Raw genomic sequence first — 57,068 nt, forward strand, 5'->3', positions numbered from 1 at the left:
TCTGTTTGATGATCTCGGCGACATACCGGTGGGCCTCGCGGCGCCGGGCCGGGTCGGGGTCGTCCTGGTGCGGCAGTACGAAGCTGTGGGAGTCGGCGTAGACGGCCGGCCGGCCGAAGACCTGCGGGAAGGGGGCCGCCCCCAGGTGCTTGATGCCGGACTTCCGGAACGTCGGCAGTTCCCACTCCCCGGCCATGATCATGCCGCCGCGGCCGTCCATGAACGCGGCCATCGCGCCGTTGTAGTCGAGGTTGTTGGGGTTCGTCCGGCCGTCGAAGAGCTGCTTCATGAAGGTCACGACCTTCACCGCGGCATCGACGTCGATCTTCGGCGGACCGCCGTCGGGCAGGGTGAAAGAGGCGCCGGTCTGGGCGTACAGCGCCGCGAACTGGCGCCAGCTCTGGGCGGTGTCGGTGACGTGCCCGAAAAGGACCCCGGACTTCCCGGTCGCCTCGGCGAGCTTCTTGCCGGCCTCCAGGAACGCCTCGGGCGACCCCGTGGGTGCCAGGTGGCCGGACGGGTCGAGCAGACCGGCCTTGCCGGCGACGTCCTTGTCGTAGAAGACGATGAAGGGGTGGACGTCCAGCGGGACCGCGTAGAGCGTGCCCTGGTGCTGGGCGCGCTTCCAGACGGCGGGGGCGAAGTCCCTCTCGGTCACGCCGAATTCGGTGAGGACGTCCAGGTCGAAGGGGTCGAGCAGGCCACCGGGGGCGTAGCCGGCCAGCCGTGACAGGTGCAGCACGGCCACGTCCGAGGCCCGGCCGCCGGCCGCCGACATGGCGAGTTTCGTGTAGTACGACGGGCCCCAGTCCAGGATCGTCCGGTCCACCTCGAAACCGTCACCGCCCCGGGAGACGGCCGCGATCATCTCGTCCATCAGCATGCCGTCGCCGCCCTGGAACAGGTCCCACACCTTCAGTGAGGAGGCCGCACCGGCGCGGGCCGGCGAGGCGCAGCCGGTCAGCGGACCCGCGGTCAGCAGTGCCGCCGCCGCGGCCGTCCCGTAACGCAGCAGCCGACGGCGGCCGACGCCGGTCGCCGGGTTCGGGTCCCAGGCGCCGAGCGGCCCACGGGCAGGGGGTGCAGAGCTCATCACTGACCTTTCGACGGCCGGACGACGTGCCCGGCCGACGGCAGGGGCCATCGGCACGACAGCCGCCGGCCGCCCGTGCACATCGGGGTGATCCGCGCCGGATCTCCCGGCGCGGTGACCCGTTTTTACATCGATGTACATTGGCTGTAAAGAGCTGGGCCGTCACCTGAGCGTCGGACCCGCCCCTCGCCCGGTACTCCCGAGCCGTCCCGGCCACCGCAAAGCCCCCATAGACTCGGGGCGTACCAGGGGCAGGGAGGTTGCAGGTGGCACGGCCGAGGATCAAAGACGTCGCACGGCACGCGGGGGTGTCGGAGAAGACGGTGTCCAACGTGCTCAACGACTACGTCCACGTGTCCGACCGGACCCGGCGGGTGGTGCAGGAAGCGATCGACCAGCTCGGCTACCGCGTCAACCTCGCCGGACGGCACCTGCGCAGCGGACGCACGGGCATCATCGCGCTCGTGGTGCCGGAACTCGACGTCCCGTACTTCGCCGAACTGGCCCGGCATGTCGTCCGGGAGGCCGAGAACCGCTCCCTGACGGTGCTGATCCACCAGTCCGGCGCGGACCGGGAGCGGGAGAAGGCGGCGCTGGCCGGCTTCGGTTCGGACTTCGTGGACGGTGTCATCCTCAGCCCGCTGGCCCTCGCACCGGAGGACCTGCGCGCACACGCCGGCCTCCCGCCGACCGTCCTGCTGGGCGAGCTGCTGACCGACGGCGCCGACCACGTGGCGATCGACAACGAGTACGCGGCCCGCGAGGCGACCGAGCACCTGCTCGCTCTGGGACGCCGGCACATCCTCGCCGTCGGCGGACGGGACGACGAGGGCGTCGGCACCGCGCAGGCGCGCACCCGCGGTTTCCGCGCGGCGCTCGCCGAGGCGGGCATCGCACACGACCCGGCATCCCTGCTGCCGGTGGAGGCGTTCCACATGCGCGACGGGGCCGACGCCGTGCGCCGGGTACTGGCCGGCGGAGCCCGGCCGGACGCCCTGCTGTGCCTCAACGACCAGCTGGCACTGGGAGCGTTGCGGACGCTGCACGCCTACGGGGCACGGGTGCCCGAAGACGTGGCCGTCATCGGCTTCGACGACGTGGAGGGCGGCCGGTTCAGCGTGCCGTCACTGAGCACGGTCGCTCCGGACAAGGAGGCGGTGGCCCGGGTCGCGATCGACCTGCTGCTGCGCCGCATCGACGAGGCGACGCGCACGGAATCCCGACCGGCCGACGCGGGCCGCCCCGGATCGGCGAACCCGCAGGACCACGTCGTGCCGCACCGGCTCGTCCTGCGCGAGAGCACCGAGGGAGCGGCGGGGCACGACGGCGTGTGGTGAGCGCCCGGCACATCGTCCGTCGACCGCCTGGGACAGCACCAGGCCAACGGGCACCCACGGCGCCTACGCCGTCAGCCGGACGGACCCTTCGCCTCCACGGCCCCCGCGTCGCCGTCGCCGACTGCTTCACCCGGGCACGGGCCGACCGGTGGCGCCCTTGCGTGAGGGGACGACGTGTCCTGCCCGCACCCGCAGGTGCGGCCGGGTCGATCGACCACCACACCAGCCGCATCCTCTGCCTGAGCCTGCGTCACGGTGCCTTCGCCCATGACGAGCCGGTCACCGGCGCCTGGCTGGGCTCGACAGCCTGGGCACCGCCCCCTGCGGCCGCGGTCAGCCGGTGCGGCGGAGCGGGCCAGAGCCGGTTCGCGGAGGGAGATGCTGATCAGCCCCGCCACCGGCAAGCGGGTAACGAACAGATGCTTCCAGGAGTGCTCCCAGGCCCGAACGGCAAAGCCCTGCGGGCCGGGGCTGGACAGTGCGTTTCCGGCGTCGTCGGGTGCCTGTCGGCGGCGCCCGGCACCGGAGGAGAACCGTGCAGCGGGGCACTGTGCGGGACGGTCCCAACTACCGCGCCGGTTGTACGGGCCGGGTTGTTACCGCGGCGGTACGACACCGGATTACCGCCGGTGGTTGACGCCTGAGGGCCCGGGCCCGCCGTAGCGTCGGGCGCGGTCGTGGAGTTCGGCCGGGAGCGACGGGGGTGACGGCGTGACGGCTGCGGCGGTGCAGTTCACCGAGGTGCTGCGGGGCTGGACGGTTGCGGAGGGGGACGGCGGGGCGGCCCGGTGGCCGGCCGCGGCCCGGCTGACGGTGACCCTGGACGACGTCGAGACGTTCCTGCGGGGAGCCCGCCGGGCCCGTGCCGAGGGCTGGGTGCAGCTGCCCCCGCTCGGTGGACGCCACCCGGTGACGGCCGGGACCGTCGACTTCTTCGCGCCTGGTCCGCCCGCCGCGCCCGCCGGACGCACCCTGCGGCTCGCGCTGGTGTACACCCTCCCGTTCACCTCGGTGTGCGGGACGCCGTACGTCCTGCACGGGGTCAAGAGGCTCACCGGGGGTTCGCCGTGCCGGCTCTGGCCCGAGACCACCGCGCTGGACGTACGGGTCGTCGCCGCCACGCGGCGGGCGGCGGCGACGGCGAGCACGCCGGACGAACGCGCCCCCGACGAGCAGGTCATGGACGGCCCGGTCACGCGTCCGGGCGGTGTCGTCGCCGAGGGCGAACTGCGCATCGGTCCGGCCGCGTTCCTGCGGCAGCTCACCACCTTCCGCGGAACGGGTCCGGGCGCCGGGCGGGCCGCGGGCGCCTTCCTGCTCGACTTCGCCGCGCATCTCGCCCGCCTGTACGCCGATCCCCGGCCGCCGTCCCGCGGCTGTTCCACCCGGCCTTCCCGTTCCGCCTGAACTCCCCGTTCCGCACGGCCTCCCCTTACCGCCCGATCTCCCCGCCCGTGTCCTGGCCCACGCCCGCCCTCTTCCCCGCACGGAGGAATCCGATGCAACAGCCCCCCACCCGCGGTACGACGACCGGGGTCGCCGACGCGACCGTCACCCGGCACCGGTTCGGCACTGCCGACGGCCTGACCCTGGACCTGACCCGGCTGCGCCGCGCCGACTGCGAGGACGTTGTGCTGCTGGTGCACGGGCTGACCTCGTCGTCGGACATCTTCGTGATGCCCGAGCACCGCAACCTGGCCGGCGTCCTGCTCGACGTCGGCTTCACCGACGTGTGGACTCTCGACTTCCGGATGAGCAACCGGCTGCCGTACAACACGGAGCCGGGCCCGCACAGCCTGGACGACGTGGCCCTGTTCGACATGCCGGCCGCGCTGGCAGAGCTGCGGCGGCACGTGGGCGGCCGGCGGATCCATGTCGTCGCGCACTGCCTGGGCTCCGTCTCGTTCAGCATGGCCCTGTTCGGCGGGCTGGTGGACGGGGTGACCAGCCTGGTGTGCAACAGCGTGTCGCTGGCCGTCGACGTGCCCGACTGGTCGCGGCGGAAGCTGTCCTGGGGCCCGCTGCTGGCCCGGCGGGCGCTCGGCACGACGGTCCTGGACCCGCGCGCCTCCCGGAACCCGGCGTGGACCCCGCCGTGGCTGCTGTCCCGGCTGGTGTCGCTGGCGCACCCGGAGTGCGACAACCCCGCCTGTCACATGATCAGCTTCATGTGGGGCAGCGGCTGGCCGGCCCTGTACGGCCACGACAAGCTGGACCCGGTCACCCACGACCGCATCGCCGACCTGCTCGGCCCCTGCGACGTCGGCTACTACGAGCACGTGGCCCGGATGGTGCGCGCCGGGCACGCCGTCAAGTGCCGTCCCGGCGACCCACGCCATGCCGAGCTGCCCGACGACTACCTGGAGGAGGCCGGCGACCCGGACACCGCGATCCTGTTCCTCACCGGCGACCGCAACCACGTCTTCGGTGACTCCGCGCTCCGCTGCCACCGCGAACTGCTGCGCCGCCGTCCCCACCGGGCCCGCGACTGGGAGGCGGCGGTGATCCCCGGCTACGGCCATCTCGACACCTTCATCGGCCGCGACGCCGCCACCGACGTGTTCCCGGTCCTGATCGACTTCCTCAAGCGGAAGGCGGGCTGAGATGCCGGGCGCGCGCGGGCCCGTGGCGGGCCCCGGGGGCGCGGAGCCGGTGGACGCGATCGTGGTGGGGTCCGGTTTCGGCGGCGCGGTCGCCGCGTTCCGGCTCGCTTCGGCCGGGCTCGACGTGGTGGTGCTGGAGCGCGGTGCCGCCCATCCGCCGGGCTCGTTCCCGCGCACCCCGGCACAGTTCGCGGGCGCCCTCTGGGCACCCCGGGACGGCGTGTTCGGCCTGTACGACGCGTGGCGGTTCGGTGGGTTCGACGCCGTGGTCGCCAGTGGCCTCGGCGGCGGCTCGCTGATCTACGCCAATGTGCTGCTGCGCAAGGACGAGCACTGGTTCGTGCGGAACCGGGAACTCCCGGGCGGCGGGCGGGAGCACTGGCCGCTGGACCGCGCCGACCTCGACCCGCACTACGACGAGGTGGAGCGGATGCTCGGCGCCACCCCGTACCCGCTCGACGACCCCGCCTACCTGGCTGCGGCCCCCCGCACGGTCGCACTCCGGGAGGCCGCCGCCGCGACCGGCCACCACTTCGCCCTCCCGCCCCTCGGTGTCTCCTTCGCTCCCCGGCCGGGTGCCGCGCCCGCACCGGGCCGCCCGCTGGCGGACGCCCCCTACGGCAACCTGCACGGAGCGGCCCGGCGCACCTGCCGGCTGTGCGGCGAGTGCAACGTGGGCTGCAACGACGGCGCCAAGAACAGCCTGGACCACACCTATCTGTCCGCGGCCCGGCACCACGGTGCGGACCTGCGGACGCTGCACGAGGTGCGGGAGGTCCGCGCCTTGCCGGGAGGCGGTTACGCCGTCGACTACACGCGGCACGTCCGCCCCGGAGGCACCCCCGCGTCGGACACCGGTGACGGCGGCCGGGGCACCCTGCACTGCCGGCGGCTGGTGCTGGCCGCCGGCGCGCTGGGCACGGTCCGGCTGCTCTTGCGTTCCCGCGACCACCTCCCCGGGCTGAGCCCGGCGCTGGGCTCCCGGTTCTCCACCAACGGCGACGTCCTCGCGTTCCTGCTGAGCGCCCGCTCCAAGGGGCGTCCGCGTCCCCTGGCGCCCAGCTCCGGTCCCGTCATCACCGGCGCGGTCCGGCTGCCCGACGCCGCCGATCCGGGCCCGGGCGGGGGTGGCGGCGGTCGGGGGGAGGCGGACGGTGCCGGGGGCGGCTATGTACAGGACGGCGGCTACCCGGCCTTCCTCCAGTGGCTGGTGGAGAACGGGCGACTGCACCGCGGCGCCGGGCGGGCCGCCCGCTTCCTCGCCGACCGGATGGCCGCGCGCGGCTCCGGCGAGACCAGGATCGGCGCCTCGCTAGCCGGCCTGCTGGGCGACGGGCTGTGGACGGAGACGTCGCTGCCGCTGCTGGGTATGGGGCGGGACGTCCCCGACGGGCGTCTCGCGCTGCGCGGCGGCCGGCTCACCGCGGACTGGACCCCGCGTTCCAGCCGGGCCTACTTCGACGGCATGCGGGCGGCGATGCGGGACCTGGCCGGGGCGCTGGAGGCCGGTTTCGCCGACAATCCGCTGGGCCGCGGCGGGCGCGTGATCACGGTGCACCCGGTGGGCGGTGCGCCGATCGGGACCGACCCCCGGGAGGCGGTCTGCGACCCGTTCGGCGAAGTGTTCGGCCACCCCGGGCTGTACGTCGTCGACGGGGCCGCCATGCCCGGGCCGGTGGGCGCCAACCCGTCGCTCACCATCGCCGCGTTCGCCGACCGCGCCGCCCGCCGGATGCAGGAGCAGCCCCCGCCGGTGCCCGCCGTGCGCCCGGTCCCCGGCCACCGCCGGGCGACCTCGCTGACGTTCGCGCAGACCCTGCACGGGGTCTGTTCCCTGTCCACCGGGCCAGGCGGGGAGCGGGGGCGGGCCCGGCTGGCGCTCGCCGTCACGGTGGACGACGCCGAGGCGTTCCTGGACGACCCGGATCCCCGGGCCAGGGCCGAGGGGCGCCTCGACTGGGCCCCGTTGGGGAGCGGCCTCGCCGTCCGGGGCGAGGTGCGGGTCACCGCCCGCGAGGGCACAGCCCACTACCGGCTGGACTTCACCACCCCCGGCGGCCGCGGCCTCCGCCTGATCGGCCGCCAGCGGCTCCCGGGAGCCGTGCTGCGGCCGGGGCATCTGGTCTTCGACATCACCGAGCCTGGAGCCGGAGGGTCCGACGACCCCGGCACGGGTGGCAGCCCCCACGGGCCCGTCGGGCAAGGTGGCCCCGACGGGCCCGGCCGGCCGATCGCCCGCGGCACGGTCGGGCTGCGGCCCGGGGCCGCGCTGCTGCTGCCGCTGACGGTCCGTACGACGGGCCCCCGCGGGCCCGAGGCAGCGGCACGGGTCGGCACTTCCCTGCTCGGCGCGCTGTGGAGCAGGGGGGTGCGGTAAGACCCGGCCTCCACCGGCCGTACGCCCAGCAGCACCGGCACGCCGACCACAGCCGGGGCCGGCACCGGGGCGTCCTCAGCGGTGGCCCGGCCCTCGGCCAGGCCGGTGAGACGTCGCCGCGCCCGCGTGCCGCCGGCTCCTCCTGCCGGGCCTGCATCAGCAGCACCGCCGCCGGATACGTCCACCAGCGCCGAACCCGACGGCGGAGGCGCCTGTTTGTGCCGGCCGCGCGGCCCGTCCCGCACCTGGAGCGAACCCGCGCCCCCGGCACGTCCCCCGGTGGCGTACAGCAACTGACCGTCGGACATTCAAGGAAGACCGGGTCGTCCCTGAAGTCGGCCAGAATGGCGAGGACTTGGTGCACCCCGCCGCCCTCCCCGCGTCGGCGAGGGTGGCCGGCAGCCGGGTGAAGCAGGCCCAACTCGACCACCAGGGCCGCGGCGCCCCGCTCGCCGTCCGCGCCCACGTTCCGGCGACATCTCCGGACGGTTACGGGTGCGCTCATCGCCCCGCCGCGCGCGACAATACGTCGCCCCCCGCGCCCCATTGCACGACGTCCCGTCTGTTGTGGCGTGCGTCACTCCACCGCCACACTGACGCATCCGCAGGGAAACCCCTACGCGATCTACGGATTTCGTTGTCCAATCACGGTGAGAGGGGCGGGAATGGCAGAAACACCCACGCGAGAGGTACATCGGCTGAAGGCGAATTCCGTCGGACTGGTCGGCGTGGTCTTCATGGCGGTGGCCACCGCCGCGCCCATCACCGCGATGACCGGCAACCTGCCCATCGCGGTCGGCTACGGCAACGGCACGGGCGCCCCCGCGGGCTACCTCTTCGCCACGCTCGTCCTGACGGTCTTCGCCGTCGGGTACGTCGCGATGGCGCGCCGTATCACCGCCGCGGGCGCCTTCTACGGCTACATCTCGCACGGCTTGGGCCGGATCGCCGGCATGGCCTCGGGGATGCTCGCGGTGCTGGCGTACATCGTCTTCGAGGCCTCGATCGTCGGCGTCTTCTCCTACTTCGCCCGCACCACCGTCCACGACCAGCTCGGTGTCGACCTGCCGTGGATCGTCTACGCGGCGGCGATGCTGCTGGTCACAGCCGTGCTGGCCTACTTCGACATCAACCTCACCGCCAAGGCGCTCGGCGTGATGCTCATCGCGGAGATCGCCGTCCTCTTCGCGGTCGCCACCGCCGTACTGCTCCAGGGCGGCGGCCCGGACGGCATCCCGGTCGAGCCGGTCAACCCCAAGAACGCCTTCACCGGCGCCTCCGCCGGGCTCGGGTTGTTCTTCGCCTTCTGGTCGTGGGTCGGCTTCGAGTCGACGGCGATGTACGGCGAGGAGTCCCGCGACCCCAAGCGGGTCATCCCGCGCGCCACCCTCATCTCCGTCGTCGGGGTGGGCCTGTTCTACGTCTACGTCTCCTGGATGACCATCGCCGGCAACGGCCTCGACGGCTCGGTGAAGGTCTCCTCCGGAGCCAGCCCGCTCGGCCTGTTCTTCGACCCGGCGCACGCCTTCATCGGCGCGTGGGCCGTCGACGCCTTCCAGTGGCTGCTGATCACCGGCTCGTTCGCCTGCGGCATGGCCTTCCACCAGTGCGCGGCCCGCTATCTGTACGCCATCGGCCGCGAGGGCTTCCTGCACCCGGCCCTGGGCCGTACGCACAAGGACCACGGCTCGCCGTACATCGCCTCCTTCGTGCAGTCGGTCATCGCGGTCGCGCTGGTCGGCGCGTTCTGGGCGACCGGGCAGGACCCCTACATCCACCTGTACACACTGCTGGCGATCCTCGGCACCATGGCGATCCTCATCGTGCAGACTCTGTGCTCCTTCGCCGTCATCGGCTACTTCCGCAAGCACCACCCCGAGGACCGGCACTGGTTCCGCACCTTCACCGCCCCGCTGCTCGGGGGCATCGGCATGATCGCCGTGGTGGTGCTCCTGGTCATCAACATGGACACCGCGGCCGGTACGGCGGCCGACTCACTTTTCGTCAAGGCCATCCCGTGGATCGTCGGGCTGGTCTTCGTCGGCGGCCTCGGACTCGGCCTCTACCTGCGGGCCCGGCAGCCGGAACGCTACGAGATCATCGGCCGGATCGTCCTGGAGGACGCGGCCGAGCGCACGGACAGCGACATCGAGGAAGCCCCCGCCAACGCCTGAGGAGCCATCCGTGTCCCGAACCCAGCTGATGCACGCCCTGCGCACCCTCACCGCCGACCACGCCGCCGCCGAGCGGCTCGGCCTGCCCGTGGCCGAGGCCCGCGCGATCCGGCGCCGCAGCGTCCTCAAGGGAGCCGTCGCCACCGCCGCGGTCACCGCGGCGGCCATCCCCTCCAGAGCCGCCGCCGCGTCCGCGTCCGCGCCCCGCATCGCCGTCGTCGGCGCCGGCATCGCCGGGCTGACCGCGGCGCTCACCCTGCACGACGCCGGGTACGCCTGCACCCTCTACGAGGCCCACCCCGACCGTGTCGGCGGCCGCATGTACTCCCAGCGCGACCACTGGGCCTGGGGCCAGACCTCGGAGATCGGCGGCGAGCTGATCGACACCAGCCACAAGAAGATGCTGGAGCTGTGCCGCCGCTTCTCCCTGCCCGTCGAGGACTTCCTCGGCGGCGGTCCCAACGGGGCGGAGGAGGTCCTGTGGTTCAACGGCGCGTACTACCCGCGCGAGCAGGCCGACGAGGACTTCAAGGCCGTCTACCAGGCCCTGCACACCGACCTCCAGGCCGCCGGCGAGGTCAAGTGGAACCGGACCACGCCCGCCGGCACCGCGCTGGACGACATGTCCCTGTACGACTGGATCGAAAGCCGCGTTCCCGGCGGCCACTCCACACCCCTGGGCCGCCTCTTCGACGTGGCCTACAACGTCGAGTACGGCGCCGACACCACGGAGCAGTCCTCGCTCGCCCTGGTGCTGCTGATGGGCTACCAGACCAACCCCGGCAACTTCAACATCTGGGGGTTGTCCAACGAGCGGTACCACATCATCGGCGGCAACGATCAACTCCCGCACGCCATTGCCGACTTCCTGCCCGAAGGGACGATCCGACACGGGTGGGCGCTGAACGCGGTCCGCGCCGAATCCGACGGCACTCAAACCCTCACCTTCACCGAGGCGGGCAGCACCAGGACCGTCACCGCCGACCACACGATCCTGTGCGTGCCCCTGCCGGTCCTCCAGCGGCTCGACCTCGGCAGAGCGGGCTTCGACCCCCGGATGCGGGCCCTGCTGCGGGACGCCCGCATGGGCCACTGCACCAAGCTCAACATGCAGTTCTCCACCCGTCCTTGGCGCGGCACCGGGCCCTGGCCGGGCGTCTCGGCCGGCGAGTGCTTCACCGACAGCCCGGTGCAGCAGACCTGGGACACGACCAAGGTGCAGCCAGGCTCGGGCGGCATCCTCATCCAGTACGGCGGCGGGGGCCTGGCACGTTCGCTGACACCGGCGGGGCCGTTCTCGTACGAGAGCGACCCTTACGTGAAGAGTCTCGCCGGGGCCCGGCTCAAGGGCGTCGACGCCTTCTTCCCCGGCACCTCGGCCGCCTGGACGGGCCGCGCCCAGCTGTCCGCCTGGCACCTCAACCCGTACTCCCTGGGCGCCTACTCCTACTGGCCCGTGGGCTATCTGCACCGGTACGCGGGGTACGAGGGGACCGCTCAGGGCAACGTCCACATCGGCGGGGAGCACTGCTCCTACGACTTCCAGGGGTTCATGGAGGGCGGCGCCACCGAGGGGGAGCGGACCGCGCGCGAGGTGATCGCCGCGCTGGGTTAGGCGTGTCCACCGGATCGGCCCGACTCCGTGGCGGGGTGCTGGCACCGGCGAGCGGTGCTGGGGGAGTGCAGTTGCAAGGCGGAGGAGGGTGTTGACGGATGCGGCGCGGGCACGGACTGCGCCGTTCTCGCCCGGCGTTGACGGTCGTGGTCGATCGTGTCGTTTCACCGGAAGGGGACGGCGATGTGCGGCCGGACCCCCAGGGCAACGTCGGTGCACCCCGCTGACGCACCGCTCGACCCGGCCCCGGGACACCACGTCCCGGGGCCGCCCACCGTTCCCTCCGTTCGCCGACCGGTCCCCGGCCGAGGCCGCACGTCGAGCCGCCTAGATCACGTCCCGGAGCACGTCGTCCACCGGAGTGGCGCTCACGCCGAGGATCTTCTCGGTCTCGGAGTAGTCGATGACGAACGGGTGACCGGGCTTGGTGAGCACTTCATGCATTTCCGCCCAGAACGGCTCCGTGAACGCCAGCAGGGTCAGATCGCGTTCGGTCATCGCCTCCATCCGCGGTTCCGGTGCCCCCGCGAGTTCGGCGAGTCGCACGGCCAGTCCCCGCACCGACAGGGTCGAGATCGGCACGTGCCAGGCCCGGCCGTAAGCCTGCTCGTTGCGGCTCGCGGCGACCAGCGTGCGCGCGGTGTCGCCGATCGCCGAGTAACTGTGCGGCACGTCGAGTTCTTGCGGTACCAGGACCAGCCTGCCTTCCATGACCTGCCGTTGCACCATGAGGCTGAACACCGAGAACGCCCCGGCGCCGTAGAACTGGGCGGCCCGCACCTCGGTGACCTTCACCCCCGAGGCGGCGGCTTCGTCCCACACCCGCGCCCGGGCTCGCCCCTTGGGGCCGGTCGCGGCCAGGGGGAAGTCCGGCGTGATCGGCCCGCTCACCGGCCCGTACGCGTAGAGGTTGCCGAGCATGACGTACGCGACCCCGGTCCGCTTCACCGTGCTGAGAAGCGATTCCGACAGGGCGGGGAACTGCTCGGGCCACAAGTGGTACGGCGGCGCGGCGGTGGTGAACAGCGTGTCCGCCCCCTCCGTCAACTCGGTGAGCCGATCGGTGTCTGTCGCGTCCGCGGCGACCTTGTCGATGAGCGGGTGATCCGGCCCGCCGCCCGTCCGACTGATCATCCGCACCCGCTCGCCGTCCTCGGCGAGCAGCAGAGCGGTCTTCGACGCGGCGGCCCCGCGACCCACGATCACATGAGATGTCATGCCGACAACGGTGCCGCCGCGAGGCCTCATGGGATAGTGGCCCGAATGCCGTCCTTCCGGAGGTTCTGGCCATGCACCGCGTCACCTCAGTCATCGTGCCGCCCGTGCTGAGCTTCGACGTCTCGATCCCACTCATGGTGTTCAACAGCGTCCCGCACTACGACGTGCGTATCTGCACGGCGCTGCCCGGTCCGACGCCTACCGTCGGGGGCCCCGACATCGTGGTGCCGGACGGCCTGGACGCCGTCGAGGGCGCAGACACGGTGATCGCCGTCGGCAGCGGCGGCGAGCAGGCTCCCACGGAGGTACTCGACGCCCTGCGGAAAGCCGCGGCCGCCGGCGCGCGGGTCGCTTCCCTGTGCACGGGTGCTTTCGTACTGGCCCAGGCCGGCCTGCTCGACGGGCTCCGCGCCACGACCCACTGGGGGCTGGCCGGCGACCTTGCCACGCGCTTCCCGTCGGTCGATGTGCAGCCCGACCTCCTCTTCGTCGAGGACGGTGGCATCTTCACTTCGGCGGGCGCAGCCGCCGCCATCGATCTGTGCCTGCATCTGGTCAGGGCCGACTTCGGCGCAGCGGTCGCCAACACGGCCGCGCGACTCGCGGTCGTCCCTCCCGTACGGCCGGGCGGACAGTCCCAGTTCATCCAGACACCGCTCCCGCCGGAACGCGGCACCTCACTCGCTCCCACGCGCGCCTGGGTACTCGAACACCTCGATCGGCCGCTCACGCTGACCGACCTGGCCGGTCACGCCAGGACGAGCGTGCGCACGCTCACGCGCCGCTTCCACGCAGAGACCGGGCTGAGCCCGCTCCAATGGTTGCTCCACCAGCGCATCGACCGGGCCAAAGAGCTGCTGGAGACCACCGGACTGCCCATGGACCAGGTAGCCCGGAAGAGCGGCCTGGGGAGCGCGGACTCCCTCCGCAAGCACATGACCGGCCGGGTCGGCCTCACTCCCACGGCCTATCGCGCAAGCTTCAACCGGGCGCCCGTGGACACCTCCGGCTGAGGCCGGAAGCAAGAACCACGCCGCGCCGGGGCACCCCCTCCGCGCTGCCGGCTCGACCGGCCGGGCCCCGCCCCGGAGGCCTCGACGCCGACGAATGGGACCAACTGACCACCGCCATCGACCTCTGCACGCCCGCGTCCGACGCCGCCGGGAACACATCAGGGCCCGCACCGACGCCAGGGCCCGGCCAGCCGTTCGCTCCGGGTTGTACCCGTCGCGTCTCGCGGGACGCTGCCGCGGACGGTCGGTACGGAACGATCAAGGGCGGTTCGCTCCGGTGGAGGTGACCGCCCACGCGGCCTCGATCATCCGGAAGATCTCGTCCACCGCGGCCTCGGGATCGGCCGCCTCACGGGCCAGCGAATAGGCGTCGATCACGAACCTCGCGATCGCCCGGCAGGCCGTTGTGTTCGGTGACAGGTCGGGATCGGCGGCGATGGCCGTTGCCAGCGATTCCGCGTGGCGCAGCCTCATCGACTCCTCGTACTTCCGCAGGGCGGGTGACGCGTCGATCATGTGCCAGATCGGGGCGGCGCTGTCCGCGGTGCAGTGGCGCACCAGGGCGTGGATCTCTCGGCGCAGGGCGGGGATGAGCGGCTCGTGCGGCGCCCTGTCGGTGACCGCCCGCGTGAGGCGTTGCTCGAAGTCTTCGTCCTGCTCGAACACCAGGGCCTCTTTCGAGGCGAAGTGGGAGAAGAGCGTGGTGACGGCCACGTCGGCCTCAGTGGCCACGTCGCGGATCCCTACCGCCTCGTACCCACGTTCCAGGAAGAGTCTGAGGGCGGCGTCGGCGATCTTCTGGCGGGTCGCGGCCTTCTTGCGCTCACGGCGTCCGGTCGGCACGGTCATGCACTCACGCTATCAGCTGCAAATCCATAACAGATACAAAACGCTACCCGTTAGTGTTACGGTCGCCGCATGAAAAAGGTGATCTTCGCCGAGTTCGGTGGTCCGGACGTCCTGCACCTCATAGACGCCGAGGAGCCCCATGCGGGCCCCGGCCAGATACGCATCGCCGTGCGGGCGGCGGGCGTGAACCCCGTCGACTGGCGGATCCGTGAAGGCCAGAAACTGGGCGCCCATCCGATCGAGTTGCCCTCCGGAGTCGGACTGGACGCCGCCGGGGTGGTGGACGAGGTCGGTGACGGCGTCGAAGGGGTCGCGGTCGGCGACCGCGTGTTCGGCGGAGGTTCGAGCACCTACGCCGAGTTCGCCGTGCTGTCGGCCTGGGCCGGTATACCCGAGGGTCTGACGTTCGAGGAGGCGGCCGGCTATCCCTCCGTGGTGGAGACCGCGCTGCGCGTCATCCGCGAAGTCGGTGTGCAGTCCGGGCAGACGCTGCTGGTCAGCGGTGCGTCCGGGGGAGTCGGATCGGCCGTGCTGCAGATCGCCCGCGATCGCGGCATCACGGTGATCGGCACGGCTGGGGCCGCTAACCAGGCCTACCTGCGCAGCCTGGGCGCCCTCGCCACGACGTACGGCGAGGGCTGGGTCGAGCGGGTGCGGGAGCTCGGCCAGGTCGACGCCGCTCTCGACCTGGCCGGCTCGGGCGTGATCCGCGAGCTCGTCGAACTGACCGGAGATGCGCAGAAGGTGATCTCCATCGCCGATCTCGGTGCGCCGGGGTTCGGTGTCCGGTTCTCCGGCGTGGCCGGGAGCGTACCGGAAGCGCTCGCCGTGGCCGGCGACCTCATCTCGCGGGGAAAGCTGCACATCCCGGTCGAGAAGTCGTACACGCTCGCCGAGGCCGCGGCGGCACACATCGACAGCCAGGCCGGTCACACGCGCGGGCGCCGGGTCCTGGTCGTCTGAACACGGCTGTGCCTCGCCCTCGAGCGGAAGCGGGCCGGCTCAGGGGCAGTAGCGGGCCAGCTCCCACGGGTCGTGCGCGGAGAAGATCTCGACCTGGTCACCGTGGTCGCGGACCAGTTCGCGCAGCCTGGCCTGAGTTCCGAGCCGCAGGTCGCGGTGCACCTCCGAGTGCGTCTGGACGACGTCCAGCAGAGGGTGGGGTTCCTTCAGCTCCCCGACTTCGCGGTGGTAGTAGTAGGCGTCGCCGCAGTGGAGCAGCCAGCGGTCGCCGTTCCGCACGGCGACCCCGAGGTGGCCGGCGGTGTGACCGCCGAACGGGATGAGTTCGATCGCCGGCGGCAGCTCCTTCGGCTCCAACACGGTGAAGCCGAACCACCGTTCGCCGGATTCGTGTGCGTAGATGATCCAGTGGGGTTCGTGTGCCCAGTGGGCCGGACGGTAGCGGAAGCTGGGCGCTTGGGCGCGCGCCGAAGCGAGCTCGGCTGCCATCACGTGGACGTCGGCGCCGGGGAAGTCGGGCAGGCCGCCGCTGTGGTCCACGTCCAAGTGGGTCACGACGACATGGCGGACGTCGGACGGGGCATAGCCGAGCCTGGCGACCTGCCGGACAGCTGTTTCCTCCTCGTCGAGCGCGGGTTGTGTCATGTCGACCCACTCGGCACCGAGCGTGCCGGCCGGGTCCCGGACGTCGCCGAGGCGCAGTCCGGTCTCGATCAGGACCAGGCCGTCGGCGTCGGTCTCGACCAGCAGGCAGTGATGCACGGCAGGCATGGGCTCCGGGCCGTCGTAGGTGGCTTCGATCGTCCGCACCGACTCCTGTCGGACGGTTCGGGCGTCGCGTCGTTGGCCGCTGCCGAGTGGCGCGCGGCGGAGGTGGGCGGAGTGGAGGGACCGGACGGCGGCGCGGGCCGCGTGGTGCACGCGGACGCAGCCAGGGCCAGTGCCAGTGCGGGGGCCATGGATACCGGCAGTGCATCCCTTGCCTGACGCGGCACTAGCGTCGGCTGCGCATCATCGACTGCCTGACGCGGCACTAGCGTCGGCTGCGCATCATCGACATCAGCAGCCCGTGGGTCTCGTCGTCGGCGGCGACCACAAGCCCATGACCTGCCTCATCGATCGGGGCGCCGTCGATCCCGGTGACAACGCAGCCAGCAGCCCGGCACAAAGCAATACCGGCCGCGAAATGCACGCTCCTGGAAAGGTCGCCGCCATCGGTGACATACGCGGCTCGCTTGCCGGCAGCGACCCAGGCCAACGCCAGTGTCGTGGACACGACCCGAGGCCGGAAACGTTCGACGAAGACAGGGTGAGCCAGCAGATTCACGGCCCGGAATCCGGGCGCACTCGGGAACGGCGGATCCAGATTGACGTCCACCAATCGGGTAGCGGGTGACGGCGTCAGTAGCGCGTCGTCGGCCCCGTCATGCCGCACCCAGGCGGTCTCCCCGTCGGTGAAGAAGACCTCGCCGCTGAACGGATCGGCCACCGCCGCCGCCCCGTCACACAGGGCCACATTGACGGCCACCAGCATGTTGCCGACGGCGAAGTTCAGCGTGCCACACAGAGGATCCACCAACCACTGGCGCACAGCTTCCACGGAGCCCTGCTGCCCGCCTTCCTCGCCGAGCACCGCGTCATCGGGCCGTGCGGCACGGATGACGCCAAGGATCGCCTTCTCGGCCTCCACATCGGCGGCAGTGGCAAAGTCTCCAGCACCCTTGTCGATGCGGTGGAGCCGCTGGCCGTACATGTCGCGGACCACGTCCGCACCAGCCCGCGCCCCGGCTATCGCGACGGCAGCATCATCGGAACCCGCGTATGAGTTGATCACGCCGTGCAGATTATCGAGGCGAAGCTACCGCCCCGGCGAGCTTTCGCGGTCAGAGCACCGGGTGAGGTGGTTCCGCTGCATCCGGAGGCGGTCGTCTTCGCCGGGCCCTACGACTTCGACGTCCATACTGGACGCCTGACCGGCCCGTGAACACCAGATCGCCCTCGCCGTTCATCCAACGGGTGCCAGACTTGGCCACCATGAGCGACTGGTTCCTGCAGCAAGAGCACGGTGTCCGGTTCGAGTGGGGGCCCACGGGCGCCCACCGGTTGGCGTCGGGCGCTGCCTGCCTGGTGGTAGTCGACGTGCTGTCGTTCACAACATCGGTGACCGTCGCCGTCGAGGCAGGAACCCAGGTCTTTCCCTATGCCTGGCGCGACGAGACGGCGTCCGCCTTCGCTCAGAAGAAGACGGCGGCGCTGGCCGTGGGGCGTCGAGCCGCCACCTCGACCTCACCGTGGTCGTTGTCACCGGCTGCACTCCGGCAAGCCCCGTTCACCCCCCGACTCGTGCTTCCCTCACCCAACGGATCCGCCATCGCCGCCGCGGCAGGTGATTCGACGGTGGTGGCGGGCTGTCTGCGAAACGCCAGCGCTGTCGGACGATGGCTTGCCCGGCACGGCTACGGGACCGCGGAACGTCCCGTCGTGGTGATCGCTGCTGGTGAGCGATGGCCTGACGGAAGCCTGCGGCCTGCGCTGGAGGACTTGCTGGGTGCCGGGGCGATCATTGCCGAACTGGAGTCGCAAGGCGTTGGCCCACTGTCCTGCGAGGCGACTGCCGCGCCAAGGAGCCCGTCGAGGCCGGCTGACCTCGCGCTACCCGCCCCGACAGCCCGCCGCCCTCACAGACGGCGGACCCGTTGTCCATGACAAGCGGTGAGAGGTGTGCCGGTCGCAGGCCGCGGACAGCCACCCGGGTCGTCAGCTGAGGTGCTTGACGACCGCGTCGGCGACCGCCTTGGCACTGCCGGGGTTCTGCCCGGTGATCAGCCTGCCGTCTTCGACGACGTAGGTGTCGAAGGGCTTCTCCGCGATGCTGTACGACGCCCCGAGCTCCTTCAGCCTGTCCTGGAGACTGTAGGGGACGGCGTCCGCGCGCTGGGCGAGTTCCTCCTCGGGCCAGGAAAAGCCGGTGACGTCCTTGCCCTTCACCAAGGGCTCCCCATTACTGAGAGTGACATCGAGGAGGCCGCAGGGCCCGTGGCAGACCGCCGAGACGATGCGGTCGGTCTCGTAGAACCGGGCGATGAGGGTTTCCAGGGCCTGGCTCTGATGGAAGTCGAACATCACGCCGTGCCCACCGGTGAGGTAGATGGCGTCGTAGTCCTCCGCCTTGACCTCGGCCACCGAGACGGTGTTCTCCAGCTTGTTCATGAACTCCCGGTCGGCGTAGCGCTTGTCGGTGCCCAACTCGCCGAGGACGTCGTGGGCCAGGCTCTCCGGGTCGATCGGAACATGCCCGCCCTCGATGCTGGCGACCGTGAGGTCGAAGCCGGCCTGCTCGGCGACATCGTAGAAGTGCGTCAGCTCGCCCAGCCACAGGCCGGTGCGATAACCGACCTTCTCGTATTCGCCGGCGCTGGTGACGATGATCAGGATGCGGTTGGTCTTGGCGGCCATGACGGCCTCCCTGTTCAGAGCTCTTCGGCGGACGCAGTCCGTCCACTGCGGCTGGCTTCGTCCCTGGCCTGGCGGGCCAGGCGGGACAGCAGCGACCGGAACTGCTTCTGTTCGGCAGGCTCCAGAGCGGTCAGGACCGCCTCTTCAGCTGCGGTGACCTTGTTCTGCAGCGTTCGGAAAGTGTCGACGCCCAGCGAGGTGGCCACGACCTTGCGTGCCCGCCGGTCGGCCGGATCCGGCTGCCGCTCGACCAGCCCGGCCTCGACCAGGTCGTCGATCACGTACGGCAGCACCGAGCGGTCGATTCCCAGGTAGTCGGCCAGCTGAGACTGGTTGGGGATCTCCTTGCACACCACCGTGTACAACAGCTGATACCCACGGCCGCCGCGCGGAAGATCGGTGACACACGGCCCCACCTGCGTCGTGTAGTGACGCATGAGCATCCCGATCGACCAGCCCAGATCACACTCGGCCGCTACGGGATACGGGCCCTCGCTGATACCTGCCACACCTCAACCCTAACCCCGATCATTTGTATGGCAATTCAGTTGCATCACATACGAATTGGTTGTGACCTGCTGTGGCTCAGCTGTAGTGGGCGGTGTGTCTTTCTGGTCGTCATGAGGTGATCATCGTCCGCCCAGGTCAACTGCAAGAGGGCTACCCTGCCCGCCACGTCGCAGGACACACCCACGCAACAGGTTCGGGTGCCGCTCGCAAGGGGACCCCCAGAGGACGGTGACGGTCCTGCGCTGTGCCGGGCGGGGAGCAATGGATCACCATGTCCCCATCTCCGGTAGCGTCAAGGTATGAGTCATCCACACCCCGAACTGAAAGCCGCCCCTCCTCTCCCCGAAGGAGGGCTGCGGGTCGTCGCCCTGGGCGGCCTGGGGGAAATCGGCCGCAACATGACCGTCTTCGAGTACGCCGGCAAACTGCTCATCGTCGACTGCGGCGTGCTGTTCCCCGAGGAGACCCAGCCCGGCGTGGACGTGATCCTGCCGGACTTCACCTCGATCCGGGACCGGCTGGACGACGTCGTAGCGGTCGTGCTCACCCACGGCCACGAGGACCACATCGGCGGCGTGCCGTACCTGCTGCGCGAGCGGTCCGACATTCCGGTCGTCGGCTCCAAGCTGACCCTGGCGTTCCTGGAGGCCAAGCTCAAGGAACACGGCATCCGGCCGCGCACGGTGCGGGTGCGGGAGGGCGACCGGCGCGGCTTCGGGCCCTTCGACTGCGAGTTCGTGGCGGTCAACCACTCCATCCCGGACAGCCTAGCGGTCGCGATCCGCACCGGCGCCGGGATGGTGCTGCACACCGGTGACTTCAAGATGGACCAGTTCCCTCTCGACGACCGCATCACCGACCTGCGCGCCTTCGCCCGCCTCGGCGAGGAGGGCGTGGACCTGTTCCTCACCGACTCCACCAACGCCGAGGTACCCGGCTTCACCACGTCCGAGCGTGAGCTGAACCCGGCGATCGAGCAGGTGATGCGCACCGCGCCGCGCCGGGTCATCGTCTCCAGCTTCGCCAGCCATGTGCACCGCATCCAGCAGGTCCTGGACGCCGCCCACCAGCACGGCCGCAAGGTCGCCTTCGTCGGCCGGTCGATGGTCCGCAACATGGGCATCGCCCGTGACCTGGGCTATCTGAAGGTCCCGTCCGGTCTGGTCGTGAGCACGAAGGAGCTGGAGAAGCTCCCGGACCACAAGGTCACTCTGGTGTGCACCGGCTCCCAGGGCGAGCCGATGGCCGCGCTGTCGCGGATGGCCAACCGTGACCACATGATCCGCATCGGCAAGGGCGACACCGTCCTGCTCGCCAGCTCCCTCATCCCCGGCAACGAGAACGCCATCTATCGGGTGATCAACGGACTCACCCGGTGGGGCGCCCACGTGGTCCACAAGGGCAACGCCAAGGTGCACGTCTCCGGGCACGCCAGCGCCGGCGAACTCGTCTACTGCTACAACATCGTCAAACCCCGCAACGTCATGCCCGTGCACGGCGAATGGCGTCACCTGCAGGCCAACGGCGACCTCGCCGTCCGCACCGGCGTCGACCCGGACCGGGTCGTCATCGCCGAGGACGGCGTCGTCGTCGACCTGGTCGACGGACGCGCGTCCATCACCGGCAAGGTCCCCGCCGGCAACGTGTACGTGGACGGCATGGAGGTCGGCGGTGCCACCGAAGCGTCCCTCAAGGACCGCCTCACCCTCGCCGCCGAAGGCGTGGTCACCGTGGTGGCGATCGTCGACGCGGACACGGGTGCCCTCGCCGAGCCCCCCGACTTCCTGGCCCGCGGCTTCGTCCACGACGACGCCACCTTCGAGCCGGTCATCCCCGTCATCGAGAAGACCCTGGCCACCGCGGCTGAGGAAGGCGTGGGGGATGCGCGCCAACTCGAACAGCTCCTCGCCCGGTCCGTGGCGAACTGGGCGTTCCGCACCCACCGCCGCAAGCCGCTCATCATCCCCGTCATCATCGACGCCTGAGCCACGGTGCGGCAGGCGCCGGGGGTGGACGCCGATGCGAACGATCGGTGGCGGCGCGGGTAGTCCACGCCGCCGCGTCTGTCCCGTGGGCTCGGGCACAGGGCAGCGTCGAGGAGCTGCAGGGAGCTGCCCAGGCTTGACCGGATGCCCATGACGTGGCGCAGGCCCCGGCGACCGCGCGGGCGGTTGCCGGCCGGGCCGCGGCCATGCGCACTTTCAGCCCACCCGGTCGACGGCAGGCCCTCGGTGTCAGTGGTGAAGATCTGTGTCAGTCATCGGGCGGTGCCCTGTGGCCCGCCGGGGCGGTGGGCGTGCGCCGACCGGTGGTGTTGCGGTGACGCCGGCCCACGTCCTGCACGAGGGCCCCCGACCGATTCATCACCCGGCACAAAGCGGCCCTCGGGCGCGTGAGTGCCGTGTGTGGGCTTCCGTGTGCGTGGGACCTGGCGGCGATGCGTTCCAGGGCCCGGGGCTCGCCCGCGCGTCAGCCCCAGGCGTTGAAGAGCACTCCGCCCAACGTGGTGATGCCGTAGAGGCGGATCTGGCGCCACTGGCCCTGGTCGAGGCCCGAGGTGTCGACGTCCGACAGCGGCAGCGTGAGCTCGGCATGACCGAGCACGACGAAGCCCAGGTCGGCGAACGTACGGGCCCACGGCGGCGGGGCGAGGAACTCCTCGGTGTACCAGTCCCGGCGCTCCGCAGCGAACGCGATCCAGGGGTGGTGGACGTGACACAGCACGACGTACTCGTCTGTGCCCGCGATGATCGTTGCCGTGTGGAACGTACGCGGGTACCTCTGTTCCTCCACCTCGCCCAGACGGCCTCCGGCCGCCCGGGCGGCTGCGTACAGCGCTGTGCGGAACGTCCGCAGGCCGGTCAGCGGCAGCGGCCCGTCCTCCGGCCGGAAGAAACCGGTGGCGCCCTGCGGCAGTGTGAACGCGTCCTCGTCTGCGGCCATGCCGCCCATTGTGCGAGGCGGACGCATACCGCCGCAGAGCGTTATGACATCCGGAGGCACGAGCGTGGCTGTTGTGCAGGTGGCTGAGCTGCGGGCTCTTCCTGTTCTGTTCGGTTGGCCGTGAGCTCGTCGGCGCATCGTCGCGTACACGTTCTTGCCCGGAGGTCGTCCGGGGCTCGTCGGTCATGACAGAACTCTCCCTGTCCCCGGCCGATCGTCACCCTTGCGGAAACGTGAGGACTGATCGGCCGTGACCTGGGCATAGGCTCGGTGCTGTCGCTGAGCGCGACGGGGGAGGAAAGACATGACGACTACGACGCACTGGCAGGAGGACGCCGCATGCCGCGGCGCCGACTCGGACGAACTGTTCGCGGAGAGCACCCGCCAGAAGCGGGCCAAGCAGGTGTGCGACGGCTGCCCCGTACGCATCGACTGCCTGGTGGAAGCACTGGACAACCGCATCGAATGGGGCGTGTGGGGAGGCATGACCGAACGGGAGCGCCGCTCGCTGCTGCGCCGCCGACCGGGCGTCGTCTCCTGGCGGCGCGTCCTGAACAGTGCTCGCATCGAACCCCAACAGCGCGCCAGTTGACCGGACGCACGGCGCCGTTGTGCACCGACCACATCACCCGCGTCCGGTTGACGACCCGCGCACGTTTCTTCCCTGCCCGGACCCGCGTGCCTGCCGACCGTAGCTCCGCACACATGCGGCTCGGCGCGCCGGCGGGTTGCGCGTGATGGCAGGCGTGTTGGGCCTCATGCCCATCGGACTGTCGCTGGCCTACATCCCGCCAGGTAGCGCCGGAGCCAGTCGCCAGTCTCCGGAGCCACGACCTGTGATCGTCGGTTCAGGCAACGTCCGAGGGTGTGGGTCGTCCCGTGGCAGATTCCCCCGGAGCTCCGGGGGCAGGCGAAGCGTCGCCGCCGTCCAGGCATGTCAGCGATACGAGGACGAATGCCCGAGCGCCCTGGGGTGGCTGGACGGGGAGCACGGCGAGAACCGTGCAATTGCCCTTCGTGAGAGACAGCACCTCGGCCCCGGCATCGGGACCCGGCTGCCATCCGTGCTCGGAACGGGCCCGCGCGAAGGCCGCCTTCAGCGCGGCCTTCATCGTCTCGGGCGCGTGCCGTCCCGAGAGCCGCTCGGAGCACCTGCCCAGAGAGTTCGATGGTTCTCTCTCCACCTCGATGCCCTCCGCCGCCAGCACCGACCTGATCTCCGACACCGCTGTGTCCGCGGGCAGAGCCGGGCCGGAAAAGCGCGGGGGGAGTGGGCCGAGATCCCGAGGGACACAGGCCACCGCAGTCATCAGGGTCACTATGACGATGCACGCCAGGGCCGAGCGTCTCATTCGCTGTCGAGCGATGGTGTCCGTCCTCTCTCCGTGTTGGACGGCTGACCATTCTGCCGTCCTGCTGATCCTGACGGACCACCGGCCGTGACGGACCGTCCCGAAGCGGGGGCCGCATCCCAACTGCGCGCCCCCTTGCAGTCCGTAAGGCCACCGCAACACAACCACCGACACCGACGGATGACTGCCCAGCACTCCACGACCCGTCCGCCGACCCCCGGCAGGAGGGCAGCCGGAACACCCCAGGCCCCGCCCGCAGACCCCGCCCCTCTCGCGGTCGCATAAGGCTGCGGTGGCCGTCGGCGATCCGGTCAGGTGCCGCTCAGGCGCCGCGAGCCGAGCGGCGGAAAGCCGTGGGCGTCGTCCCCGTCCGCTGCCGGAAGAACTTGGTGAAGTCGCTGGCGTCGGCGAACCCGAGCCGTGCGGCCACCGCAGCGACGCCCGCCGGACCGTGGGCCAGCTCCCGTTTGGCCTCCAGCACCACGCGTTCGTCGATGTAGCGCTTGGCCGGCATGCCGGTGACGGCTTCCGTGGCCCGGGTGAGCGTGCGACGGCTGTACCCGAGCGCCACCGCGTAGTCCTCCACCCGGCGCGTGACCGCGAAGTCACGCTCCACGGCCGCGTGGAACCGGCGGAACGTCTCGTTCGGTGTCGGACCGCCCGGCTCCGAGCCGTACGCCCCCGCCAGGCGCACCAGCAGCACCGCCAGCAGGTGCCGCAGTACCCGCAGGTGGGCCTCCAGCGGCAGCTCCGCCATGGCCTCGTACTCGTACCGCAGGTGGTCCAGTGCCCGGCGCAACCCCTCCGCTTCGGCGCCGCCGGGGCTGAGCGGTCCTCGGGCCGGTGCCACGTCGGCGACCGGGGCGGCGGCTGTCTCCGCGTCCGGAAAGCCGGCGGGGAAGGCGATCACCAGGCCCTCGGCCGTCACCAGGTCCTCGCCCCAGCGCTGCACCTGCCCGGGGCGGATCCACAGCCAGGCACCGCCGGACAGTTCGTGCCGGGTGAAGTCCACCGACACCGTCAGGCGGCTGCCCGGCCGGACGGCGACGAGCTGGTGGAAGGCGGGGCGCAGCGAGGTGTACGGATCGTTGCCGTGCCGGCGGGCACGCTCGGCCAGACCCGCCAGCTCGACCAGCTCCAGACCCGGCGGGGAGCCGGCCGTGCGCCGCAGCGCCAGGTCCCGGATGCCGGGCCGCTTCTCAATCTGTCCGCTTTTCCCCATGGCGAGTCCCGAGTGTACCGCCACGACCCTCAGCCGGGCTCCTAGCGTGAGGACATAGGCGCAGACCAGCGCGGTGCACGCGGAAGGAAACCCGGTATGAGACTGGTCGTGGGGATGACGGGAGCCACCGGCGCCGTGTTCGGTGTCCGGTTCCTCCAGGTGCTGGCCCAGCTGCCGGACGTCGAGACCCATCTGGTCCTCAGCCGGTGGGCGCGGACGACCATCGAGCTGGAGACGGGCAAGTCCGCGGACGAGGTCGGCGACCTGGCCGACGTCGTGCACCGGCCGGAGGATCAGGGCGCCACCATCTCTTCCGGGTCGTTCCGCACCGACGGCATGGTGATCGTGCCGTGCTCGATGAAGACCCTCGCCGGAATCCGCGCCGGATACGCCGACGGTCTGGTCGGGCGTGCCGCGGACGTGGTGCTCAAGGAGCGCCGCAGGCTCGTCCTGGTTCCGCGCGAGACACCGCTCAACGAGATCCACCTGGAGAACATGCTCGCGCTGTCCCGGATGGGCGTGCAGTTGGTGCCGCCCATGCCCGCCTTCTACAACCACCCGCAGTCGGTGGACGACATCGTCGACCACGTCGTGGCCCGGATCCTCGACCAGTTCGACCTGCCCGCCCCCGCCGCCAAGAGGTGGGAGGGCATGCGCGCCGCCCGCCGGCTGCGACCGGCCTCCTGACCCCGGCGCACCCCCTCACTTCCAGCCCTTCACGGAGTACCCATGCCTTATGACGACCTGCGCGGTTTCCTCTCCACCTTGGAGAAGGAGGGCCAGCTGCTGCACATCACCGAGGAAGTCCTTCCCGAACCCGACCTGGCGGCGGCGGCCAACGCCGCCGGACGGATCGGCGACGGCGCGCCCGCCCTGTACTTCGACAACGTCGCGGGCTTCACCGACGCGCGCATCGCCCTGAACGTCCACGGCTCCTGGGCCAACCACGCACTGGCCCTCGGCCTGCCCAAGCACACCCCGGTCAAGGAGCAGGTGGAGGAGTTCGCCCGGCGCTGGGACGCCTTCCCGGTCGCCCCCGAGCGGCGCGAGGACGCCCCGTGGCGGGAGAACACGCAGGAGGGCGACGACGTCGACCTCTTCTCGGTGCTTCCCCTGTTCCGCCTCAACGACGGCGACGGCGGCTTCTACCTCGACAAGGCCGCCGTGGTCTCCCGGGACCCGGAGGACCCCGGCCACTTCGGCAAGCAGAACGTCGGGACCTACCGTCTCCAGGTCATCGACAGGAACCGGCTCGCGATACAGCCCGTCCCCGTGCACGACGTCGCGATCCACCTGCGCAAGGCGGAGGAGAAGGGCGAGGACCTGCCCATCGCCATCACCCTCGGCAACGACCCGGTGATGGCGATCGTGGCCGGGATGCCCATGGGATACGACCAGAGCGAGTACGAGATGGCCGGCGCCCTGCGCGGCGCCCCCGCCCCCATCGCCACCGCCCCCCTCACCGGCTTCGACGTGCCCTGGGGCTCCGAGGTCGTCATCGAGGGCGTCATCGAGAGCCGCAAGCGCCAGATCGAGGGCCCCTTCGGAGAGTTCACCGGGCACTACTCCGGCGGCCGCCGCATGCCCGTCGTCCGCATCGACCGCATCTCCTACCGCACGAACCCGGTCTTCGAGTCCCTCTACCTGGGCATGCCGTGGACCGAGTGCGACCACCTCGTCGGCCCCAACACCTGTGTGCCGCTGCTGAAGCAGCTGCGTGCCGAGTTCCCCGAGGTCCAGGCCGTCAACGCCATGTACACGCACGGCCTGCTGGCCGTGATCTCCACCAGGAAGCGGTACGGCGGTTTCGCCAAGGCCGTGGCCATGCGCGCCATGACGACCCCGCACGGACTGGGTTACATCACCACGGTCATCGTCGTCGACGAGGACGTCGACCCGTTCGACCTGCCGCAGGTCATGTGGGCGATGTCGTCGAAGGTGAACCCGGCCGGCGACGTCATGATCCTGCCCAACCTCTCGGTGGTCGAACTGGCCCCTGCCGCCCAGCCCGCGGGCCTGACCAGCAAGATGATCATCGACGCCACCACGCCCGTGCATCCCGACACGCGAGGCAACTTCTCCACGCCGACCAAGGACCTCCCCGAGGCGAAGGACTGGACGGCCAGGCTCCAGCGCCTGCTGTCCGAAGCCCGCGGCTGACGCCCGCCTCCGGCACCGTCCTACCGGCTCCCATCAGGAAGGCACTCCCATGACCGACGACTGCTGCGCCCGCTGCGCCCACGAGAGCATCAGGACCCTCTACTCCTCACCCGTCCCCGGCGTCTGGGACGTCCTGCGGTGCGACCGCTGCCTCTACACCTGGCGAACCAGCGAACCGCCCCGGCGCACACGCCGCGACGCCTACCCGGAGGCGTTCCGGCTCACCCCGGCGGACATCGAGAACGCCACCGAGGTACCGGCCGTCCCCCCGCTGCGCACGGCCCCCTGACTGCGTCCGGGGCGGGAACGAACGCATCCCTGCCGGGCCCTCGTCGCCCGAGGCGTGGGCTGCCCCGGGCCGGCGCCGCCGCAGCACAAGACGGCGGACTGGCGTGACAACGAAGGCCCGGGCGGTGCCGGTGCGCCTCGGCGGTGGGCACCCCGGCTCGCCGACGGCCGGCCTGGGCGAGGGCGGTGGCGAAGGCGACGGAGCCGAGGATCTTCGGGGGCTTCGAGCGGGCCGCGTCCCCGTGCCGGGTGAGGGCGGTGTCGACGCAGCGGTGGCACACGCTCACCCGGGCGACGATCCGCGTGCCCGCGAAGGGCCGATCAGTGTCCGTCCGGCTCTCCGTGGCTGCGTACGACCTCCTTCACCTTGGCCAGCGCGAAACCCCATCCCTGCTCGACCGTCGGCTTGGCGGGAACGGCGATCTCGTCGGGATTGGTGAGGACATCGAGCAGCACCGGTCCCGGGGTGCGGAAGGCGCGTTCCACGGCGCTCTCCACGTCGGCGGGGTCCGTCACGCGGATACCCGTGATGCCCATGGCCTCGGCCACCGCGGCGAAGTCGGGATTGTCGAGTACCGTGCCGAACTCGGGCAGACCGGCCTGCTCCTGTTCGAGTTTCACCATGCCCAGCCGGCGGTTGTCGAAGACGACCAGCTTGACGGGGAGCCGGTACGTCTTCAGCGTCATGAGGTCACCGAGGAGCATGCCCAGTCCGCCGTCACCGCAGAAGGCGACGACCTGCCGCTCGCGGTCCAGGAACTGGGCCCCCAGAGCCTGCGGCATGGCGTTGGCCATCGAGCCCAGGTTGTAGGAGCCGACAAGGCGCCGCTCACCCCGCATCTCGACGAAACGCGACAGCCACACCGTGGCCATGCCCGTGTCGGAGGTGAAGACCGCGTCGTCGGCCGCGAGGCGGTCCACGACCGCGGCCAGGGCCTCCGGCCGGATGTCGTGGTCACGGTTGTCCAGTGCGGAGCGGATGCGCCCCACGACGCCCTTGTCGTGCGAGGGGTCGGCGAGCCGGGCCTGGCCCGTACGCCACTGGTCGAAGCGCTCACGCGCCTTCTCCAGGTGCGAGCGGTCACGCGCTCCCTCGGACCCGGCGGGTGCGGCGGCGAGGTGGTCCAGGAGGTCGCGTACGGTGGCGCCGGTGTCGCCCACCAGCCCCACGTCCACTGCGACGCGGCGTCCGATGTGGGTCGCCTCGGTGTCCACCTGGATGACGGTCCGGCCCTCGGGATACCAGTCCCGGTAGGGGAAGTCCGTGCCGAGCAGCAGGAGGGTGTCCGCGTCCTGGAGGGCCGCCGCCGCGGCGGGGTTGCCGATCAGGCCCGTCTGGCCGACCTGGAAGGGATTGGCGTCGCCCTCGAATCCGGCCTTGGCCTTCAGGGTGAGCACCATGGGGGCGGCCAGGCGGTCGGCGAGGGCGAGAACGTCCTGGCGGGCGGCCCGGGCTCCCTGGCCGACGAGCAGGGTGACGCGCTCCGACCCGTCGAGGAGTTCCGCGGCGCGGCGGACGGCGGACTCGTCCGGCCGGCTCAACGGGGCATTCAGGGAGAACCGGGCCGGCCGGTCCGCGGTCAGCTCGCGCTCGCCCAGGTCGCCGGGCACGGTGAGGACGGCGACGCCCTTGCGGCCCAGTGCGTGGCGTACGGCCGTCTCCAGCATCTGCGGCAGCTGGTCGGGTGAGGTGACGGTCGCGCGGAAGACGGCCACGTCGCTGAAGAGGGCGTCGTTGTCGACCTCCTGGAAGTAGTCGCTGCCGATCTCGGCGAGCGGCACCTGGCCGGCGATGGCCAGCACCGGGGCATGGCTCTTGGCCGCGTCGTACAGCCCGTTGAGGAGATGTACGGAGCCGGGGCCCACGGTGCCCATGCACACGCCGAGGGTGTCGGTGAGCTGCGACTGGCGCTCGCGGCGAAGGCGGCCGCTTCCTCGTGCCGGCATCCCACCCACTCCAGGCCGTCGGTGGTGCGGATGGCGTCCGTCAGGGGGTTGAGAGCGTCTCCCACAACGCCGAACACCTGGCGCACGCCGAGTTCGCTCAGCGCGTCCACGATCACTTGGGCAACGGTACGGGCCACGTGAGTCCTCCAGGTCAGACGGTGAAACGATCAGGGTCGGCGGCCTTCCAGTCGGCCGCCCATGAAGCCGGTGGCTCGACGAGCAACTGCCCCGGCTCGAGCCACTCGTACAGCTCCTCGTAGGAGCGTTCGGTGAGGGGGTCGACCCGCCGACGGAGCATGTGCGGGCGCAGCTCCGCGGGGTCGGTGACACCCATGGACGCCATGATCTGCAGGGCGCTCGCCACGGTCGCCTCCTGGAAGCGCTGGACGCGCGGCGTCTTGTCCCGCACGTCCAGGGCACGGGCTCGGCGGGGGTCCTGGGTCGTGACGCCGGTGGGGCAGGTGTTGGTATGGCACCTTTGCGCCTGGATGCAGCCGACGGCGAACATCATCGCCCGTGCCGCGTTGCCGTAGTCGGCGCCCTGCACCATGCGCTTGACGAGGTCGGTACCGGTGGCGATCTTGCCGCTCGCCCCGATCCTGACCCGGTCGCGCAGGCCCGCCCCCACGAGGGCGTTGTGCACCGTGAGCAGGCCCTCGGTGAGCGGTGTGCCCACGTGGTCGGCGAACTCCAGCGGCGCCGCTCCGGTTCCTCCCTCGGCGCCGTCCACCACGATGAAGTCGGGCGCCGTGCCCTCCTCCAGCATGGCCTTGCACACGGCCAGGAACTGCCGGCGTGAGCCCACACACAGCTTGAACCCGGCCGGCTTGCCACCCGACAGCTCACGCATGCGGGCGACGAAGCGCACGAGTTCACGCGGTGTGGAGAACACCCGGTGGTACGGCGGGGAGACGACCGTACGTCCCTCGGGCACGCCCCGGACCCGGGCTATCTCGGAGTTCACCTTGGGGCCCGGCAGCACACCGCCGATGCCGGGCTTGGCGCCCTGCGACAGCTTTAGGGACACGCACTTGACGTGGTCGTGCGCGGCCTTGTCGGCGAACATGGCGGCGTCGAAGCCGCCGTCGGAGGTCCGGCAGCCGAAGTACCCGGTGCCGATCTCCCACACGAGGTCGCCCCCTGGACGCAGGTGGTACTCCGACAGCCCGCCCTCGCCGGTGTCCTGGGCGAAGCCGCCCGCCGCGGCACCGCCGTTGAGAGCGAGCACCGCGTTGGCCGACAGTGAGCCGAAGCTCATCGCCGACACGTTGAGCAGTGCCATGTCGTACGGCCGGACGCAGTCCGGGCCTCCGATCCGAACGCGTGGCGGGGACTCGCGCACCGGGCACGGCGCCATCGACGGGACCAGGAACTCGTAGCCGGGCTGATACACATCCCGTTCGGTACCGAACGGCTCCTCGGCGTCGGTGCCCTTGGCCCGCTCGTAGACGATGCTGCGCACATCCCGGTCGAAGGGGCGCCCGTCGAAGTTCCGCTCGACGAAGTACTGCTGCAGCTCCGGACGTATGCGCTCCAGAAGGAAGCGGGCATGGCCGAGCACGGGATAGTTGCGCAGCACCGAATGCCGGCGCTGCACCAGATCCCACACGGCCAACAGGCCCAGCAGGAGCAGCGGCACGGCGGCGAGCAACCACCAAGGGGACGCCAGGGCCGCGGCCAGTGCCGCCAGTACACCTGCGACAAGGATCAGAACGACGATTGCCATGCGTGTCACCACTAGCTCCTTGCCGTGCGATCGCTCTCCAGTCCTGCGGTTACGTCAAAGATCCGCCAAGCGCGTGCCTGCCCGGCCCCGGAGGGGAGGATGCTGGGCGTGCCTCGAGCTGGGCCGGCCGGGCCCGTTGCCGCCCGGCCTCCCGGGCCGCCGTGTCCGTCTCGGCTCGCCTGCTGCGCCGGTTGCCGTTCCTTGCCTCTTCGCCGAGCATGCTGCGCAGCGTCCGTATGCTCCCGTCATGAGATTCTTCCGGCCGCGCGGCCGAAGCGACGCCCAGCGAATGACGGGAACGCCGGTGGCTGCGGCCAAGGCCCTCTACGAGGGCGGGCGCTACGCCGAGGCGGAGGCCGAAGCCCGCGCCTTGGCCCGATCGCGGCCACGCGACGACGAATACGCAGCGGTGGCGCTGAACATCGCCGCGCTCGCGACGGGCGCCCAAGGGCGCCACGCCGAGGCACTCGCCACCTACGACGAAGCGCTGCCCGTCTTCAGCAGGATATTCGGAGCCGATCACTGGCTGACCCTGAAGCTGCGCTCGGACCGCGCCCAGCAGTTGACTTCGCTCGGCCGGCACGCCGAGTGCGAGGCGGAATGTGCGGCCGTCGCCGAGGCCGCAGGCCGCGGTACCGGCCCGGAGATGTCACTCCTTGCTGCGGCCGCCCGCAATGGGCTGGTCTTCGCCCTCAATGCGCAGGGACGTCACCAGGAGGCCGAGGCACTCGCCCGGGAAGCCCTGGCCGCCCGTCCCGAACGTGACCGGGCGTCCCTCGTCCTGCGCCTCGGACTGGCCCGCAGCCTCAACGGCCAAGCCCGCTACGAAGACGCCCTCACCGAGGCGCAGGGCGCCGACAGGCTGTACCGCGCTCTGCCCGAACACCAGCGCCACCCAGATGCGGGCGCCGTCGAACTGGCCTTGGCCAACGCCCTGTGGGCTCTGCGCCGCGCTCCCGACGCCCGGCGCCGGGCGGCAGCCGCTCACGACGCCTGCCTGGCCTCCTTCGGCCCGGACCACAGGCGCACCGTCGAAGCCCGAACGCTGCTCGAGCACATCGACAGCACCCGGCCATAAGCGCAGCACACCCGCCCCGGGGCGAGTCGCAGGCCCTCCTTGAGAGCTCATCCAGCTATCGCAGGAGACCCACGGCCGGGCCGGGGCCCTGGGCACGGTCCGGGCCGGTCAGCCGCGGGAAGGAGCGGGCGGCGGCCAGGAAAGCGAGCGTCGTCAGCACGAACGGCCAGGTGAAGGCGTGCCCGCCGGACGGAGCGAGCAGCGCGGCGACGGCCGGGGTCACAGCCGTCGCGGTCGCCGCGCCGAGCAGGGCGTACAGCAGCGTGGCGGGCGCCGCCGGCAGGAACACGCCGCACAGCGCAAGTGCGACCAGCACCGCGTTGTAGCCCATGGTGCCGTCGGCGATCCGCTCGGCCGGCGCCCCGAGCGCCCACGCGGTCACGATGCCCGTCACGCTGCCGGCGCAGGCGATCAGCCCAGCCGTCCAGCTCGCCAGGAAGACACCCGCGAGCAACAGCGCCCCCACGTGCCACCCCTCCAGGAAGAAGAGCTGGGACACGTTGTGGAGGAACGCCCGCGCCAGGTCGTCCGGGTGCAGGGCGGTCGGCCCGGAGGCCGCGCCCGGCAGCGCGGCGAGGCTGTCGCCGTGCGGCCAGGTCCGCCGGAAGGCGGGCGCGGCGACGGTCACCGCGACCGCCAGGAGGCAGTAGGGCAGGGTCAGCGCCGGCAGGTTCCAGACGCTCAGCACACGCACCGCCGCCGCCGTGCCGACGGTGACCACGATGCAGGCCGCGGCGGCGAGCAGTGCCGTGGCCGGCCGGTCCCGGCCGAGGAAGACGGCGAGGCAGAGGGCGAGCAACGCGGCGTTGAAGCCCTCCAGACCTGCCTCCTGCCGGTCGCGTGGCACGCCGAGCCAGCGGGCGGTCCAGGTACCCAGGGCTGCGCCCCCCACCGCGTACGCGGCGTACCGCCAGTCGGCCATGCACAGGGCCACAGCGAAGACGGCCCCCGTCCAGGGACTCACCTGGAACACCACTTGGCCCAGGCCCCGCAGCACCTGCGCGCAGAAGCCCGGCACGTGTGCCGGACACCACCACCATCGGGCCCGCACCGACCGTCGCACGTTTCCGCCCCCCTCAGCTGATATTCCGTGTAGCGATATTAGCTTTCCGTAATACGGTATGTGTTGAGCGTCTGAACGGAACGACGGGTCGAACGCCGATGAAGACGCCGTCGGCTGGGAGCGGGCAGAGCGTACGTCCGCTGTGGCGTGGCATCCGGACCTGCCACTGCTCGTAGTGGCAGGGGGAGACGGACTGCGGCAGTGGACTCCTGCTGGGGTCTGTGAACCGGAAGGCGCTCCGGCCACGGCCTCCTACGTGCCTCCGGAACCATCGGTGCCGGGCCCCCGTGGGACACGGGAGTCGCGGAGCATCCCGGGGGCGGACCGGTCGCTACGCTCACCAGCGACCAGGGAGTCACGCACTGCCTTTTCGCGCGCCTCGATCAGGGGACCGGGCCAGCCGCTCCGCCGGGCGCTGACCCTGAGGCCATCCGGCAACGGTGACCGAGGCCAGCACAACCCGCACCAGAATTGACGGAAGGGCACGACATGCTCCCGATGGACCAGATCCGGGCGCTCCTACTGGAGCACGACGATCCACGCCACCTGGAACGCCCCGCAGACTTCACCAAGGAGACTGCGCCGGACTGTTACACCCGCTTGGTGAGCGCCCTTGAGGAACGCTTCGGGCCGTCCTGCTCAAGTGGCCTGGGCCAGGACGCCAGAGGCACGCCCGCCCGAGGAGGTCGTGACGTGGCTCGACGGTGTCTGTACGGCCATGGGCTGCACCTTCGTCCCGGTCGATCTCCTGCGTGAGCCGTACGAGGGACCGTCGGTCCTGGAGGCGCACCGGGACGAGGAGCTGGTTGCGGTGCTCGTGGCCGCGGGTGAAACGGCCGAAGAGGAGGGCGAGGAGGAGGCGGAAATGGCGGTCTGGCACGACCGGTACTTCGAGTACATGTGAGACCGCGCTCGCTCCGTCTGCGACCTGAGGCGCAGCGCCTCGGCAGGCTTCACCACCAGCACGCCGTCAACTACCCGCATCCACCTCGCCGCAACCGATGCGTCCTCCCGCCGGACCGGCGGTGGGCTCAGGAGCCGACGAGTTCGTCGAGCAGTGAAAAGACCAGCATGTCGAAGGGGCGTGCGGTATCGCTGTAAGTGTTCACCATCATCATCACTGCCGTTCCGTTCTCCCGGTCGAACGCCGCGCAGGTGCTGAAGCCGTAGGTCCCACCGTTGTGCCACGTCATCGTGCGGCCCTCGGACAGCGCGCCGAAGTGCCAGCCGAGCCCCAGCCGCAGGCCCGTGGCGGGGTCGGTGAAGTGGTGACGCTGCGTCAGCTCGATCGCGTTCCGCAGCGGCGAGCGATCCGGGCGCAGTTGGGCATCCAGGTAGCGGAGCATGTCATCGACGGTGCTGTACATGGAGGTGCCCGCACCGCTGAGGACACGGTCGCGCCAGTCGGGAACGGCCTCCCCGGCCATATGGCCGACGGCCTTGCGGGAAGCCATGTCCGGTCGCAGGGCCGTGGTCGTGTCCCGCAGGCCCAGTGGCGCGGCCACCCGGCGCTGCAGCATCGCGTCCACGCCGTCGAAGGCCAGCGCCTGGCCGAGCAGCCCGAAGCCCAGGTTGGAGTATGCGTAGGCGCTGCCCGGCTCGTTGTCCAAAGGGGTCAGGCGCAGGCCGGCGGCCAAGTCCGCCAACGTGTAGTGCGCATAGGGGTTGTACGGGTCCGCCTCGGCCAGGAGGTTGGCGGGAAGGGTGGGCAGACCGGAGGAGTGGGTCGCCACGTCGCGCAGGGTGATCCGCCGGGTCTTCCCGCGCGGGACGGTGAACCCGGGCGGCAGGACGAGCGGCGAGTCCAGCCGCATCGTACCTGCGCCCACCGCGCGCGCCAGTGCGGTGGCGGTGAGCGTCTTGCCGATCGAGCCGAGCTGGAACACGGTCCTGCCGTCAGGGGCGGGGCCCTCCTGGCCGGCACCAGCCACATACCGCCGGCCACCGTGGATGACACCGAATACCGCGCTCGGGGCACCAGAAGCCAGCGCGCGGTCGAGGTAGGGCCGCACCCGCGCGGCCAAGCCCCCTCCAGCCGCCATGACCTTGCCGGGTAACAGTGCCACTCCGGCCGCGGCCGCCGCCGTGCCCAGCAGCCTTCGTCGATCCACGGTCCACTCCTTCGTCGTCCGATAGGGCGTGCGAATGCGCACGCCAAGAGGGAGTCAAGCGGTTTCAGCAGCCAACATCAACAGGTTCTGGCTCAGGTTCTGTGGTGGCGCGTCTCTCTGCTCCTGCTCGACATCCAGGGCATGGACAGTAGAGGCGGGGCAAGGACTGTGCGGAGGCGGTCGACGTTGGGGCATTGGGTCGCGGCCAGTGCCTCGCGTAGCCGCGGGCTCCTTGCATCAGCCGTGCTCACGGCTTGTGGGTTACCCAGAGGAGCTCCGCCGGCCAGCGGTGCGCCCAGTCGGGTGGGTCGGTTTCGTTGTAGCCGTTGGGTGTTCCGAGTTCGGGCCGCGGCTCGATGAGGTCGTCGATGATGAGACCCGCGCCGCGCAGGATCTTGACCCAGTCGCCGTAGGTGAGCTGATAGCTGGTCGCGCCGTCGCCTTCGTCGATGGCGTTCAGCCCGAAGTAGTCCTGCTGCAGTGTCGTGGTCACGCGGCCGGCGGCTTCGTCGTAGCAAGCCTCGAACCATGGGCTGGCGACGTTGAACACCAGGCGCCCGCCGGGGCCCAAGACGCGTGCGGCCTGCGGGACGGCCAGGTGCGGGTGCGCCCAGCTGAGCCCACCGAAGTCGCAGAACACCAGGTCGAAGCTGTCGGCGGCGAAGGGGAGTTGTTCGGCGGCGCCTTGCACCAGCGGGTAGTGGGCCGTTCCCATCGCGCGCGCCGCTGCGCCGAGTTGGGATTCGGACAGATCGAGCCCGACCACGGTGGCGCCCTCGGCGGCGAGCGCTCTGGACCACTGGCCGGCGCCGCAGCCGAGTTCGAGGACGCGCTTGCCGGTGACGTCACCCAGGGCGTGCAGGTGCGCGTCGGGAATGGAGTACATGCCCCACAGCCGGGGTGCGGCGCCGATTTGCGGGTCGTGCTCGTGCTGGTAGGCGCTGCTGATCCGGTTCCAGAGCCGCCGGTTGGCGGGGATGCTGTCCACGTGCCGACTCCAGCACTGCCTGCCGGGGCAGTCAACACGATTGGGGCACCGGCCGGCCCTCGCCTCGGTCCGGCCCTTGCCGGCCCATGATCCGCCGGACGAGCCCCAGCGCGCACTCACGGCGCGCGGCCCGCAGTCACCGGACATCAGCCTGACGGAGCCCGGTCACGGTGCCCGCGGTGCGTCGAGCCGGACGAACCGCTGCCACGACCGGCAATCTCCCCCAGAACTTCACGTTTTCTTCACGTAGCGGCTATCGTCAACGCTTCAACGACCAATCAGGGGGGCGACATGACCAACCCGTACACACCGCCGCCGGCAGGACAGCCCGCACCGAGGTGGGCACGTAAACGCTATGTCCTGCCCGCGCTCGGTCTCGCCTTCTTCCTCGGCATCGGTGCCGGCGCAGGCGACAGCCAGCCCAAGAACGACACCAAGCCGACCGCGGCCACGCCCCAGCCGACCGTCACCGTCACCACCACAGCGACCGTGAGCCCCGCCGCAGAGCCCGAGCCGGCGCCGACGGTGACAGAGACCGTGGAAGTCGAGGTCACAGAGACGGTCACCGCCGAGCCCGCCTACGACACCGGCACAGGCAGCAGCAACAACGACAGCAGCGGCGGCGGCAGCGTCTACTACGAGAACTGCGCTGCCGCGCGAGCTGCCGGCGCCGCACCCGTCCACCGCGGCGATCCCGGCTACGGCAGCCACCTCGACCGCGACAACGACGGCACCGGCTGCGACTGGGGCTGACCGAAGCACCCGTCCAGCTCTACGCGTCAGGTCAGCGTCCACGGGGCGAACTTCTGCGCCAAGGGCCCCGGTCTTCCATGCCGCCCGGTGCTCCGGCATCAAGAAGCGCATCGAGAGCAGCACCCGCTCGGGCTCCTCCGGCCGTGCGCGGCCTGACGTGCGTGGGCAGCACGGTCGCCCAGAGTTTGTCGGGGGTCGCCTCGCGCGCCCGTTCTTGCCGTCGGGCGAGCGAGCGTCACCTCTGGGTGCTGTCGTCCGTGTCGGCGGGGGCTGCGGTTGGCACTGTCGGTCGTCCGTTCTGCTGGGTGGGGATTGCGGGTGAGCTGTCAGCTGGTGGCGGCGTGTTCCGTGGTGTGGGCAGGGTGGCGCCGTGGCGGCGTTGGCGTTTGGTGTAGGCGGTGATGGCCTGCCACAGGTGGCGTCGGTCGGCGTCGGGCCAGTGCAGGTCGTCGAAGTGCAGTTCGGCGTAGGTGGCTTGCCAGGGAAGGAAGTTGGAGGTGCGTTGTTCGCCTCCCGTGCGCCACAGCAGGTCGACGTCGGGCAGGTCGGGGTGGGGCAGGTGCGCGGCGATGTCACGTTCGCTGAGCAGCTCGGGGTTGACGTGGCCTGCCTGGGCGGCGCGGATGAGGGCGGCGGCGGCCCGGGTGATCTCGTCGCGGCCTCCGTAGTTGATGCAGAAGGTCAGGGTCAGGCCGCTGCGGGTGCGGGTGGTGTGCTCTTGTCGGCGCAGGGCTTCGGTGAGGTCGGCGGGCAGACGTTCGGGCCGGCCGGACCAGCGCAGGCGGACATCCAGGTCGCGGTAGAGGTCTGCGTCGAGTTCGTCTCGCATCGCCGACAGGATGCGGCCGACTTCGTCGGTGTCACGGCGCCAGTTCTCGGTGGAGAACGCGTAGAGGGTCAGGTGGGGCAGTCCGATTTCCAGGGCGCCGTAGACGGTGTCGTGCATGGCCTGGATTCCGGCGAGGTGGCCTTCGTGGCGGGGCAGTCCGCGCTCTTGGGCCCAGCGTCCGTTGCCGTCCATGATGACCGCGACGTGGCGGGGCATCCGGTCGGCGGGGATGCGGGGTGGCGTGTGGCCCCCGGGGTGGGGCGGCGGCTGGCGGTAGCCGGTGCGGGCAGCCGGGAGGGGGCGTGGCGCGGTGGTGGCGTGTGGAGGGATCGCCCGGCGCGGACCGGGAGTGATCAAGGGAGTGAGTGTCCAGGCCAGCGCGGCACGCAGCCGGGCGGGGGTGAGGATGCGGACGCTGGTGACGAGGCGGGGGCGCGGCGCTGTGCGCAGGAGTTCGGGGCCGGCCCGGTCGACGGCGTCGAGTTGGGCGTGCAGGAGGGCGGCCATGGTGTCGATGACGGTGGCCGGCCCGGGGTGCATGCCGCGCGTCAGTTCGGGCCGGGTGGTCCAGCGGCGCGCCGTTGCTGTCAGGTAGGGGATCAGCGCTGCGACCTGCTCGCTCCAGCGGCGCTCCAGCAAGTCCTGCTCGGCGCCGGGGTGGTCCACGAGGGCTTCCAGGGGCAGTAGGAGGTCTCCCTGGGCGAGGTCGGCGGCGAGGTCGGTGAGGATGTCGGTGAGCCGGACACCGTCGAGGAACTGCTCGTAAGCGTCCTGACAGTCCAGGCGCAGGGACACCGGGATCCCGGCCCGGCCGAGAAGGTCCCGCATCTGTTCGAACCACGGCAGCAGATTCCCGCGGCCCCAGGCCCGCCAGCCGGCCCAGTCCGTGAAGCGGCGCCCGGTCGCATCGTCCCGCACCACTTCCAGTGCACCGCGCAGCCCGGCCAGGTCAAGGCGCCAGCGCACCGCTGTGTCGACCAGGGCATGACGCACCGGGTCCGTGCTCGTTCCCGCAGCCAGGTCCCGGTCGAGGGCAGTGATCCATGCCTCGACCCGGGCAGTGCGCTCCGGAGCCGTGGCGTCAGGGGCGTCGGCCAGGTCGTCGACGGCGTTCGCCGCCGCCCACAGGGCCCAGCAGGCTGGGCGCAGCAGGGACGGCATCAGCTGGATCAGCGCGTACTCGGCCGGGTCGCGCCGGGTCTGCCGACGGCAGATCTCGTACGCGGCCCGCAGGACGGGGTCGTCGTCCGTGGTGCTGCGCCGGAGGAGCGGGCGGTGATCGGAAGAGATGTTCGGTGTCGGCACGTTCGGGTCAACGACGCGGCGGGGCCGAGGTTGCGTGTTCGATCTAGTTCGGCGCAGCTCAGCGCGGGGTGTCGGCGGACGGTGCGGGGCGGCTCTCCCGGCCGGTGTCCTGGCGTGGTGCGGGCAGGGCGCGGGCGTGCGTGGGCAGTGCGGTGCGGGTGCGGTAGCGGAAGGCGAACAGGCCGACAACGGCGGCTGCGGCGAACCAGGCCAGCTGGATGACCAGGCAGCCGGGGACGGCTCTGGTGGAGAACCCGGCGGCGGTGGCGGCCTGCATCGCGCCGTAGGAGGGCAGCAGGCGCAGTCCGGCACTGTCGGCGCCGGAGCTCGTCACCGGGTTCTGCAGGGCCAGATCGATGATGCTGGTCATGACGATGGCGAACATGCCCTCCACCTCACGGCGCAGCAGGCAGCCGAAGCCGATGCCGAGGATGCCGTAGGTCAGACCGGCACAGAACAGGGCAGCTGCGAGAAAGGCCGGCTGGCGCGGTGACCAGGTCAGCCAGGTGACGGCGGTCGCGTAGGCGGCGACCAGCGCGGAGGCCACGGCGAGCCCGGCAATCTTCGCGGCGACCAGGTGCGGACGGGGGAAGCCGGCCAGCGCCAGGCGCTTGTCGAAGCCGCCGGAATGGAAGGTGGCGGCGAACATCAGGAATCCGGTGATCAGCGTTACCGCGTTCAGGGCGCCACTGACCGCGGTCAGTTCATTGCCGTGCGGGGTGAGCCACTGCCCGGTGGCCTGCAATTGCATCCTCGCCCGGTCGTCCGGCATGGCCAGGTAGGCCAGCGTCGTCCACGCGGGAAGGAACAGCACCACCAGCACCATGGCGAACCGGTTACGCGCGTGTTCGATCAACACGAAACGTGCGGCGGTGGCGAACAGCCTCGCATGCCTCTTCACGCGGTGCTCGCCTCCCCCTGGAAGTGCAGCCTGCCGGCGCCCAGCCGCCACAGCTCGTCCAGCCGCTCGGTGTCCCACGCCAGATGCGAGACCACCAGCACCGACCGGCCCGCAGCCCGCAACCGGGCGGCGAGGTCCCAAAAGCGCAGATAGGTCTCCCAGTCGAAGCCCTGGTACGGCTCGTCCAGCAGAACCACCTGCGGATCGTGCATCAACGCCAGCGTCAGGTTCAGCTTCTGCCGCGTCCCGCCGCTGAGCACACCCGCACGCTCGTCGAAGTAGTCGGCGAAACCCAGAACGTCCACCAGCTCCTCGGCGTACTTCAGATCAACGAGCCGGAACGCGGCCCGGAAGAACTCCAGATGCTGCGCGACCGTCAACGCGTCGTTGAGCACCACCTGCTGCGGGCAGTATCCGAACCGGCCCCCGTGACGCACCGTCCCACGGCTCGGCCGCAGCTCACCGGCCAGGATTTTTAACAGCGTCGACTTCCCCGCCCCGTTCTCCCCGACGACCCCGGCGATGACACCCGGCCGCAACCGCAGGTCCACCCCGCGCAACACCGCCCGCCGACGGTACGCGTGGTGCACGCCCACCACTTCCACGCCGCCCCCCCCAACTTCCGCTTTCGCCAATCGACTCGACATGCTCAACGAGCGCGTCACCACCAAGGCACGAACACCAAGGGCCGGTGAGACACGTGAAAGACGTCAACGCCCGGAGTCCCGGGAGTGAGCAGTTTCTCGGGGCCGGCCGGCCTTCCTGAGCGCTCTGCTGGCTGCCGAGGTCCGGGCGGTGAGGACGACGTACCTGGTCTACGTCCGTGCCGTCGAAGATGTCGGGCACGAGCAAGTCACGCGCCGCCCTCGCTGTGCCCGGCTGGAGCCTTGTCGTGCTTGCCCGCGACGCCCGCACGCTTCGGGAGAACCCCATCCCTGCCAGCATCGCTTCCCCGCACACCCGGCCGGACCCGTCGGCCGGATCCTGTGCAGCCTGGCCGCCGCGGAACGCCCCCACCGGGCGAGTCCGTCGTCACCGCATGATCCGAGCCTGTGTCTGCGGCAGCAACGTCCTCATGTGGAAGAGCCGTGCCGCCCGGACCGGGCCGGCCGCTACCCGGTCAGCGGGCACCGCGTCTTCGGCCACGACGGCGACCCGCAGGCCGGTCAGCCCCGCGACAGCTACGGCCCACCCAGGCCACCTGGTGCGACTGGCCGCTCGCAGCTCCACCGCGACCACCTCCCCCGCGCCCCCGGGACACCACGCCCCGACCGGGGCCGGTGCCGCCCGCCGTTGTCGTGCCCCGCCGGCCCCGGCCCGCCCGGCCCCGGTGGGGCCAGAGCCTGTCACTTCGATGCGGTGACAACCGAGGCATGCGGAAACTTTGGTTTACGTGGACGTTTTCGTAAACTATAGTTGTCGCATGACGGTCTATGAGATCACCCCGGAAGAGCAGGCAGAGCTCGACAGGGCCCTGTACGACGCCTTGAACCCCCTGGCCTCGGCCATCCGCTCCCGGGAGACCGGGTTGCCCACCGACCGTATGTGGGACGCGAGTCCGGTCGAAGTGGCGCTGTCCGTCCTGGCCGCGTGGAAGGCGCTGGACGGCGAGGTCAAGCGGCTCACGGAGCGGGCGGCGGTGACCGCCGGCTCCTACGGTGCGAGCTATGAGCAGTTGGGAGCCGTCTGGGGCATCACCCGGCAGGGGGCTCGCAAGAAATGGCCCGATGCCGTCAGCCGTCCAGCACCCGCGACAGCGGGCAAGAGCACGCTTGCGCTCTTCGGAGGTACTGCTGAGCTGGTGCGGTCGCCTTCCGGTGGCTGGGGCTGGACGGGTCGAGGCGCTGATGGAGCGTCGGGCACGGCCGCCGATCGGGCGCCGTATGCCACCGCAGAGGAAGCAGCGGCCCACGCGGGCGCGTTCCTCAAAGAACACGCCGTCGTCGGCGATCAGTCCTAGAACTTCTCGCGTCGGTCACCTGCCCGGCTCAGACGAGGGCGGCGGCGAGATGGAGTACGGCCGGGTGGCGATGGCGAGCGTTCAACCGCGTTGCGCTGCTGGTACGTCTCGGTGTCGAAGGCGGGGGGTCCTCGGTCCTCCGGGTCCGCTTCGCGGAACGCGAATGGCAGCCGTGACAGTCTCGAAGGCAGGGGCATCACCCTGACCGGCGGTGACATGCGGGACCAACGGCCGCGCGGGTCCGTCGCCGGCGCGAGGTGCACCTTCGTGCTCTGGCCGCCGCGGGAACGTCCGAGCGCATGGTCATCACGTTCGGCCCGGCCTGGAGCCCCCTTTTCCTGGCGCCGGCGGAGTGCTGGTGAGCTCGACAGACGGTGGAAGCCACCGACACGGTCCAGTCGATGTCGTCAGCAACCTCGGCCTTATGGGCGGTCCGGAACGGACCGAACTCGCCCGGCAGATCCCACCAGGGCGAGCGGGTGCGGTACTTCCATGCGAGGGCCCCGAGGGTTCGGCGGTGATCGGCCCACCGCCGCCCGCGGACCGGATCGGCCGGCCTCAGCGGCTCGATCCGGTCCCGCATCGCATCAGTGGTCACTGACCGAACGGACACATCCGATCGACTGGCCAACCAATCAAAGAGACACGGTCTAGAGCAGCACTTTGAGTGCGATATAGACGTACTGTTCCCATATGTCTGATCTTCAGCTCGCCAGCAGCCGCCGTGGCACAGGCGCGCCCCTGGTTGTGATCCGGCAGCTGGACCGGGAGGGCTGGACCCCCGTCATCGACCTGCTGGCCCGTGAACGCGAGGTCGTGACCGTCGACCTACCGGGATTCGGTGACAGCCCACCGCTGCCGGGCACCAGGCCCACCGTCCAGGCACTGGCCACCGAGGTCGCTCGGTGGTTTCCCACGGCCGGTCTGACTCGGCCGCCCGTCGTGGGCAACTCCCTCGGCGGAGCCGTCGCACTCGAACTCGCCCGGGCCGGCGCAGTCTCGAGCGCCGCCGCGCTGTCTCCCATCGGCCTGTGGAACGGCCCCGGGGCCGCCTACGCCCTCGGTTCGCTCCGCATCGCGCGCACCATGGCGACGGCCCTCGGCGACCACACCGCACGGGTGACCAGGAGTCCGATTGGCCGCACGCTCACGTTCTGGCAACTCGTCGCTCGTCCGTGGCACATGAGGGCAGAGACCGCCGACGGTGCCATGCGTGACCTGGCCGGCTCGCCCGGCTTCGCAGCCACACGCCGGGCCGCCCGCACCTACCGGCTTTCCGGATTCACCCCCAGCGTCCCGGTCACGGTCGCCTGGGGTACCCGAGACCTCCTGACACCCGTGCATCAAGCCAATCGCGCGGCTCGGCTCCTGCCCACGGCCCGCCATGTCCGGTTGCGTGGCTGCGGGCACTCACCCATGTCCGACGATCCCGACCGGATTGCCCGCCTCCTGCTGTCCACGAGTACCGGCTGAGGCACGGGTCCACTGGATCCTCCACCTCACCGTCGAACCTTCGGCCTCACCGCACGGTGGGCGCTCGTCGAAGAAGCGGAGATCGAGGCACTCGGGCGACGCACCACGCTGCACCGTCGGTGCTGCGACCGTGGTGCTGGGCCCGTCGGGGAGCGCGCGGTCATCAGGGCGGCGGGCGATGCGCTAGGGCACGGCGGCGTGTGAAACGCCGAGGAAGCCCGCCCGGCCGGTCAGGCGCCCGCGTCGGTGACCGAGCGGCTCCTGGGCGAGCCGGAGACGTGGGATGCCGATGAGCCGTCGCCGCCCCTCCACTTGGCCGGCCGCTTCGCCTAGGGGCTGCTGTACCCGGGCACGCCCGACTCAGGCGCGCGGAAACGACGCGTCCGGCGGGCGGCGGCGAGCCCTCGCTCATGAACTGTCTGCTGCGGCTCGACACACAGTTGAGCGGACCGGTCCGGACCAGGTAGTGGCGGAGCCGCCGGCTCGCGCTGTCGGAGTGGGCGACGTACGCGGTCCCCACCGTGTCGAACCCGGTCGCCGTCACCACCCCAGCTCCGTGTAGACGCGACCGGCCCGAATGCCTTCGATCGCGGCGCGGGTGTAGGGGACGATCGGCTCGGGCAGGTCCTCGGCACTCCACCACTGCCACCGGGCACACTTGTCCGGCTCCCGCAACTGCGGTGTGCCCTCCCACTGTTGAGCACGGAAGAAGAGCTGGACGCGGGGCGGGCTGGTGACCCGGTCCTTCATGTGTACGAAGTGGACGAACTCGACGTGCGCCGGGTCGATCACCAGCCCGGCTTCCTCGTATGCCTCCCGCACGAGGCACGCCGTCGCCGGCTCGTCCTCGCAATGGCCCGCCAGGACATGCCAGGACCCGCCCGCGTACGCCGAGTCCGGGTGCCGCAGTCCCAGAAGTACCTGGCCGTCGCGTTCCAGGTAGAGATGGACGCCGAGCACGTTCAGCACGGTCCTGGACAGAGGGTCTGCCGGAGCGGTGGTCGCGGCGTCCGCTGGAACGTCGGTGGGCGCGGGGTGCTCGGCGGCGTGCCGCTCCAACAATGCCCTGGTCGACGGCAGCATCGTCATGTAGGGGAACTTCTCGGGCCGCACCCAGGCGAGCATCACGCCCTCTGTGAGGGGCAGACGGGCCGGGTCGCCGTTCCAGCGGCCGGTGAACAGCTGGATCGGCACGCGGGTGCCGTCGCTTCCGGTGACGTGCTCAACGGCATACGGCTCCAGGCCCGCGACGGTCAGGCCGGCCTCCTCTCGAAGTTCCCTGCTGACCGTGTCGAGCGGGGTACGGTCCTGGGGCTCCCGGCCGCCGCCGAGCAGCGACCAGCACCCTGGCTCCCAGATCCACGGCTTGTTGGCGTCCCGCAGGTGCAGTAAGTACCGGCCGGCCCCGTCGTGGATGATCGCGGAGGCGTTCATGGGAACGATCACTCCGTCCAGAGCGGAGGCGACAAGCTTCCCGCGCAGCGTCGGGGAGGATGCCTCGTCGAACGGCAGCCAAGCCGAACCCGTCACCTCCTCGGCTCGCGGTGCGAGCCCGGGCGCATCGTCGGCGAGGTAGAAGGCGAAGCGCACGTCGTAGTGCCAGTGGGCCGGTTCGCCCCGGGCAGGGTTGGGGGCGATGGCGTGCAGCTCGATGTCGATCGGATCGTCCCGGAACTCGGGCGTCAGGGTGAGGGCCGAGGCCGGGGTCCCGGCCTCCTCCTCGACCTTCCGCAGTGCCGTGGCCAGCAGCGTGTGGTCGTCGGCTTCGACATGCCCGCCCGGGGTGAGCAGCAGCCCTCCGCTCACCTTGTGGCGGATGTGCAGAACCCGCCGGTGCCGGTCGATCACCACGGCGCTGCACGTGAGGTGCGCAGGGAGGGTGACGCGGCTGGTCGGCTCGGCGTCGGAGTCCAGGGCCACCAGCAGGCCGGCCAGGGTGTCTCGCTCGCACGGATTCCGGTCCAGGTAGGAGGTGACCACGGTGCGGATATGAGGAAGGGAGGGCGGCATCAGAACCTCGGGCTGAGGGAACGGGTGGTCATCACGCGTGACGGCTCGGCTCCTGTAGAGCTGGGCACCTCGCGCGCGGGGGTGACGCGTGCGAGGAACGGGGAACGAAACCGTCGGCAGCGGCGAGGAGCAGGGGCACGGTCCTCCTTGATGGCGACCGTCCCACCATGGAAGGCGGGACGGGGTCGAGGCGGATCAGCGGTCCTGCGAGAGGGCCAGAAGTTCGGCGAAGGTCCCGCCGGCGTGGACGAGGTCGTCGTACCGTCCCTGTTCGGTAATCCGGCCGCGCTCCATCACGACGATGTGATCGGCGATCTTGGTATCTTCCAGGCGGTGCGTGACCACGATCGTGATGCGGTCCGCGGCGATGGCCTTGATCTGCTCGAAGATCTGGTGCTCGCCGCGCGGGTCCATCTGGGAGGTGGGCTCATCCAGGATCAGCAACCCCGGGCGCCTGTACAGGGCCCGGGAGCAGGCGACACGCTGCCACTGCCCGCCGGAGAGCTCCGAGCCGCCGAAGACGTCGCGGGCCAGGAGGGTGTCCAACCCTGCGGGGAGGTCCTCGACGGCCTCACGCAGGCCGGTCGCGTCGATGGCCTCCCACACGGGGGTGTCGTCGTGGGTGCGGGGTTGGCCGAGGGTGACGTTCTCGCGGACCCGCAGGGGCCACTGCGCGAAGATCTGCGGAACCAGGCCGGTGTTCGCCCACACCGTGGCAGGGTCCACCTCGGCGAGGTCGGTGCCGTTCCACGTGACCCGTCCCTTGTCCGGGAGGTAGATCCCGGTCAGCAGCCGGGTGAGTGTGGACTTTCCCGAGCCGTTCGCGCCGACGATCGCGAGGATCTGGCCGCGCCGCAGTGCGAGGGAGACACCGTCCACGGCGGGCTTGTCCTTGCCCGGGTACTGGTAGACGACCTCCTCGAGCCGGATCTCCTCGGTCGGCGCGGAATGCCTGCGGGGGCCGCGCTTCGGGGCCCGGGCGGCGGCGTCGTCGAGGAAGGCCTGCATGTCGCTCAGGTACAAACTGGTGTGGAAGACCGCGGCGCCGTTGATGACCACCTGGGACAGCGCAGCAAGCGTGGTCTGCACGGCGATGACCGCCGTCGCCGCGACCGCGAGTTCGATTCGGCCCGATACCGCAAGCCACGCCAGCGCGCCCCAGGTCGCGACGAGGAAAACGCCGCCGGCCAGCGCGGAAAGCAGGGAGATCCGCAGGGTCCGCGGTGCGGCGGCCAGGGTGCGCCGGTCGCACCGGTCGGAGAGCGCCCGGTACCAGTAGATGAGGTAATCCGTCATCGAGTTGGCGCGGACCTCGTCGCCGTACTTCGACTCGGTCGCCCACCAGCGCATCATGCCGCGCACATTGCGGTCGGCGATGTTGGCGTAGTGGATCTCGTAGTCGACTCGGGCGCTCAGCACGGCGCCGACGCCGGCCGGCAGCACCGCGAGCAGGAGCGGCGGCAGCATCAGCGGGTTCAGTACCGACAGCACGCCACCGGCGGTGACCATGCGAATCAGCGCGGACAGGAACCGCTGAGCGTCGGTGACCATGACGTGCGTGCGGATCACGCCCATCTCGGCCGCCTCGTGCCGGTCCGAGAAGCCGTCCTCCGCGTACGCCGAGGCCTCCACCCGGCACACCGCCTCGACCAGCGCGGAGTCCGTCTCCGTCGTCAGCCGCGGGGTGATCCGCCGCTCGGCGTACGTGGCCACCGCCCCTGCCGCACGTCCTAGCGCGGCAGCGAGCGCCACCACCAGCAGCGCCGGAAGGGCGCCGCGCAGCCGCTCACCGGCAGTGCCGTCCCCGAGGACTGGTGCCATGGCCCGGGCGGTGGCGGCCAGCACCACGGCGGCCGATACACCCGTGACCATCTGGCAGCCGAGAAGGAGCTGCACGGCACGCCGGTCGGTCCGCCACGACAGCCGCGCGATCCGTCCCAGGACGGCCGGGATCTGCGCGCACATCCGCCGGAAGGAGACCTCGGCGAGCGGATTGACGGAGTACTGCCCACTGTAGGTGATCTCCGCCGGCGGTGGCGGAGGAGGCGCGGTGGCCTGCTGTGCGTTCGTATCGGCCGCGGTCAACGTGGTCCCCCTTGACGGTCGTCCAGCGCGATCGTGAGACTCAACGATCCGGCCGGGGATATCGAACACATATGTTTCGGTCGGTCCTGGAATCCCGAGACGGAGCAGTTCGCGGCGCGTGGAGGATGCACGGACCCAGCTCCCGCAACACGCGGGCGAATGTGGGTGGTTGGCCGAATCGCCGAGGATGGTGTTCGCGGGCGCCCGGTGGGGCGCGTTGGCCCGCACTGACTGAGCGCCGGTGGGCTCGTAGCCCTTCGGTCGCCTGCCGGCCTTGCGGTTGTTACCGGGCGCCTCGTAGCGGGCAGCAGACCGGCGTCGACGAGCTTGTCGAGGTGGAAGGCGACGAGCTTGCGGGATATCCCGACACCGGCGGCAGCTCTTCGCGGGTGACCGCACGTCCGGCACGGCGGATGACGGTGAACATGCGCCGCCGTGAGTTCCTCGCTCGGAGCGCTGACGGAGTCGATGGCGCTGCCTACCTCGTCGGGCTGCGCCGTCTGATCGGAAGCCACGAGACCACCGCAACCCCCATTTGTGTAGGCACAAATGTTCTTCACCCCGTGGCTACCAGCGCACCTTGACTCCCTTCCCTAATAAGACCAAGATTTGTTGGTGAAACGAGAGGGAGGAGCCTGCGATGCCCGTGGAGCCACAGCTTCAGGCGAAGCAACCGGTCAGCGCCGCACTCGCCGGTCCGTACGGCCACCCGTTCCACCCGATCCTGGTCACGGTGCCGATCGGCGCCTGGGTGACCAGCCTGGTGTTCGACATCGCTTCCCAGGTGGTCAGCCGGCCGGGCTTCCTGACCCAGGGCTCGGAGTGGCTGGTCGCGGTCGGTGTGATCGGCGCCCTGCTGGCGGCCATGGTCGGATTCCTCGACCTGTTCGCGATCCCCACCCGGACCCCGGCCTTTCGCACCGCCCTGGTCCATATGACGCTGAACCTGCTGGTGACCGCCGCCTACGCGGTCAACTTCATGTGGCGTCACAGCACCTACGCCGACGGCGGGAGCGTCGGTGCGGGCATGCTCGTCCTGTCCGCGGTCAGCCTCGCCCTCCTCGGAGTCTCGGGGGTCCTCGGCGGCAAGCTCGCCTATCGCTACGGCGTCCGCGTCGCCGACGAGAACACCCAGGCCGAGGGATATACGCCCGGCACCGGCGAGCGAAACGCCCGCCCCACTGCCTGAATCCGCCCGACCCGCACCCAGGACGACGTGCTGCGGCCGCCGTTCGACATCACATCGCTTCGGGAGTTCCCCATGGACATCGCCGCATTGATCACCTGGGTGGTCACCGCCCTCGGCGGCTTCTACATGCTCGGCACGTGGATCCAACGCGGCGGAATCCGCCAGCAGCAGTCCGGCACCAGCCGCCTGCCCGCACCCGTCGTCTTCGGCCACTTCGCTCTGGCAGCGATCGGACTCGTGGCGTGGATCATCTACGTCGTCGCCGACAAGAGAGCCCTGGCCTGGACCTCCTTCGTCCTGCTGCTGCCGGTCGCCCTGCTGGGATTCGTGATGCTGGCCCGCTGGATCCCCGTCTACCGCGACCGCTCCGCCGTCGGAGCGCCGGCCCCCTCACCGGCCCGGGGGACCGGTGGGACCGTCCCCGCCGAACGTCACTTCCCCCTGGTGGTCGTCCTGGCCCACGGCCTGTTCGCCGTGGTCACGCTCGTCCTCGTCCTGCTCACCGCCCTCGGTCTCGGAGACAGCTGAGATGAACGAGCACCCGCACCGCGCCACCACCCGAATAGGCCCGCACGACGACGAGGCCGCGGTACCGGCACGGCCCGCCCTACGGGTCGTCCACGAGCCCGGCGGCATCGACCTGGCCGCCGCCGAGGAAGCAGCCGGCCGGTTCCTCAACGCTCTCGGTATCTCCACCGCCTCCGAGAGCCTGTGCGCGACGCCCGGCCGCATGGCCCGCGCCTACGCCGAACTGCTCAGTCCCCGTCCTTTCGACCTGACCACCTTCCCCAACGACGAGGGCTACGACGAACTCGTCCTGGCCCGTCACATACCCGTCCGGTCGGTGTGCGAGCACCATCTGCTGCCCTTCGTCGGCACTGCCCACGTCGGCTACCTGCCCGGCGCCCGCATCCTGGGCCTGTCCAAGCTGGCCCGTGTCGTCGAGCACTTCGCCTGCCGTCCGCAGGTTCAGGAACGTCTGACCAAGCAGGTCGCCGACTGGCTGCAAATCCAACTGGAACCCAAAGGGGTCGGTGTGGTCATCGAAGCCGAGCACGCCTGCATGACCCTGCGCGGCGTGCAGGCCACAGGCTCCACCACCATGACCTCCACCCTGCTCGGCCTGCTGCGCTCCGACGCCCGCTCCCGCAGCGAATTCCTCGCCCTGACCGGCGCCGCATCATGAGCGAGCCCGCCACATCGCCGAGGCAGGTGCGCCGCTGATGCCGCCGTTTCCGGGAGGCCAGGCAGGAGAACGGACGTGGGCTGCCGGACGAGCCCCGTCCGGTGGGCTGTGTCTCGCGATGCTCTGGTCGGGCCGTTCTTGCGGTGGCAGCAGCTGACCACTCACCACCACGCCTACGGCGACCGCTACCACGGCCAAGGCGGCAGCTGCGCGTCCCGCTGCCGCCGCCCCCGGCCGGCCTTCCTCGTACGCCGCCGCACCGGCGGCTGCCGCCGGGGCACCGCGTCCGCAGCCCACCAGGAAGGCCTATGGAGCCGTGTCCCGTCGGGGCGCACATGGCCGCTCCCCGTCCCCCGCGACAGTGGTCAGTTGCGGATAAGGAGAACCAGGCCGGCGAGCACCGCGGCAAGCACCACGGCGATGATGCCGTACATCAGCCGATGCCCCTTCAGGCCGGGGAGGTGGCGGTCGATGGCGAGCCTGCCGGGACCGGTGAGAGCCAGTCCCGCCGCACCTGCCGCCAGGAGAACCTCGTACTCGACCCCCTCGGGTGCGAAGAATCCTCCGCCCCACTTGACCGCCAGCGCGTTGATCATGGTGCCGAGGACGGCGGCACCCGCGAGCGGCGTGAGGAGGCCGAAGAGCAGACCGAGCCCTCCAAGGGTCTCGGTGAGGCCCGCGACCATCGCCATCGCCTTGCCTGACGGATACCCGCTCATGGTGAAGAACTGACCGGTGCCCTCAAGGCCGCCTCCGCCGAACCAACCGAACAGCTTCTGTGCGCCGTGGGCGGCGATGGTCAGGCCCAGCGCTATGCGCAGGACCAGCAGGCCCACGTCGTAGGCGTGGGGAGAGGAGACCTCAGGGCCACCAACGGCAGGTGTACCGGCAGGGCGGGTGGTGACGGTCATAGGGAGACGAGCCTTCCTGAACAGGATATTGAAAGTTCAAGCTATGAGTACGACCATAGCAACCGCGTGAAAGTTCAACAAAGGGCTCGTCGTGCCGCAGTCGAGCAGGCATCGCTGGTAGGCATTCGACGCCGCGACGCGGGCCAAGCGCCGCTTCGCGGAGCGAGAGGACCGACGCCTCCTGTCATCCTCGCCCGAGGGACTTGGAGCCGGCCGTCATGCTGTCCGTTCTCCAGCCTTGAACGGGCCGGTCGCGGGGGTCACACACTTGTCGACGACGGTCTGCTCGCCGGCCGCCGTGCCGTCCAGGCAGAGCCGCCCGCCCTGGTCGCGCAGGTCGAGAAGGAACCGCGTGGTCCTACCGGACTGCTCGAGGCCGTGGATGCGCTCGTCTACGTAGCCGAGGTCGTGCAGGATCGTCCTGACCTTGGTGGGGGTGGGATTCGTCAGATCCCAGAGCGCCTGGGTGATGCGCTCTTCATGGAGGTTGCCCGCGCACCAGTCGCGAGCGTTCAACTCCACCTCCGGCCCCGCCGTGGGGGCGATCGGCTCGATCGCGTCGCTCGGCGGTGTCACCCCGGACGGCAACGTCTTCGTCGGACCGGTCGGAGGCGCCTCTGGTGGGGCGCTCGGGGGACACTGCTGCGCGACCTTGCTCAGCATTTCCGCAAAGGCCGCGTTGGGCCGGACCCCGGCGGTGCCGGCGGGATTGCTCTGCGGTCCGCCGACAGCGGTCTTCTCGGTGCCGCAGGCAGTGAGCGCCAGTGCTGCGAGAGCTGTCATCGCGAGCATGGGCCGCAGGCGGCGCGAGGAGCGGGTAGCCGTGCTGACCGGGGCAGGGGTTCGTCTCATGCGCCAAGTCTCCGAGCAAGCCACCGCCCCCACTTGAGTACGCGTACTCAAGTGGGCAGGAGTACGCGCTCACCTTCGCGTGCGACGTGAACGAGCTTCAGCGAGGCGAGACAACCGGTGCTGTCGGTTCTCGTGAACATCGGCTTCGCGGCAGATCAGGTGCCTCCCGTCCAGGTGAACAACTGCTGCTCGATCTCGTGGAGAAAGCCAGAGGCGGAACCCGATTCCGGCGGGCCACGCGCTTCGGGGGCAGGACCACGTGACCGGGTACGGCTCAGGCGTCCAAGTTGATCGAGCACACCGTGGCACCAGGTCGCCGCACGGCCGCTCGTCGGCGCCCCGACGGGCCTGTGCGAGGGTCTGGCGCAGCGCGACGACGGCGACGGCAGTACACGGGACGGGTCGCCGGTGACCGTCTCCCTGTTGAAGATCGCGCTGAACGTGGTGATCTTCCTCGGCTTCCCGCCTGCGCCACTGCGCAGCCCCGGCCTCGTCCGTCGGCGGAGCCCGGAACGGAAAGGAGGAGTCCGGAGACTCCAGGATCACGCGCGTCCCGTCCCGCCCGCCGAGCGCTTGCGCTGGAGCGCACTCCAGGACGTAGCGTCGTGGCGACGGAGACGGCGACAGGCACGGGCTGGACGCCGGTACGGCCGCGGCAGCGCAGTGGGCAGCGGCTGTACGACGCGCCGGTCACACGGCACCGGCTCGGGATGCCGGTCAGCGCCATCTGTCGCTAGATGGACGAGGTGGCTCTCGCGCCGCTGGGACGACGAACGAGCACGCAGGGAAGGACTGGCACACATCATGCAGAAGCGCAGTCTGAGGGACCTCGAGGTGTCAGCCATCGGCCTGGGATGCATGGGCATGTCCGCGTTCTACGGATCCGCCGACGAGGACGAGGGCATCGCCACTGTCCGGCGTGCCCTCGACCTCGGCATCACCTTCCTCGACACGGCCCAGATGTACGGCCCCCTCACCAACGAGTCACTGGTCGGCGAGGCGATCCGGGGCCACCGCGACGAGTACGTGATCGCGACCAAGTTCAACTACCGGATGGACAACGCCGTGCCCGGCGACATCGGCACCGTCGGCCCGCAGGACGGCTCGGCCGAACACGTGCGCAGCTCGGTCCACGGCTCCTTGCAGCGCCTGGGCACCGACCACATCGACCTGTACTACCAGCACCGGGTCGACCCCAAGGTGCCCATTGAGGAGACCGCCGGCGCGCTGGGCGAGCTGGTGGCCGAGGGCAAGGTGCGGTACATCGGGCTGAGCGAGGCGAGCGCGGAGACCATCCGGCGGGCTCACGCGGTGCACCCGGTCACCGCCGTGCAGAGCGAGTACTCGCTGTGGTCGCGGGACGTGGAGGCCGAGGTGCTGCCCGCCTGCCGGGAACTGGGGATCGGTTTCGTGCCGTACTCGCCGCTCGGGCGGGGCTTCCTCGCCGGGCGGTTCACCAGGCCGGACGAGCTGGACGCGAACGACTGGCGCCGTCAGAACCCGCGCTTCCAGGACGCCAACCTGGAGGCGAACCTGCGTCTGGCGGCCAAGGTGAAGGAGATCGCCGCCGAGAAGGAGGTGACCCCCGCCCAGCTGGCCATCGCCTGGGTACTGGCCCAGGGTGAGCACCTGGTGCCGATCCCGGGCACCAAGCGCCGCACCTACCTGGAGCAGAACGCCGGAGCGGTCGACGTCGAGCTGACCGAGGACGACCTGGCGCGCCTCGCCGCGGAGCTGCCGGAGGCGGCGGGGGAGCGGTACGACGAGGCGGGGATGCGGTCGGTGAACCAGTAGCCGCGCGGTCGCGCGCCCGCGGCGACCCTCCGCCGGTAACGATCGTGGACGGAGAACGGACCGGCGGTCGATGGGGACGAGCAGCGGGCCTCGTGGGGCTCTTCCTGCCGGCCTGAAAAAACTTCCGCGAGCGTGTAGAGAAGCGCGGGCCGGCTTCGACGTCCCCTGTGAGAGCCTCCCACCACGGGCGGCCCGAGCCGAAGGAGCGGACTCATGAAGTACCTGGTGATGGTGCAGGGCACGCAGGCGGACTACGAGGCCCAGGCGGGCAAGCCCGCCGCCGGTCTCCCGGCCTGGAGCGACAAGGACATGCAGGCGATGTTCCAGCACATGGGGGCGATCAACAACGACCTCGCCGAGACTGGCGAGTTCATCGATGCCCAGGGGCTGGCCGAGCCTGCCAGGACCCGCCTCGTCAGCGTCGGCGCGGACGGCAAGCCCGTGATCACCGACGGGCCCTACGGCGAGACCAAGGAAGTGATCGCCGGTTACTGGCTCCTGGAGTGCGAGAGCCTGGAGCGGGTCACGGAGATCGCCGCGCGGGTGACCCAGTGCCCCGTTCCCGAGGGCGCGAACACCTACCCCGTCGTCATCCGGCCGCTCGGCGAAGTGTGAGCAGGGGAGACGTTTGAGACGTACGAGCGAGGTAGAGGACCTGCTGCGCCTGCACGCGCCGCAGGTCCTCGGCGCGCTCGTACGCCGGTACGGGCACTTCGACACCGCCGAGGACGCCGTACAGGAGGCGCTGCTGGCAGCGGCCGGGCAGTGGCCCGAGTCGGGGGTTCCGGACAATCCGCGGGGCTGGCTGATCAGGGTCGCCTCGCGGCGGCTCACGGACGCGCTGCGCAGTGACCAGGCGCGGCGGCTGCGTGAAGAGAGGGCGGCGGCGCTGACACCGCGCGACGCCTTCACCGCGCCGCCGCCCGGGCCCGATCGTGCGCCCGCCGAGGACGACGCGCTGACCCTGCTCTTCCTCTGCTGTCACCCGGACCTGCCCCCGCCCGCCCAGATCGCGCTGACGCTGCGGGCTGTCGGCGGTCTGACGACGGCCGAGATCGCCCGCGCCTATCTGGTGCCGGAGGCGACGATGGCCCAGCGGATCAGCCGGGCCAAGCAGCGGGTGAAGGGCACGCGATTCGGTCGCCCCGATCACTGGGAGGAGCGGCTGCCCGCGGTCCTCCACACGCTCTACCTGATCTTCAACGAAGGCTACACGGCCACCTCCGGAGCCTCCCTCCAACGGACCGAGCTCGCGGGCGAGGCCATCCGGCTGGCCCGTACCGTGCACCGCCTGCTGCCCGGCGACTGTGAGGTCACCGGCCTGCTCGCCCTGATGCTTCTGACCGACGCCCGCCGCGCCGCGCGGACCGGAGCGGACGGCGAACTGATCCCCCTCGACGAGCAGGACCGCGGGCTGTGGGACAAGGCGGCGATCGAGGAGGGCGTGGCCCTGGGGACCTGGGCTCTGTCCCAACGCCGCCCCGGCCCCTACCAGTTGAGGGCCGCGATCGCCGCCGTCCACGACGAGGCGGACTCGCCCGACAGCACCGACTGGCCCGAGATCCTCGGCCTCTACGACGTCCTCGTCCGCCTTGTCCCCAGCCCTGTCGAACGCCTCAACCGTGCCGTGGCCCTCGCTATGGTCCACGGACCGAAGGCTGGTCTGGCCGAACTGGACGCGCTCGCACCGGAGTTCACCACAGGCCACCGCCTGGACTCGGTCCGCGCCCACCTCCTGGAACGCACCGGCGACACCGAGGCCGCACGGGCCGCCTATGAGTCAGCCGCGGCCAAGACCCTGAGCCTCCCCGAACAGCGCTACCTCCGGGCCCGTGCGGCCCGCCTCGACGTCACTTGACGTGTCGTTCATGCCGGTCCCGTGAGACCCCGCACAGACGTCAGGCGCGGGCGAGTTCGGCCGCGCCGAAGGAGACGTCGAAGCGGTCACACCAGATGCTGACGCTGCTGTAGCGAGCGGGGTCGACGTCGTCGGGCAGGACGTAGTTCTGGCTTCCCTTGTTGCCCTTGAGCATGCCCAGGCTGACGTACTTGCCGTCGTCGAAGACGTGCCAGCCGGACTCTCCCTCCTTCACAGGTGCGTCGGTCAGCCACACGCGCAGGTCCGGGCCATTGCTGGTGTCGAGGTTCTCCAGCCGGACGACGTGGGATCCGTCGGCCAGCTGTACGAGTTTCACCGTGCCCGATGTCGTGTGTTCGTGGCTGATCAGCTCACCGCTCGCCAGCGTCTGCGGGCCTACCGGTGAGGAAGGCGCCTCGGCCTCCGTCGTGGGTGGGGCGGATGTGGCCACGACCTCGGGCAGAGCCTCTTGGACGGTCTCGTCCTGCCACAGCTTCCACGGCTGGAACCAGTACAGCCCGAAACCGACCCCGGCAACCGCCACCACCAGCACCCCGATGACCCACGGCCTGGTCAGTGCCTTCCGCTCGCGCCTCATCCTTGCCTCGCCCCTTCATAGCCCGCCTGGCGCTACCCATTCAACGCGGTGGACTGCTGTCCCGTAGCCCGCAGGAGATGACGGAACCCTTACGGTGCTGTCACGCCCATCGGGACGACCAACGGCCACAACGGTGCGCCGGCGGCGACGGAGACGGGTGCCGCACCTGTTCGCGCGCTACGGCCGGGGACGAGAACCGCATGCGGCACGGCCCCGCCCCGCGAAGTCCGGCCAAGGACGCCCTTCGAAACCGGGCCCCTGTCAGAGCGCGGGTGGCCACCTCGGTGACGAGCGAGAGGGTGCGCGGACCGCTGTGAAGCCCATGCCCGGGTCCGTACCCCGACCTGGGCTGCGGTGTCCTTGGTGTGCCGCTGTCAGTGGCGGGCAGCCGTCGAGATCCGGGTGAGGATGGCCGTCGCCTGCGCCGGATTGGCCCGGAGCCAGGCGGTCAAGTGCTCCCGCACGGCCTCGGTGACGCAGGCGCGGACGGACCCGTTGCTCAGTCGGTCGCGGGTTGCCCCCTCGAACTCGGGCCGATCGAGCTTCACCGACACGACCGCCGTCAGGCCCGCGCCCAGCTGGGTGGGGGTGAACTCGGGGTCGGACGAGCTGAGCAGCTGTTGTTCCCGGGCATAGAGGGTGAGCGCGGCCGTCAGGCCGTCGCGGAAGCCGAGTTCGTGCGTGCCACCGTTGAGGGTCGGCAGGCTGTTGGCGTAGCTTGCGATCCGTTCGCCGCGGCAGTCACACCAGCGGAAGGCCACCTCCACGGTTCCCACCATCCCGGAGTACTCGCGCTCGAAGCCGATCACGTCCGGGTGGAGCGGGGCACTCTGTTCCGCGATGTAGTCCCGGGGGCCGCCCGGGAAGCGGAAGCGAACGGCCCGGGGCGCCGCGGGGTCGCGGTCATCAGTCAAGGTGATGTCCAACTCGCGGTTCAGGAAGGCCACTTCCTTGAAGCGCTCGGCCAGTGCGTCGAACGAGAACTCCCGCCTCTCGAAGATCTCGGCATCGGGCCGGAAGATGATCACGGTTCCGCTGCCGTCGGCCGGCCCGGCGTGAACGGGCCCCCCGACCGGCACGCCTTGCTCGTACTCCAGCAGCCAGCGCGCGCCTTCGCGCCGTACCTCTGCCGTCAGGCGGCTCGACAAGGCGTTGACGACGGCCAGTCCCACGCCGAAGTGGCCACCGAACAGCATGCGCCGGTCGGCGGGTGGTGTCCCGCACCAGAGCTTGGTCAACTGGCTCTCCACCGGAGGGCCGTCACCGTGGCCGGCGTGC

47 protein-coding genes and 3 pseudogenes (2 of these 50 cut by a window edge) are annotated in these 57,068 nt (G+C 70.8%); 25 read left to right on the forward strand and 25 right to left on the reverse strand.

Going from position 1 to position 57,068, the window contains the following annotated elements; all coding sequences use genetic code 11:
• A protein-coding gene (locus IEZ05_RS09785; protein WP_189229616.1) for an extracellular solute-binding protein crosses the window boundary here: on the reverse strand, window positions 1–1,093 show its 5' portion. It extends 281 nt beyond the left edge of the window; 1,093 of the gene's 1,374 nt are visible here — the first part of the coding sequence; the start codon lies at window positions 1,091–1,093; the stop codon falls past the left edge of the window.
• Between the two features lie 266 nt (window positions 1,094–1,359).
• On the opposite strand from IEZ05_RS09785, the gene IEZ05_RS09790 reads away from it, so the two are divergent.
• The 4 genes from IEZ05_RS09790 (at window position 1,360) to IEZ05_RS09805 (ending at window position 7,410) form a co-directional block, all read left to right on the forward strand.
• Window positions 1,360–2,430: a LacI family DNA-binding transcriptional regulator gene (locus IEZ05_RS09790; protein WP_189229617.1), complete on the forward strand. Its 1,071-nt coding sequence runs from the start codon at window positions 1,360–1,362 to the stop codon at window positions 2,428–2,430.
• Between the two features lie 711 nt (window positions 2,431–3,141).
• On the forward strand, window positions 3,142–3,837 hold the full coding sequence (locus tag IEZ05_RS09795) for a hypothetical protein (protein ID WP_189229618.1): 696 nt from the start codon (window positions 3,142–3,144) through the stop codon (window positions 3,835–3,837).
• A gap of 92 nt (window positions 3,838–3,929) precedes the next feature.
• Window positions 3,930–5,033, forward strand: a complete 1,104-nt coding sequence (locus IEZ05_RS09800) for an alpha/beta fold hydrolase (RefSeq protein ID WP_189229619.1) — start codon at window positions 3,930–3,932, stop codon at window positions 5,031–5,033.
• A 1-nt stretch (window position 5,034) separates the two neighbouring features.
• On the forward strand, window positions 5,035–7,410 hold the full coding sequence (locus tag IEZ05_RS09805) for a GMC oxidoreductase (RefSeq protein WP_189229620.1): 2,376 nt from the start codon (window positions 5,035–5,037) through the stop codon (window positions 7,408–7,410).
• Here the strand turns inward: IEZ05_RS09805 and IEZ05_RS37205 are convergent.
• Window positions 7,392–7,783 (reverse strand): annotated as a pseudogene (locus IEZ05_RS37205) (PucR family transcriptional regulator); the annotation flags it as partial. The gene IEZ05_RS09805 and the pseudogene IEZ05_RS37205 sit on opposite strands and share 19 nt — an antisense overlap.
• 292 nt (window positions 7,784–8,075) lie before the next feature.
• Here IEZ05_RS37205 and IEZ05_RS09810 point away from each other — a divergent pair.
• Both IEZ05_RS09810 and IEZ05_RS09815 read left to right on the forward strand, forming a co-directional pair.
• Window positions 8,076–9,584 carry an APC family permease gene (locus tag IEZ05_RS09810; protein ID WP_189229621.1) on the forward strand — a complete coding sequence of 503 codons (1,509 nt, stop codon included), beginning with the start codon at window positions 8,076–8,078 and terminating at the stop codon, window positions 9,582–9,584.
• Window positions 9,585–9,594: 10 nt separating this feature from the next.
• Complete coding sequence (locus IEZ05_RS09815) at window positions 9,595–11,199, forward strand: flavin monoamine oxidase family protein (RefSeq protein WP_229869635.1); 1,605 nt, start codon at window positions 9,595–9,597, stop codon at window positions 11,197–11,199.
• A 327-nt stretch (window positions 11,200–11,526) separates the two neighbouring features.
• On the opposite strand, the gene IEZ05_RS09820 is transcribed toward IEZ05_RS09815, so the two are convergent.
• Window positions 11,527–12,417 carry a Rossmann-fold NAD(P)-binding domain-containing protein gene (locus tag IEZ05_RS09820; RefSeq protein WP_229869636.1) on the reverse strand — a complete coding sequence of 297 codons (891 nt, stop codon included), beginning with the start codon at window positions 12,415–12,417 and terminating at the stop codon, window positions 11,527–11,529.
• A gap of 71 nt (window positions 12,418–12,488) precedes the next feature.
• Here IEZ05_RS09820 and IEZ05_RS09825 point away from each other — a divergent pair, with 71 nt between their 5' ends.
• On the forward strand, window positions 12,489–13,430 hold the full coding sequence (locus IEZ05_RS09825) for a GlxA family transcriptional regulator (RefSeq protein ID WP_189229622.1): 942 nt from the start codon (window positions 12,489–12,491) through the stop codon (window positions 13,428–13,430).
• A gap of 258 nt (window positions 13,431–13,688) precedes the next feature.
• On the opposite strand, the gene IEZ05_RS09830 is transcribed toward IEZ05_RS09825, so the two are convergent.
• Entirely contained in the window at window positions 13,689–14,279 is a 591-nt protein-coding gene (locus IEZ05_RS09830; protein WP_189229623.1) for a TetR/AcrR family transcriptional regulator, read from the reverse strand.
• Window positions 14,280–14,348: 69 nt separating this feature from the next.
• Here IEZ05_RS09830 and IEZ05_RS09835 point away from each other — a divergent pair, with 69 nt between their 5' ends.
• Window positions 14,349–15,242 (forward strand): NADP-dependent oxidoreductase, encoded by an 894-nt coding sequence (locus tag IEZ05_RS09835; protein WP_189229624.1) that lies wholly within the window; start codon window positions 14,349–14,351, stop codon window positions 15,240–15,242.
• Window positions 15,243–15,281: 39 nt separating this feature from the next.
• Here IEZ05_RS09835 and IEZ05_RS09840 read toward each other — a convergent pair whose 3' ends face one another.
• Window positions 15,282–16,052, reverse strand: a complete 771-nt coding sequence (locus IEZ05_RS09840; protein WP_229869637.1) for an MBL fold metallo-hydrolase — start codon at window positions 16,050–16,052, stop codon at window positions 15,282–15,284.
• 223 nt (window positions 16,053–16,275) lie between these two features.
• A complete protein-coding gene (locus IEZ05_RS09845; RefSeq protein WP_189229625.1) occupies window positions 16,276–17,076 on the reverse strand; it encodes an inositol monophosphatase family protein in 801 nt (266 codons plus the stop codon).
• A gap of 200 nt (window positions 17,077–17,276) precedes the next feature.
• On the opposite strand from IEZ05_RS09845, the gene IEZ05_RS09850 reads away from it, so the two are divergent.
• On the forward strand, window positions 17,277–17,948 hold the full coding sequence (locus tag IEZ05_RS09850; protein ID WP_189229626.1) for a 2-phosphosulfolactate phosphatase: 672 nt from the start codon (window positions 17,277–17,279) through the stop codon (window positions 17,946–17,948).
• 51 nt (window positions 17,949–17,999) lie between these two features.
• On the opposite strand, the gene IEZ05_RS09855 is transcribed toward IEZ05_RS09850, so the two are convergent.
• Window positions 18,000–18,698, reverse strand: coding sequence for a type 1 glutamine amidotransferase domain-containing protein (locus IEZ05_RS09855; protein WP_189229627.1), 699 nt, complete (start codon window positions 18,696–18,698; stop codon window positions 18,000–18,002).
• 14 nt (window positions 18,699–18,712) lie between these two features.
• The gene (locus IEZ05_RS09860) at window positions 18,713–19,207 is read right to left on the reverse strand and encodes a MarR family winged helix-turn-helix transcriptional regulator (RefSeq protein WP_229869638.1); all 495 of its coding nucleotides are present in this window, start codon (window positions 19,205–19,207) and stop codon (window positions 18,713–18,715) included.
• A 300-nt stretch (window positions 19,208–19,507) separates the two neighbouring features.
• On the opposite strand from IEZ05_RS09860, the gene IEZ05_RS09865 reads away from it, so the two are divergent.
• Window positions 19,508–21,193, forward strand: coding sequence for a ribonuclease J (locus tag IEZ05_RS09865; RefSeq protein WP_189229628.1), 1,686 nt, complete (start codon window positions 19,508–19,510; stop codon window positions 21,191–21,193).
• A 484-nt stretch (window positions 21,194–21,677) separates the two neighbouring features.
• Here IEZ05_RS09865 and IEZ05_RS09870 read toward each other — a convergent pair whose 3' ends face one another.
• Window positions 21,678–22,151, reverse strand: a complete 474-nt coding sequence (locus IEZ05_RS09870; protein ID WP_229869639.1) for a hypothetical protein — start codon at window positions 22,149–22,151, stop codon at window positions 21,678–21,680.
• Window positions 22,152–22,455: 304 nt separating this feature from the next.
• Here IEZ05_RS09870 and IEZ05_RS09875 point away from each other — a divergent pair, with 304 nt between their 5' ends.
• Entirely contained in the window at window positions 22,456–22,743 is a 288-nt protein-coding gene (locus tag IEZ05_RS09875; protein WP_189229629.1) for a WhiB family transcriptional regulator, read from the forward strand.
• 1,082 nt (window positions 22,744–23,825) lie between these two features.
• On the opposite strand, the gene IEZ05_RS09880 is transcribed toward IEZ05_RS09875, so the two are convergent.
• Window positions 23,826–24,725, reverse strand: a complete 900-nt coding sequence (locus IEZ05_RS09880; protein ID WP_189229630.1) for a helix-turn-helix domain-containing protein — start codon at window positions 24,723–24,725, stop codon at window positions 23,826–23,828.
• Window positions 24,726–24,821: 96 nt separating this feature from the next.
• Between IEZ05_RS09880 and IEZ05_RS09885 the strand changes: the two genes are divergently transcribed.
• From IEZ05_RS09885 to IEZ05_RS09895, 3 genes are read left to right on the forward strand one after another with little or no spacing between them, the layout of a single operon-like run.
• A complete protein-coding gene (locus IEZ05_RS09885) occupies window positions 24,822–25,412 on the forward strand; it encodes a non-oxidative hydroxyarylic acid decarboxylases subunit B (protein ID WP_189229631.1) in 591 nt (196 codons plus the stop codon).
• A 42-nt stretch (window positions 25,413–25,454) separates the two neighbouring features.
• On the forward strand, window positions 25,455–26,885 hold the full coding sequence (locus IEZ05_RS09890) for a non-oxidative hydroxyarylic acid decarboxylases subunit C (protein WP_189229632.1): 1,431 nt from the start codon (window positions 25,455–25,457) through the stop codon (window positions 26,883–26,885).
• Between the two features lie 49 nt (window positions 26,886–26,934).
• Window positions 26,935–27,174, forward strand: a complete 240-nt coding sequence (locus tag IEZ05_RS09895) for a non-oxidative hydroxyarylic acid decarboxylases subunit D (protein ID WP_189229633.1) — start codon at window positions 26,935–26,937, stop codon at window positions 27,172–27,174.
• A gap of 320 nt (window positions 27,175–27,494) precedes the next feature.
• On the opposite strand, the pseudogene IEZ05_RS09900 reads toward IEZ05_RS09895, so the two are convergent.
• Together IEZ05_RS09900 and IEZ05_RS09905 are read right to left on the reverse strand one after the other, a co-directional pair.
• Window positions 27,495–29,257 (reverse strand): annotated as a pseudogene (locus IEZ05_RS09900) (thiamine pyrophosphate-dependent enzyme).
• A gap of 14 nt (window positions 29,258–29,271) precedes the next feature.
• Complete coding sequence (locus tag IEZ05_RS09905; protein WP_189229634.1) at window positions 29,272–30,855, reverse strand: FMN-binding glutamate synthase family protein; 1,584 nt, start codon at window positions 30,853–30,855, stop codon at window positions 29,272–29,274.
• Between the two features lie 238 nt (window positions 30,856–31,093).
• Between IEZ05_RS09905 and IEZ05_RS09910 the strand changes: the two genes are divergently transcribed.
• Entirely contained in the window at window positions 31,094–31,924 is an 831-nt protein-coding gene (locus IEZ05_RS09910) for a tetratricopeptide repeat protein (RefSeq protein ID WP_229869640.1), read from the forward strand.
• 55 nt (window positions 31,925–31,979) lie between these two features.
• On the opposite strand, the gene IEZ05_RS09915 is transcribed toward IEZ05_RS09910, so the two are convergent.
• Window positions 31,980–32,942: an urea transporter gene (locus IEZ05_RS09915; protein WP_229869641.1), complete on the reverse strand. Its 963-nt coding sequence runs from the start codon at window positions 32,940–32,942 to the stop codon at window positions 31,980–31,982.
• A 733-nt stretch (window positions 32,943–33,675) separates the two neighbouring features.
• On the opposite strand from IEZ05_RS09915, the gene IEZ05_RS09920 reads away from it, so the two are divergent.
• On the forward strand, window positions 33,676–33,891 hold the full coding sequence (locus IEZ05_RS09920) for a hypothetical protein (protein ID WP_189229635.1): 216 nt from the start codon (window positions 33,676–33,678) through the stop codon (window positions 33,889–33,891).
• A gap of 127 nt (window positions 33,892–34,018) precedes the next feature.
• Here IEZ05_RS09920 and IEZ05_RS09925 read toward each other — a convergent pair whose 3' ends face one another.
• Window positions 34,019–35,140 carry a serine hydrolase domain-containing protein gene (locus tag IEZ05_RS09925; RefSeq protein ID WP_229869642.1) on the reverse strand — a complete coding sequence of 374 codons (1,122 nt, stop codon included), beginning with the start codon at window positions 35,138–35,140 and terminating at the stop codon, window positions 34,019–34,021.
• A 205-nt stretch (window positions 35,141–35,345) separates the two neighbouring features.
• The gene (locus IEZ05_RS09930; protein WP_189229636.1) at window positions 35,346–36,086 is read right to left on the reverse strand and encodes a class I SAM-dependent methyltransferase; all 741 of its coding nucleotides are present in this window, start codon (window positions 36,084–36,086) and stop codon (window positions 35,346–35,348) included.
• Window positions 36,087–36,377: 291 nt separating this feature from the next.
• Between IEZ05_RS09930 and IEZ05_RS09935 the strand changes: the two genes are divergently transcribed.
• Entirely contained in the window at window positions 36,378–36,839 is a 462-nt protein-coding gene (locus IEZ05_RS09935) for an excalibur calcium-binding domain-containing protein (RefSeq protein WP_189229637.1), read from the forward strand.
• Window positions 36,840–37,074: 235 nt separating this feature from the next.
• Here the strand turns inward: IEZ05_RS09935 and uppS are convergent, their stop codons facing one another.
• The 3 genes from uppS to IEZ05_RS09950 are packed head-to-tail and all read right to left on the reverse strand — an operon-like array spanning window position 37,075 to window position 40,479.
• The gene (gene uppS, locus IEZ05_RS09940; protein ID WP_268255170.1) at window positions 37,075–38,973 is read right to left on the reverse strand and encodes a polyprenyl diphosphate synthase; all 1,899 of its coding nucleotides are present in this window, start codon (window positions 38,971–38,973) and stop codon (window positions 37,075–37,077) included.
• 58 nt (window positions 38,974–39,031) lie between these two features.
• The gene (locus tag IEZ05_RS09945; protein WP_189229638.1) at window positions 39,032–39,874 is read right to left on the reverse strand and encodes an ABC transporter permease; all 843 of its coding nucleotides are present in this window, start codon (window positions 39,872–39,874) and stop codon (window positions 39,032–39,034) included.
• Window positions 39,871–40,479 (reverse strand): ATP-binding cassette domain-containing protein, encoded by a 609-nt coding sequence (locus IEZ05_RS09950; RefSeq protein ID WP_189229639.1) that lies wholly within the window; start codon window positions 40,477–40,479, stop codon window positions 39,871–39,873. The genes IEZ05_RS09945 and IEZ05_RS09950 overlap by 4 nt, the downstream gene beginning before the upstream one ends.
• An 818-nt stretch (window positions 40,480–41,297) precedes the next feature.
• Between IEZ05_RS09950 and IEZ05_RS09955 the strand changes: the two genes are divergently transcribed.
• Window positions 41,298–41,834, forward strand: coding sequence for a hypothetical protein (locus tag IEZ05_RS09955; RefSeq protein ID WP_229869643.1), 537 nt, complete (start codon window positions 41,298–41,300; stop codon window positions 41,832–41,834).
• 126 nt (window positions 41,835–41,960) lie between these two features.
• Here the strand turns inward: IEZ05_RS09955 and IEZ05_RS09960 are convergent.
• Window positions 41,961–42,447, reverse strand: a pseudogene (locus tag IEZ05_RS09960) (transposase); the annotation flags it as partial.
• Window positions 42,448–42,527: 80 nt separating this feature from the next.
• Between IEZ05_RS09960 and IEZ05_RS09965 the strand changes: the two are divergent.
• Complete coding sequence (locus tag IEZ05_RS09965; protein ID WP_189229640.1) at window positions 42,528–43,307, forward strand: alpha/beta hydrolase family protein; 780 nt, start codon at window positions 42,528–42,530, stop codon at window positions 43,305–43,307.
• Window positions 43,308–43,847: 540 nt separating this feature from the next.
• On the opposite strand, the gene IEZ05_RS09970 is transcribed toward IEZ05_RS09965, so the two are convergent.
• Entirely contained in the window at window positions 43,848–45,317 is a 1,470-nt protein-coding gene (locus tag IEZ05_RS09970) for an NUDIX domain-containing protein (protein WP_189229641.1), read from the reverse strand.
• Between the two features lie 195 nt (window positions 45,318–45,512).
• The gene (locus IEZ05_RS09975; RefSeq protein WP_189229642.1) at window positions 45,513–47,402 is read right to left on the reverse strand and encodes an ATP-binding cassette domain-containing protein; all 1,890 of its coding nucleotides are present in this window, start codon (window positions 47,400–47,402) and stop codon (window positions 45,513–45,515) included.
• Between the two features lie 640 nt (window positions 47,403–48,042).
• On the opposite strand from IEZ05_RS09975, the gene IEZ05_RS09980 reads away from it, so the two are divergent.
• The 3 genes from IEZ05_RS09980 to folE all read left to right on the forward strand — a co-directional run bounded on the left by IEZ05_RS09980 (window position 48,043) and on the right by folE (window position 49,777).
• The gene (locus tag IEZ05_RS09980; protein WP_189229643.1) at window positions 48,043–48,591 is read left to right on the forward strand and encodes a DUF2231 domain-containing protein; all 549 of its coding nucleotides are present in this window, start codon (window positions 48,043–48,045) and stop codon (window positions 48,589–48,591) included.
• Between the two features lie 72 nt (window positions 48,592–48,663).
• Complete coding sequence (locus IEZ05_RS09985; RefSeq protein ID WP_189229644.1) at window positions 48,664–49,119, forward strand: hypothetical protein; 456 nt, start codon at window positions 48,664–48,666, stop codon at window positions 49,117–49,119.
• Window position 49,120: 1 nt separating this feature from the next.
• The gene (gene folE, locus IEZ05_RS09990) at window positions 49,121–49,777 is read left to right on the forward strand and encodes a GTP cyclohydrolase I FolE (RefSeq protein WP_189229645.1); all 657 of its coding nucleotides are present in this window, start codon (window positions 49,121–49,123) and stop codon (window positions 49,775–49,777) included.
• Between the two features lie 365 nt (window positions 49,778–50,142).
• Here folE and IEZ05_RS09995 read toward each other — a convergent pair whose 3' ends face one another.
• Together IEZ05_RS09995 and IEZ05_RS36255 are read right to left on the reverse strand one after the other, a co-directional pair.
• Window positions 50,143–50,688, reverse strand: a complete 546-nt coding sequence (locus IEZ05_RS09995) for a DoxX family protein (RefSeq protein ID WP_189229646.1) — start codon at window positions 50,686–50,688, stop codon at window positions 50,143–50,145.
• 216 nt (window positions 50,689–50,904) lie between these two features.
• On the reverse strand, window positions 50,905–51,540 hold the full coding sequence (locus IEZ05_RS36255; RefSeq protein WP_229869644.1) for a hypothetical protein: 636 nt from the start codon (window positions 51,538–51,540) through the stop codon (window positions 50,905–50,907).
• A gap of 804 nt (window positions 51,541–52,344) precedes the next feature.
• Here IEZ05_RS36255 and IEZ05_RS10005 point away from each other — a divergent pair.
• From IEZ05_RS10005 to IEZ05_RS10015, 3 genes are all read left to right on the forward strand, one after another.
• Window positions 52,345–53,334: an aldo/keto reductase gene (locus IEZ05_RS10005; protein ID WP_189229647.1), complete on the forward strand. Its 990-nt coding sequence runs from the start codon at window positions 52,345–52,347 to the stop codon at window positions 53,332–53,334.
• Window positions 53,335–53,547: 213 nt separating this feature from the next.
• Window positions 53,548–53,949: a YciI family protein gene (locus IEZ05_RS10010; protein WP_189229648.1), complete on the forward strand. Its 402-nt coding sequence runs from the start codon at window positions 53,548–53,550 to the stop codon at window positions 53,947–53,949.
• Window positions 53,950–53,962: 13 nt separating this feature from the next.
• The gene (locus IEZ05_RS10015) at window positions 53,963–55,192 is read left to right on the forward strand and encodes an RNA polymerase sigma factor (RefSeq protein ID WP_189229649.1); all 1,230 of its coding nucleotides are present in this window, start codon (window positions 53,963–53,965) and stop codon (window positions 55,190–55,192) included.
• Window positions 55,193–55,232: 40 nt separating this feature from the next.
• Here the strand turns inward: IEZ05_RS10015 and IEZ05_RS10020 are convergent, their stop codons facing one another.
• Together IEZ05_RS10020 and IEZ05_RS10025 are read right to left on the reverse strand one after the other, a co-directional pair.
• A complete protein-coding gene (locus IEZ05_RS10020; protein ID WP_189229650.1) occupies window positions 55,233–55,790 on the reverse strand; it encodes a DM13 domain-containing protein in 558 nt (185 codons plus the stop codon).
• Between the two features lie 374 nt (window positions 55,791–56,164).
• Window positions 56,165–57,068, reverse strand: the 3' portion of a protein-coding gene (locus tag IEZ05_RS10025; protein ID WP_189229651.1) for a DNA topoisomerase subunit B. The gene runs 248 nt beyond the window's last position; the window shows 904 of its 1,152 coding nt (coding positions 249–1,152); the start codon falls outside the window, past its right edge; its stop codon occupies window positions 56,165–56,167.

It is taken from the genome of Streptomyces flaveolus (genome assembly GCF_014648815.1).
Taxonomy (GTDB): Bacteria; Actinomycetota; Actinomycetes; order Streptomycetales; family Streptomycetaceae; genus Streptomyces; species Streptomyces flaveolus.

Bases quoted from the DNA above. Each gene is read 5' to 3' on its own strand.
- IEZ05_RS36255 (WP_229869644.1), bottom strand. From the start codon at position 51,540: ATGAGACGAACCCCTGCCCCGGTCAGCACGGCTACCCGCTCCTCGCGC.
- IEZ05_RS09835 (WP_189229624.1), top strand. From the start codon at position 14,349: ATGAAAAAGGTGATCTTCGCCGAGTTCGGTGGTCCGGACGTCCTGCAC.
- IEZ05_RS09855 (WP_189229627.1), bottom strand. From the start codon at position 18,698: ATGGCCGCCAAGACCAACCGCATCCTGATCATCGTCACCAGCGCCGGC.
- IEZ05_RS09955 (WP_229869643.1), top strand. From the start codon at position 41,298: ATGACGGTCTATGAGATCACCCCGGAAGAGCAGGCAGAGCTCGACAGG.
- IEZ05_RS09810 (WP_189229621.1), top strand. From the start codon at position 8,076: ATGGCAGAAACACCCACGCGAGAGGTACATCGGCTGAAGGCGAATTCC.
- IEZ05_RS09805 (WP_189229620.1), top strand. From the start codon at position 5,035: ATGCCGGGCGCGCGCGGGCCCGTGGCGGGCCCCGGGGGCGCGGAGCCG.
- IEZ05_RS09895 (WP_189229633.1), top strand. From the start codon at position 26,935: ATGACCGACGACTGCTGCGCCCGCTGCGCCCACGAGAGCATCAGGACC.
- IEZ05_RS09910 (WP_229869640.1), top strand. From the start codon at position 31,094: ATGAGATTCTTCCGGCCGCGCGGCCGAAGCGACGCCCAGCGAATGACG.
- IEZ05_RS09820 (WP_229869636.1), bottom strand. From the start codon at position 12,417: ATGACATCTCATGTGATCGTGGGTCGCGGGGCCGCCGCGTCGAAGACC.
- IEZ05_RS10010 (WP_189229648.1), top strand. From the start codon at position 53,548: ATGAAGTACCTGGTGATGGTGCAGGGCACGCAGGCGGACTACGAGGCC.
- IEZ05_RS09980 (WP_189229643.1), top strand. From the start codon at position 48,043: ATGCCCGTGGAGCCACAGCTTCAGGCGAAGCAACCGGTCAGCGCCGCA.
- IEZ05_RS09935 (WP_189229637.1), top strand. From the start codon at position 36,378: ATGACCAACCCGTACACACCGCCGCCGGCAGGACAGCCCGCACCGAGG.
- IEZ05_RS09875 (WP_189229629.1), top strand. From the start codon at position 22,456: ATGACGACTACGACGCACTGGCAGGAGGACGCCGCATGCCGCGGCGCC.
- IEZ05_RS09830 (WP_189229623.1), bottom strand. From the start codon at position 14,279: ATGACCGTGCCGACCGGACGCCGTGAGCGCAAGAAGGCCGCGACCCGC.
- IEZ05_RS10020 (WP_189229650.1), bottom strand. From the start codon at position 55,790: ATGAGGCGCGAGCGGAAGGCACTGACCAGGCCGTGGGTCATCGGGGTG.
- IEZ05_RS10005 (WP_189229647.1), top strand. From the start codon at position 52,345: ATGCAGAAGCGCAGTCTGAGGGACCTCGAGGTGTCAGCCATCGGCCTG.
- IEZ05_RS09890 (WP_189229632.1), top strand. From the start codon at position 25,455: ATGCCTTATGACGACCTGCGCGGTTTCCTCTCCACCTTGGAGAAGGAG.
- IEZ05_RS09995 (WP_189229646.1), bottom strand. From the start codon at position 50,688: ATGACCGTCACCACCCGCCCTGCCGGTACACCTGCCGTTGGTGGCCCT.
- IEZ05_RS09825 (WP_189229622.1), top strand. From the start codon at position 12,489: ATGCACCGCGTCACCTCAGTCATCGTGCCGCCCGTGCTGAGCTTCGAC.
- IEZ05_RS09970 (WP_189229641.1), bottom strand. From the start codon at position 45,317: ATGCCGCCCTCCCTTCCTCATATCCGCACCGTGGTCACCTCCTACCTG.
- IEZ05_RS09965 (WP_189229640.1), top strand. From the start codon at position 42,528: ATGTCTGATCTTCAGCTCGCCAGCAGCCGCCGTGGCACAGGCGCGCCC.
- IEZ05_RS09880 (WP_189229630.1), bottom strand. From the start codon at position 24,725: ATGGGGAAAAGCGGACAGATTGAGAAGCGGCCCGGCATCCGGGACCTG.
- folE (WP_189229645.1), top strand. From the start codon at position 49,121: ATGAACGAGCACCCGCACCGCGCCACCACCCGAATAGGCCCGCACGAC.
- IEZ05_RS09850 (WP_189229626.1), top strand. From the start codon at position 17,277: ATGAGCGACTGGTTCCTGCAGCAAGAGCACGGTGTCCGGTTCGAGTGG.
- IEZ05_RS09985 (WP_189229644.1), top strand. From the start codon at position 48,664: ATGGACATCGCCGCATTGATCACCTGGGTGGTCACCGCCCTCGGCGGC.
- IEZ05_RS09870 (WP_229869639.1), bottom strand. From the start codon at position 22,151: ATGGCCGCAGACGAGGACGCGTTCACACTGCCGCAGGGCGCCACCGGT.
- IEZ05_RS09865 (WP_189229628.1), top strand. From the start codon at position 19,508: ATGAGTCATCCACACCCCGAACTGAAAGCCGCCCCTCCTCTCCCCGAA.
- IEZ05_RS09885 (WP_189229631.1), top strand. From the start codon at position 24,822: ATGAGACTGGTCGTGGGGATGACGGGAGCCACCGGCGCCGTGTTCGGT.
- IEZ05_RS09800 (WP_189229619.1), top strand. From the start codon at position 3,930: ATGCAACAGCCCCCCACCCGCGGTACGACGACCGGGGTCGCCGACGCG.